Origin of the sequence: Rhizobium giardinii bv. giardinii H152, assembly GCF_000379605.1 — a bacterium.
GTDB classification, from domain to species: domain Bacteria; phylum Pseudomonadota; class Alphaproteobacteria; order Rhizobiales; family Rhizobiaceae; genus Pararhizobium; species Pararhizobium giardinii.
Genome location: NZ_KB902687.1, coordinates 1 through 57,671, shown reverse-complemented (window position 1 = coordinate 57,671; position 57,671 = coordinate 1). Strand labels below are relative to the sequence as shown.

Genomic DNA, 57,671 nt, shown 5'->3' with positions numbered 1-57,671 from the left:
GGCCGGCAAGCCCGTCGGCATCCAGAGACATATCGGCCGCCGACCGATCGCTGCCTTCGGCAACTCGGACGGCGACCTCCAGATGCTGCAATGGACCTGCACAGGGTCCGGCCTCCGCTTCTGTCTCTATGTTCACCACACCGATGGCGAGCGCGAATGGACCTATGATCGCCAGTCAAACATTGGTCGGCTTGACGAGGGGCTGAACCAGGCCGCCGCCGACGGCTGGACGGTCGTCGATATGAAGAAGGATTGGAAAAGGGTATTCGGTTTTGAAAAATAACGCGATCATCGATCCAACGAGTTGGTTCTTCGAAAGCACGCGAATCTTGCCCCCTGCCGGCAGGTCGCAAAAGCTGAGCAATGAGTAGCGTAAGGAGAACCGAAACGCGCGTCTCGAACCGAACGGCAGCTCCTCAGTCGCCCGGCACACCGCCGTTTGCCCGCATGGTCTGGATTCCTGGCGGAGTGTTTCTGATGGGCTCGGATAGGGCTTATCCGGAGGAGGCCCCGGCGCACCGGGTGCAAGTCGACGGCTTCTGGATGGATCGCTTCACCGTCACGAACCTTGACTTCGAGCGCTTTGTTTCGGCGACAGGCTACGTGACGCTCGCTGAGAAACCGGCCGACCCAGCGGACTATCCGGGCGCCAAGCCAGAGATGCTGGCGCCCTCTTCGATCATGTTCAAAAGGCCTTCAGCGCCCGTCGATATGCGCGACCACTACAACTGGTGGGTCTATGTCCGCGGCGCCAACTGGCGCCATCCACGTGGTTCGGCGAGTTCAATCAGGAAGCTTGGCGACCACCCCGTCGTGCACGTGGCCTACGACGATGTCGTAGCTTATGCCAAATGGGCAGGCAAGGAACTGCCGAGCGAAGCGGAATGGGAGTTTGCCGCTCGGGGCGGCCTTGACGGCGCCGAATACGTCTGGGGCGACGAGTTCACTCCAGGAGGCAATCACATGGCCAATACCTGGCAAGGAGACTTCCCGTACCGGAACACCTTGGCAGACGGCTTCGAATATACCGCGCCGGTCGGCTCGTTCCCGGCCAACGGCTATGGACTATACGACATGGCAGGCAATGTCTGGCAATGGACGACCGACTGGTACCAGGATCACGGCCGGATCGAGAGCCCCTGCTGCACCGCAGCCAACCCGCGCGGTGGCGAGCGCGAGGGGAGCTATGACCAGCTTCAGCCGAACGTGAGGATCCCGCGCAAGGTCACCAAGGGCGGCTCGCATCTTTGCGCGCCCAACTACTGCCGACGTTACCGGCCCGCGGCACGGATGGCGCAGCCCATCGATACCTCCATCTCGCATCTTGGATTTCGTTGCATCGTGCGGCCGGAGAGCGGAGAGTGATGGTGGCCAACGTGCAATCCGCATTCAGAATTCAGAGAGTGCCGGCTGCTGGTCGGCATCGGTACTGATGATGTGCGGCAACGTCCGGCTCGGGTCACGATTTGCCGCAGAGCCGTCGCATGGAAGGGCTGATCCGGGTCGGCCGCGGTTGCCGGAAGGAGCCTATCGTGGGATTTTACCCATTCCGCAAACGACCGCTTGAGCGGCGGACGATCGAAGCGGAAAAGCGGCGCTGTTTTTGCCCTCGTTCCTGTCGTAGAGGGTGGTTGCGCCGCTCGCCACCCGTTTACGACTTGCCTAAGGACGCAATCAATCTCCAAGGGAACACGCAGTCTTTCGCCTCCTGACTTTGCTACCGTATATCTGTGCCCCTTTAATGTTCAGGGGCGTATATGGCAACCGAGCGCATCCGCACTGAGCATACGCTGTTTCGGCATGACTTTGTTCTCTTAACCTGCGTACCGATCATAGAAAAATATCAACGTCTCTCGACTGGGAAATCCCGCAAAACTATCAGCACATGCTTACACGATGTATTTTGACGTGTAGTCTGCGGCAATGCTCTGATGACGGGATAGCGCGTGTCGTATGGGAGGGGACATTCATTGGGATACTGGGACGTCTTGCTGGCATCTGCCGATAACCTGCGCCTGTTCAATCCAGTCAAGGGCTGGGTTCAGTTCGCCGATCAAGTCGACGGCGATGGCAAGACTATCAGCTTCGGCGCGAACCGCGATATTGATCTCGCTTTGAGCGTGGCGATGAACGCCTCGAACCTGATGGTCCTGACCGGGGCCGGCGCATCATTCTGTGCAAAAAATCCCGCACAGGGCGCACCCACTGCGCCCGGCATGAGTGACCTCTGGACCGCCGTCGAAGCCGCCGCCACGAAGGAGACCTTCCAGGAAGTCATTGATCTCATTCCCAAGGCCAAAGCGACCGACACCAACATCGAAAAACTGCTGACTCAATGCAAAATCTACGTCGAGCTCTTCAACAATGAGAGCAGTAAGAAAATTCAAACCTTCATTGAAACCGCCGAAAAGGCGATCTCCAAGCGCGTCAGCTTCGTCAGCAACGATACGGACATCAAGGCGCACGGCGCGATCATCCGCAAGATCGCACGACGCGGCGTCCGTAAACCGCGCGCAAAGTTTTTCACGACCAATTACGATCTGTGCTTTGAATACGCGGCACGGGCGCAGCGTTTCACCATCATTGATGGCTTTTCCCATGCGATGCCGCAAATCTACGATCGCGGCCATTTCTCGCACGACATCGTCCGCCGCGAGAATGCCAAGGAGGGGCCTGATTATATCGAGAACGTCTTCCATCTCTACAAACTACACGGCTCTATCGACTGGAAGCGTCGCGGTGCCGACATTGTGCGGGCGGAGGGTTCTGAGCCGCCGCTACTGATCTTTCCGCGCGACAGCAAATACCAGGAAGCGTTCGAGCCGCCCTATCTCGACATGATGGGCGCGTTTCAAAGCTCGCTGCGCGAACCCGATACCGCCCTCATTGTCTCCGGCTTCGGCTTCAATGATGACCACCTGAGCAAGCCAGTGATGGCCGCGCTGGAGGCCAATATGAGCCTCAAGCTGATCGTGTGTGATGTGGCCTTTCTCAGAGACGATGTCTTGGAGAAAGGCGATCATACGGTCGCCGTGGAAAGCCCGGTGCGGGAGCATGTCAGCGGCTATTTCGAAAGGTTCAAACACCTGGCGCGGATTGGCGACCAGCGTATCACGCTGCTCAGCGGCCGCTTTGAGGACTTGGCCCTCGCCATACCCGATCTCGTCGCCCAGACCGAACGCGAACGCCATCTTGACCGTATGCAAGCCGCGCGGGGCTTCGGCGATGGGGTACAGTCGTGATCAAACACAGCCTGGTTGATCCGGATCGCTACGTCGGCACGATTTCTGTCGTGACTGCGTCAACGGTGCAAGTGAACTTGCCTTACGCCACCGCCCGGCCGGAGCGCCGTGCCCTTGCGCGCGGCGCCGTCGGCGACTTCGTGTTCGTGGACTGCGAGCTGGTCAAGCTCCTTGGAAGATTGGTCGAAGTCAAACTACCCGACGCAGAGCGACTGACTGTCGAGCCGACTCTGGGCACGCAGCCCGAACCTCACCCGGTCGGCAGGGTGCAACTGCTGGCCTCGGTAGATCAGCGACAGAACAAACTCATGCGCGGCATCCGCCACCATCCTCGCGTCGGCGATGCTGTCTACTTGGCTGATCCATCCATGTTCGGCGAACTGATTGCAAATTCACTGGTGGCGAGCGGCGCGAGCGCCCTCGACATCGGCACGCTCGATGCGGGCAGCGGCGTGCATTTGCGCCTGCCGCCTGAAAAGCTCTTCGGCCGCCACTGCGGCGTATTCGGCGCGACGGGCGGCGGCAAGAGCTGGACCTTAGCCACCATCCTCCAGCAGATCAAAGCCGCTGGCGGTAAATGTATTCTCTTCGATCCCACCGGTGAATTTGCAGAGATCCCCGCCATATCGGCGCACTATGCCTTCGACAACGAAGAAGCCGGCAGCCAGCAGGTCCATTTCCCCTACCAGTTCATGACGGAAGACGACCTGTTCGCCCTGTTTCGCCCATCGGGACAAAGCCAGGGGCCTAAACTCCGCGAAGCGATCAAGAGTCTGAAGCTTGTCAAGAAAAGTGGGGGACAGCTTGAAGGCGTGGCGATCTATGAAAAGAAGCTGCTCACGAAAAGGCAAAAGGACCGCCGCCCGTTTCTGAAAGCTTTGGAACTTCACAGCGACGTCATTCACAGCCCGCTTTGCCAGTTCGACATCGAAAATCTTCCCGATCAGGTGCAGCAGGAATGCGTTCAGCCGACGAATTGGGACAACCCGAGCCACTGGGGTAACGTCCATGAACAAGCAGTAGGCTACTGCGAAAGCCTGATCGCGCGCATGCGCACGTTAATCCATTCCCCTGAGCTTGAATGCCTATTCGGCAAGGGCGGACAGTCCTTGGTCGCGGTTCTGGAATCGTTTTTCGCCTCAGAAGACCGGGATATCCTCCGCATTTCATTTAAAAACGTCCGGTTCGAGCACAACTCGCGCGAAATCCTTATGAATGTCATCGGGCGCTTTCTCTTGGCCCGCGCCCGGCAGAACACCTTTCGCGACAAGCCGATGATCACGCTGCTGGATGAGGCCCATCAATTCCTGGGGCGAACCATTGGCGACGAATATGCCAGCGTGAAACTTGAAGCGTTTGGGCTTATCGCCAAAGAAGGGCGCAAATACGGACTGACCACGATCCTTGCCACACAGCGCCCCCGCGATATTCCGGCCGATGTTCTCAGCCAACTTGGCACACTGGTTGTGCATCGCCTGACCAACGAAGAAGATCGCAGTGCGGTCGAGAAAGCCTGCGGCGATCTTGATCGCAACGCCGCTCTGTTTATCCCGACTCTAGCGCCTGGCGAAGCCATAATCGTCGGGCCAGACCTTCCCGCGCCGGTGCCTGTTTTGATTCACGAGCCCCCGTCGCCGCCCGATTCCAAAGGCCCAAAATACACGTCGTACTGGGCCAGTCGTCAGCCCAAGGCGGACTAAGAGCGATGGGGTGAAAGCATGCTTACAAATCTCAATCACCCAAAGAAGATGCGGAAGACCGCGCCTGCTGTCCAGGAAGCGAATCATCTCAACACGCCCACTCGGCCTAGGCGAAATGCCGCAGAGCGAACATTTACCAATGAGATCAAAAAGCAAAGTGATGCTACCTAAGGCCGATAATCTTCCATTGCACGCAACCGTCCTTCATGTAAATTATCTATACTGAATATTGGGGGAAGTCTTGCCATCAACAACAATTATTTGGAATCCCGACGACTGGGAGATATTTGCGCTTGGCCTCCTGAATTGTCGGCATGGCGTGTTAAACGTTCACAAGGTGCCCGCCAAAGATCAGGGCGACCTTGGTATCGACTATTACTGCAACAAGGATAGCGTCGCATATCAGTGTTACGCGGTAGAAGAGCCGATCGGAGTCGCTGAACGCGCGAAGAAGCAAAAAGATAAGATCACCAGGGATCTGGGTAAGCTCCAAAAAAACAACGTTATTGTATCGAAACTCTTCCTCGGCGCGCCGATAAAGAGATGGGTCTTGCTCAGCCCATTACACGATAGCAAGGACGTCAACATACACTGCGCGAACAAGACGACAGAGCTCCGATCGAAAGCACTGCCTTACCTCGACACTGACTTTGAGGTCCTTATTCATGATCAAGCATTTTTCGGCGCTGACGCCCTAACGCTGAATGCGGCGCAACTATCGTTGATCAAACTCAGCATTCCGAATCCGACAAATCCGCAGATTAGCTCTTGGGAGAAGGAGGAGGGGTCACAAGATTTGCTGTCAACGGCTCGCACGAAGCTCGCGAAGCGTACAACTCCTCAAAAGCTTGAAGATGCGGTTGCGGACGCTACTCGTTATCATCTGCAGGGCGCGGCGCTTATGAGTGCACTTCGTTCTCAGGCACCAGAGTTACATGACAATCTTGCCACGGTGATTGCTAGCCGGAGGCGCCATTTAGAGTTTGCCGGCCCCACTGCGGTTTCGGCCAGTGGCATCCTGAACGACGAGATTATGAACCTGAAGGGAGCAATCAAGGGTGCGGCGCCAAACCTATCGCCCGAGAACGTCGATCAGCTCGTGTTTGGAACCGTCTCAGAATGGATAATGCAATGCCCATTGGATTTCCCAGATGTCCCGTGAAAGCCCTTTCTTAGACATCCTTAATACATCCAAGTTCACGTTCACCGTCCGCCCAGAGCCTGTCGCCGGCGACTTGCGGATGGCCTGGGGGATGGCGATACTACTCCTAAGTGTATTTTACAGTCGAGGGAAAAAGGCGAGTTTTCAGAAACTCCAATTTCTCGCTCATAATGTGCGACTCGAGGAGGGTCGAGAGGAGGCACTAGGATTGATCGCGGGACGGTATCGACCACTCGACGTATCCGTAAGGGTCGAGCCTTGGCTGAACCGCGCGGTAGCGCTGAGCCATTCGATGGGCCTCGTTAGCGTTAACAAAGGTTCGGTGGTTGTTCTGACGGACGAAGGTCGCAAAGCAGCTGAGGCAGTCGCCAAAGATAGCGGCGTGCTTGACGCCGAGAAAGCCTTCCTTTCCGAGGTGGCGCCCAAACTAACTGATGGATTTATGAAAACGGTCTGGCGTCCGGAGAACCTTGTATGACTTTTAAACTGAGACGCCTCAGGCTTCGTGCGCTCACAGAGCGGGGCTGGTACGGAGTTGAACTCGGTTTCACCGACGGGCTAAATGTTCTTTGGGCCGACAACACCATGGGTAAATCAACCTGCCTTCAAGGGATGATTTACGTTCTTGGTTTGGAACGAATGCTGAGCCCTCGCCGAGAGATCCCTCTTCCACACGCGATGACAAGCCATCTTGTGACAGATACTGGCGAGAGCGTGCGAGTCGTTGAATCTGACGTGATGCTTGAACTGGAAAACTCAGTCGGCACAATAGCGACGGTCCATCGCCCGGTCGTCTCAAAACTCGACGACCGCCTGATAACAGTAAATTTCGGCCCTGGTCTGTCTGAACCTGAAGGCCAGTATCGGACCCAGCAGTTCTTCGTGCGAGACCCGGGTGCTGCTCAACGTGAGGACGGTTTTCATCATTTCCTCGAGAATTTTCTTGGCTGGGAGCTTCCTGTCGTTCGAGGCTACGAGAAAGAAGACGTCAAGCTCTATCTCGAAACCGTGTTCCCGCTGTTCTGGGTGGAGCAAAAGTCTGGGTGGTCCTCCATCCCCGCAGCCATCCCGACATATTTCCGCATTCGAGAAGTCCACAAACGAGCAGTGGAGTTCATCGCGGGGCTTGAGGCCTATGAGATCGAGCGCAAACGTGAACAGCTAAATCAACGCATCAGCGTTCTTACCAGCAGATGGGAAACAAATTGGCATGACCTCAGCCAGCTGCTGAACAGATCTGCGTCACGCATTGAGGCACTTGGTACGAAGCCAATCGTTGATTTGAATGCGATCGCGAAAGCGTTCGTGTCAGTGGCAACACGAGGTGGCTGGACGCCACTTGATGAGCATCTTAGATCGCTGAAGTCCGAACTCGACACTATTTCCCAAGCCGAAGTGCCGGTCGTGTCCGACAATGTCCCCGCCATAGAAGCCAAACTCGCCGAGGTGATCGCCCACGCGGAGAGCCTCAATGTCCAGCGCCTTTCATTAAACGGCGTGAGGCAGGTAAAATTAGCAGACGTTGACGCCCTGACACGGCGTATCCAGACTCTGCGAGAAGATCTTCAAAAAAACCAGGATGTTCAAAAGCTACAGCGCTTTTCAGGCGTTCAATGGTCACTTAGCCCTGACCGGTGCCCCACCTGCGAACAAGGCTTGCAGGACACTCTACTTTCGCAAAATGCGCTAGCATCGATCATGCCAATCGAAGATAATATCTCATACATCAAATCTGAAATCAGAATGTTTGAAGACATACTTCGGCGCGAAGAAGAGGAAAATCGAGAGCGTGAAGGATTACTCTCACAACTAAATCGAGATCTCAGCGAAGCGTACACGGCAATAAGAACACTAAGAGCTGATTTAGTAGCGCCGGCGACGAGCGTTTCGGCTTCAGCGATTGAAGAGCGAATTCTAATTGAACGGAAGATTCGAGATTTTTCCGAACTGCGGTCTTTCTTTGACGATGCGGTGAGCAGTTTCAGCACCCTGTCTGAGCAGTATACGACGCTTCTTCAACAGAGAAGCGCGCTTCCTGACGACGAGCTGTCCGACAGCGATAAGGCAAAGCTCAACCGTCTGTCTGAATTGCTACGTGCACAGGCGCGGCAGTTTGGATTTAAAACCTTTCAACCCGACGATCTTGCTATCTCCCAGGATACGTATCGTCCCGAAGTTGAGGGTTTTGAGATCGGTTTTGAGACATCCGCAAGCGACGCAATAAGATTGAAATGGGCGTATCAGCTTGGGCTGCTCGAACTCGCCGCTTCTTACAGCACGAACCATCCAGGTGTTTTGGTCTTCGACGAACCGCGTCAACAATCATCTTCGAAGGTCAGCTTCGAGCAGCTTTTGCGACGAGCAGCGACATCGAAGGCTCGTGGACAACAAGTGATTTTCTCCACGAGTGAGGATTTGTCGATCCTAGAACCGATAATAGGCGAGATTGACTGCACCAAGATCATTCTTAGAGGGCACGTCCTACAACCAATTTCGACAGGTGATTGACGCGAACCTGCCATGACGCCGGCAGGAGCCGAAGATGAACAACTTCTCTGTCGAGCGAGGTCGACGAGCGGCAGACGAGATTGACCTAGGATGACAGCTCTCAGCTTTTACGCGGCTCTCCTTGACCAGATGGATCTGGCCCTCGAACATCTCGACAAGGGCGGCGTTCATGATGCCCGGTTTGCGTTGATGCTGACCGACAATGCGGTAGAGCTAGCAATCCATAGGCTCGCTACAGAAAAGCACGCTCACCTCAAGAGCTGGCACCATTTAGAGGAGGCGTACCCCCATAAGCTGGAGTTGGCCGAGGCTGTCGGACAATCCTTCGACGCGAAGCTAAAGTTTGCACGTATCGAGAAGATGGTCACAGAGGAACAGGCGCGGACAGTTGCAATAATGCATGAGTTCCGAAACGAGCTGTACCATGTCGGCCTCCAGCACGAAGCCATACTGCCAGCCATTGCTAATTTCTACTTCTCGGTAGCCTGCGACATTCTGAAAGCGTTTCCCGGGCGTGGTCTTTACTACGGCAATAAGATGGTAATCCCGGAACGCGCGAAGAAGTATTTCAACAGCAGCAGACTCAATCCGGCCGAACTAGGTGACTTTGAGAAGGCGTGCGCAACGCTGAAGGATCGGTGCCATTTTGATAGAGGCAAGACGATCGGTGCGCTCGCGGACCATATGGATTTTATCATCACTGAGAACAATGTTTACCTCGATGTCATCTCAACTGGCGTGTTTCCTAAGGGGAAGGGGATCACGCGAGATCAGGCGACAATCAATTGCCAGACATGGCGGCTGGCCTTCTCGCCTGTGGGTCACAAGTTCGCAAGCGAGAATGGCTTTTCCGGCAGATCTATCCATGACCTTGTTGATTGGCTCGCCGCCAACTACCGCCTGACGATCAAGAAGGATCCCGTTCCAGGATGGAAGCGGCGGGTTCAGCGCTTGCGCTCCAAGGCCAACACACATCTGGCCGTCGCCACCTATGTCGACTTCCTGAGAGACACCTTGCAATTCCGCGAGGATCTCGCGGAGAGTTGCGCAGCCGCCGAGGCTGAAACTGACCGTCAAATTGACGAAATTCGTGCGCGCCGTCGAAAGGATTGATCCTCCTATGCTGAGATTCACGGACCCACAAGAGCCAACGATCGCTGATCGATGTATCCGACCACTTTGTTTCGCCGCCCTTGGGGACGAACACTATGGTCTGGATGGGTTCGAGCTCACGCTGCAGGATGGCGCGGTTGCTCGCCGTTTGCTGTTTGGACTTCAGGGTAGTGCCGTTCTCTTCCAGTACCGAGGGCGACATTTCGCCGTCTTCACACGCCACCAAATAGCAACGATCGCGGGTGAAACAGCAGCGGCTTTTAAGGACCGCTTGGACTATCTGGTAGTGCTGATGGACGATGGCACCGACAGCACCAATATTCCGTTCAACACATACCTATTCTCGCCTGGTTCCACAGAGGATGAAAGTGACTATGTGATCGGTGTGGTCGAGTATGAGATGCTACCATCATACTCAGGACATCAGTTCTTCCCCGTCGAACGTCGCCACATCGGTCGCGCTGGTGATTTAGTTTTAGCCTCAGGCTTGCCAAGCCATCTCCAGCGAATGGTGATGGAGAATGGCGGGATGCGGATCCATCCGATCTGCAAGTCGGGACACCTAGAGTCCCGCAGTAACTGCGGCGTGTTGCGATATCCTGAGGACTTAGAGCCTTTGGATGGCATGAGTGGTGGAGCGGTCTTCGTTACTCGATTAGCGGGTGATGGTCATTCCTTCGAGATCTTCTTGGATGGAATTATCCAGCGGGGCGGAGGAGGTTACGTTCGCTATCTCGGTCTCGAAATCATTTTGGACCGGGTAGATGATTACATCTCTCGCCTTCGAAATGTGGCCGCGGCAGACGATGCCTGAGACCTTCGACACGGTCCGAGAGTGAAACGACGGACGTGGTGCCGATTCCGATGAAGCCGCCCCTTTGTTCCGAGATGATTGCGCCCCCGGTTTCCGGGATGATCTCGCCCCCTGTTTAGCGGGGTCTGCAGGCGATGATTGTTGTCATTTCATTCAGGCGAAGTGTCAAGCTTTGCGCGGCAGATTTCGGCGTAGACTGTCGCCGCTCAATTCGATGCGATGGGCGTTATGAACGAGGCGATCCAAGATCGCATCGGCGTAAGTTGGATCTCCTATGACGCTATGCCATGCCGACACAGGAAGCTGACTGGTGATGATCGTGGATCGACGGCCATAGCGATCTTCGAGGATTTCGAGGAAGTCGTGGCGGGCCTGTTCGTTGAGCGGTTCGAGCCCCCAATCATCCAGTACCAGGAGCTGAACATGGCCCAAGGTCCGTTGCAGCCGGGCATACCTGCCGTCACCACGAGCGAGCGCAAGCTGAGCAAACAGCCTTGGGACACGCTGATAGAGGACTGAGCGATCGTCTCGGCAAGCCTTGTGGCCGAGAGCGCAAGCCAACCAACTCTTTCCGACGCCCGAGGGTCCGCAAATGGCCAGATTGTCGTGGGCATTGATCCAGTCGCCACCGAGCAGCTTCATGAAGAGAGCGCGATCAAGACCGCGTTCGCTGCGATAATCGACATCTTCCGGGATGGCCTGGTGGCGAAGCTTGGCAAACCTGAGGCGTGCCGCAAGCTTCCGATCGTAACGGGAGCTCCATTCCCGTTCGAGCAGCAGTCCGAGCCATTCGGCGTGCGAGAGATGTTCGGCTTCGCCGTTGGCAACGAGTTCGCTAAAGGCTTTTGCCATGCCGGCCAGGCCCAGGGCATTCAATTTGTCCAGTGTTGGATGAGCAAGCATCTTTCGTTCTCCTTAGTGGTAATAGCGGGGTCCGCGGATGTTGGCGTGATGGATCGGTTCATGCGACGCCGCAGCATTTGAGGCAGCCGTTCGGTCAAGGTGATTGTCGAGGATGGAGCGCACCGAGCCATAGGTCCTTGCCCCGATCTCCAACGCGCGGCTGCAGGCGGCATTGACCCTGTCGCGGCCAAAGCTCTTGTTGAGGCGGATGATGCCGAGACAGGCTCGAAAGCCCTGCTCGGGATGCGGCCTGTCGGCAAGAATGCGCTCGCACAACAGCGCAACATCCGGCCCCATCGCAGAGGCTTCGCGTTGAATCCGTTCGATCGTCCAGTCGGCAAAGCGGCGATGCGCCGACGGCATATGATCGCGGATCGTCGTATGTTTGCCATTGCCGCTGGAGCGGCGATGAGCGGCAATTCGCTCGCCTTTGTGGAATATCTCGATCGTATTGGCGGTGATGCGAGCCTCGACCTGCTCACGGGCGAAGCGATAGGGGACAGAATAGTAATGCCGCTCGATCTCGACGTGATAGTCCAACCCCGCACGCCGGATACGCCATTCCGCAAAAACATAGCGCTCCACCGGCAATGGTCGCAAAGCCGGCCGGTCGAGCTCGTCGAATAATTGGCGGCGGGTAACGCCGACACGGCGCAGGACGCGCTTGTCGTTGAGATCATGAAGCAAGTCGGCAATCGCCGCATTGACATCCGCCAGGCTATAGAAGATGCGATGGCGAAGGCGACCCAGCAGCCATCGCTCGACGATACGAACCGCAGCTTCCACTTTCGCCTTGTCGCGGGGACGTCTCGGTCGCGTCGGCAGGACGGCGCTCCCGTAGTGGCCCGCCATCGCACAATACGTCCGGTTGACCTGGGGATCGAAGTGACACGCCTTGATGATCGCCACCTTGGCATTGTCGGGAACCAGCAAGGCTGGCGCTCCGCCAAAAAACTCCAGCGCCTGGATATGGCATTCAATCCAGTCAGGAAGCGTCTCGCTCCAGCGCGCATGAGCGTATGACAGGCTCGACGCGCCCATAACCGCCACGAACAGGTGGGCCTGTCTCGTCTTGCCGGACAGCCGATCAACGATGACGGTGACCGTGTCGCCGGCGTAGTCGACGAACAGCTTGTCGCCGGCCGCATGATCCTGCCGCATCGTCACCGGCAGCTTCAGCGCCCAGCCGCGATAGAGGTCACAGTAGCGACTGTAGCGATATCCATCAGGATGTCGGCTGATGTATTCGTCCCAGAGGATCTGCAACGTCACATGCTTGCGCTTCAGCTCGCGATGGACTTGCGCCCAGTCCGGCTCAGGGGCGCGACGGTGCCCCGTCTTTGTCCCGGCCACTTTGTAAAGCGCCGCTTCCAGAACTGCGTCGCTGACGTTGTCGCCCAGAGGCCACGTCAGCCCAGCAACCGCCGCACGCCGAAGCGTCTCGCGCACCGTTGAGGGCGCAGCCCCAACCCGCACCGCAATCGACTTGTGGCCAAGTCCTTGCTCGAAGCGATATCTCAATATCTCGCGGACACGCCGCATCTCCAGTCTCTCCGCAGGCATCCCGTTCCTTCCTCGTCACAGTCGAAGGAAGAAACTTCACACCAGCAGAACACCCACGCCAGATGCCTTCCAAAGGGGGCGGCATCATCTCGGAATCAGGGGGCGACTAATTCTCGGAACCGGGGGGCGAGATCATTTCGGAATCGGGGGGCGGATTGCCTCGGAATTTGCAGACGTGGTCCGCGTATTGAGATTCTGGGAGAATACGAAGAGCAATGACGCTGGAAAAACTATCGTCCCCGCAATCCGGAACGCTGGGCGAGCTGCTGACCGTAGCAAAGCTGAACACACTTGGACTGGCCGCCTATATAAGCCCCGAAGGCGCACCTGGGCACGATGTCATTGTTGTCGTCGGTGGGCAGCCGAAATCGATCGAGGTGAAGACGCGGCAGTTCCTGCGCCGGCCGACTGAGATCACCCGCTGGCCTGTAGAGATGCACAAGAAAGGCGACGCGGACTTCTTCATCTTCATCGAACTCGATCTGAGGACGATGGCACCAACGTTCTACGTCCTGACGAACGAGCAGGCTCGCGCAGTCCACAGGAACTATGAGGGCGGAGGAAATTGCTATCCTCCAGAAGTTCGAAAGCAGATCCGGCCCAACGACTTCTCCGTGTTGGGGTCCAGCATCGCGGTTCTTGAAAGCTAAGCGCATGAGCGAGACAACAAAGAGCCGTAGCCTGCAGATCAGTCCGAAGTACACGGTCGCGTTCTGGCGCGGCCTCGAACTGGATCCCGACAATGCGAAACAGGAGGAGTGGCTGAAAGCAGTCGATGTTCTAAGGGATCGCATACAGGGCCGATTTATCAAGCCAGCGCAGACCCTGATCGATGTCGATAAATCTAACCACCAGCAAACATATGGCTTTGCGATCCTCGCCCTGGATTGCCTCGTTCTCGAAACAATTCAAGGTTTCCGTGAGGGCGTGACCAACCACACACGTCAAAGCGGTCGGCTGTTTAGAGAGTTCCTGAGCAACTGGCAGCCATTTATCAATTGTCTCGGCGCTGGCATGGTGGCGACGAAGAAGGCTGACGAGTTCTATAGCCAAGGGCGATGCGCACTCCATCCCAGCGGGGCGACCGAAAAGATGACGGTCGGGGTCAGCGGCCCAATAATGCGCTTCGATAGTGGTCAGATCACTGTGAACCGCACACTATTCCACACAGAATTGGAAGCGGAGTTTGATCGATATCTGGCAACCTTGGCCGACCCGCACTCTGTAGATCTTCGAAAGAAGTTTCTCCTAAAAATGAACACCATATGTGGACTATAATAGCTGCGACGGCATCCGGTCCGTCGCACCTGCCAACTTTGGAACCCAAGCCATTACCGTCGTAGCATTCTCATAGACCAATATATCACCGGACGGTCTTTGCCGAAGCCCCAAATGAGAGTAAGGATAAGGTGCCGGAACACCAGGCCTGACGTCCGAGCAGGGCTCTAGTAGCCGTTCGCAACGAGGCTCTCATACTCCGAGACAAAGTCCTTTCTCAGATAAAAGCTGAGATATGCGTCCTTTAAGGTCTCGAAATACGCCTCCTTGTCCTGAAAAGCATTCCGCACCATCAAAGGCGCGGCCGGCCCTTCGTCACTATGATAGTCGTTGTACTTTACGATATCAGCAAAGCTGAAGCCAAGCTGCTGCAGATCGCGATAAATCGCAGCCCTGCTGTCGGACTTTTCAGCGGGAGATGGATCGCGGGAGTCCTCTGCAGGTAAGAAAATTCCGTCGAGATCTTGCGAGAGCTGCTTGTAGCTGAGGTAGGTTTCCACTTCTCTGCGATCAGTCAAGGAACTGCTTCGGAGCTTAGAAGCCGCGTCAACAAAATCCTTGTAGATTGCAAAATAAGCGAGGCTGACACCTGATCGGAGAGCGAACGCAACTGTTTCCTTGGCGCTCTCGGCGCTATCATATTGCCCACCGAGGATGAAGTACCCTTTCGACCTAATTCCTGCGGCTTTGAGACGTAAGATAAGCGCACATATATCGTCATTACTGAGTGCCGTCGAAGTCTTGTTCGCTTTCAGCTTCTTCCGCTGCGTCTCATTGCCATGTTCGATCCCGAAGGCCAACATGCTACAGCCTGACCAAACAAGTTGACCGATAAAATCGGGAACCTGCTTCTCATATTCGACGAAATCCTCAAAGCGGAAGATGCCCCGCCATCCGAAGCCACAGGGCGCGCCTTCACGAATCTTGACCAAACCCGCAAGGAATTCCTTCGCCCATTTAAGATCGTGCAAAACGGCAAGCTCGCTGTCAGCAGGTCGAGCTGCGATCTGGGGGAGAAGATTGTCGTCGATGAACTGGATACGCAGGTCGCGATGCTCTTGTGCCAATGCCAGCAGTTCACTCAATACAGATCCGGTGGAGCGCCTTCTTTCGCCCCCGCTTAGACTTCTGCGCTCGGTGCAAAAAGTGCACTTCCACTCGCAGCCTCGCGACATGACGACATGCGCTTCTTTATGGGTGCGGTTTTTCTTGCGGGTGGGGGCTGGCTCGTAAGCGCCATCGGGACCTCGGAAGACGCGCCTGTCGAGTATCGCAATCGGTTCCCAGTTATCCGGCAAAGCGTTCTCGATCGATCTAGGATAAAAGTGCCATTTCCCGCAGTGTGTGTCTAAGAGTCGTTGATTCTTTGGATTTGCGATCACGTCCGCGATTTCCGGCCACGCGCCTGCACTCCCCGTCAGAGCCACCAGATCAACGAAATTCTGCTCCGCATTTCCCCTGACGACGAAATCCCAGTCAGCTTGACCTGCTCCTAAAACCGAAGTCTGCCAGACGCCCAGATTTGCGGCCGGTCCGCCTATGGCAATCATGACATCGGGGGATCGAGCTTTGATGTCCGCGACGATTTGCTGAGTGGACTTTACTGTACTCAAAACCACATTGAATCCCACCCAATCGAACTCGCCCGCGCGATCCGCCAACTCTTCGGTCAGTGATGGAAAGCGGTGACAGTCGGCAATCTCGACAAAATGTCCGGCACGACTGAGCGCGCTCGCGATGAGACCGAGGCCCAACGGAGGCGTGGTAGTGCGAGATGCATTTTTTCGTTCGGCGCTACCAGCGATCTCGATCGGCGGTAGCACGAGCAAGACTCGCCTCAGGTCTGCTGCTGCGGCTTTTCGAACATCTTCGACTTCCGGGTGGAGGCGCGCTCGAGGTGTGTCTGTCGTCCGATAAAAACTAGCTCCCAGCAGTTCTCGCGACCTCGGAAAATCATTCAAGGTGAAAGGCGTGGAGCCGCCGCGCCAACCTTGCATAACCTCCTCGTGATAGAGCCTAATGAACTCGCGCTGAAGCCAGGGATGGGATCCATCGTAGCGGACAGCCGAGTCGATAATCTCGCCCAAACGCGTTGTCAGCTTCTTACCGGCTGCGAGCGGTCGGCTCTTATACGTAGCCTCGACACGTGAGCGAAACGAGCGCGAGAACGCTACATCCAGGCATGCCCAGCGAATCGTTTCGTCTTCATCGGTAGAGAACGCCTCAAGTACGCGAAGCGCTTTGTCGACCGGCAGGGCACCCAGCATTGCCGCGACCGGGAAGCGCTTGTCGCCTCGCCAACGTCGAGGGATTGAACCGGTTCCGAGCGACTCCCTGATGAAGTCCAGCGTGAAATCAGGGGAGTAGTTCCCTTGGAGGACGCTCTCGCTTGCTAGCCACAGGAACGTAGCAACGTGCTGAGGTTCCACTTCCGCAAAATTTAGCTGCTGAGCCTGAAAAGCGGTTATGACGGCAGCGAACCGAGGCAACTGGCTGTAGTAATCGCTCTGTCCCAACACGTCTAACAAAACTGAATGCTTCAGGCACAATCGGGCAAGTCGTGTCTGAAAATCGTCATCCGCCAGTCCCATGCGAATGACCTCATCGATTTTTGTGGTCACCTCATAGTCGTGGGACTGGAAATCGTTGGCAAATCTGCAGAGGTAGAAAAAGAATTCCCGTAGCAGGAAACCATCGCTGGAAATCTGCCGCCAAACATTTGGCCTGACGAGATTGATAAAGTCGTTGATCGATCCCGATACGCTCGACGCGGCCGCCAGGAAACGCCACATGACATCCAGTTCCCCCGAGCTGCGCAGGGAGAAGGTCACGGCACCTTGACTTTCCAACATTGTATCAAGCGTCAGCGACAACTGGTCCAGATATGCGAGAGCTTCAAGCCCGACTACTCCCTGTTCGATCTTTCCCCGAGCACTGAGAATGTTGAGGGCGGTACAGACGCGCTCCCATTCGGCATAGACTAAACCGTTCGCGACGATCTCCTCCGCCTGGCGTATCAGCCCGTCTTCAGTCTCAGGATCTTGCAGGGTAATCTTGGCGACTGCCTGTCTTTCCTGCCATGCCACTGATGTCGCAAGTGGCCAATCGCACGCGCTCGCAAACGCTTTCGCGCAGGCTGACCATGTATAATGCGCCCTCAAGAACGATGCGAGTTCCATGGCACCATGCTTGCGTCGACTATAGTTCCCAGTGAGGCCAAGAATCGCTTTGCTCATTGTCTCAGCATCGACGGCCTTTTCGCCCGTGAGGGAAATTTCAACCACCCCCTCGCTGCTAACACCGACATTCCCGCCCCAAACGTTAGACTTCAAGAACTGAAAGAGGCCGGAATGGCTGGAACAGATCAGTGGTACGCCGAGACTGAGAGCTTCCCACCCGGAAAGCCCAAAGCCCTCGTGCCAAGATGGCATCAAGGCGAAATGAGAACTCGCGAGTGTCTTGAATAGACGTCCCGTGTCACCTGTGTAGGAAACCGGATCTAGTGAGATATGCTCGCCATACTCAGAGAGGTTTGCTGGCTCTGCTGTTTCGGGGCCAGCTCCAAACAAAGTTAGGCAACCTCTGTTTAGAAAACGGCTATCCCTGCCCTGATGGACCTCTTTCGCCTTTCGATAAGCAGTGGCGACCGCCGAAATTGCTAGCTGCGCATTCTTAACCCTGTCGTCCTGCTGGCCGAGACGGCCGCTCATAAAGATCTGCCACGCCGGTTCGTTATTTTCAATGGCGGGCTCTATCGGTGGCACACCGGGGATGAGCATGCTCACCCGCTTTTTGCCATCTGCGCCGTAGGAGCTCTCTGCGAGAAGTGGCCCAACCGCTAGGACGAGGTCCGCACGATCAGCCAGTTCAGTCTGCCGAGCTTCCTTCTCCCCTCGCTCTTCCGGGGAAAGTCCTTTTTGCAGGTCGTACTGCTTATAATGCATATGCTTGATGACAGCAGATCGGACCGTCGGAAGGTTGAGCCCCCTAAGATGGCCAACGGTGTCGATTGCCAAAAAACCTGTATGCACGTCATGTCCGACGACGATGACGTCGTTCTGTAAGTTGTTCGAAGCTGCGAGTGCAGCGTAGATATGGTTCGCGATGGCCTCCGGGGACCCGAGTTCTTCTCCCGTTTCGACGATAACCTGATCCTCGACCGAACTTGCCCTCGGCCCCTTCACGAGACAGTAGCACAACCCTGTCGAGCCCAGCTCCACGGCGACGGCCTTGGCAAGGTCCTGATTGAAAACGTTGATACCGCCGTGTGCGCGTCCCCAGTTCGTGGCAAGAAAAAATGCAGAGTAACTCATCGTGTACCGCCGGCACCTGAACGATCATCGGATTCGCTTTCGATCGTGATTACCACAACCTGACTCGTACGAAAATCCATTTGGCAACCGAGTTTAGGCCAGAAGAAGAACCGGCTCATCGCGGAAATTGTGAGTATTTGTCCTCGGGTTGATTAGGGGGCCTGCCTTTTTTCTGCGCTCGAGTGCATCGACAGAATTTAGCTTCATGTGGTTTTCCGAAGGCGCGGCGGAGTGGATCGAGGAGGTGCTGGACGTAGTGTCGGACATGCGGCAGTGCCAATCCTGCTGAGCACCAAGGCGTGCGCTGCGCCGTATGCGCCGTCCACGCCCCATTGATTTTTCGGTTTCCGCTACTGGGTAGTGCTGGCTGAGGGCTTGATGTGAGCTCACCGGGTAGTATCTGACGAGCTTATTGTTAGGCTTTGATGCGGGCGTCATAGGCCCATGACATCAGGGCATCGATGTCTTTGGCGAGGTGGCCGTTGGCGGCAGGAGCTTCTGGGGATGGAAGCCCTCGATCCCGTCCGGCGGTATGTGACGATCGGTGAACAACCGTCGACTTGGGGTTACTCCCGCCGCCGGCTCTACGCGCATGACGCACTGTTCCGTGAGAACTCCGATGTCTACGAGGTCCTTCACGAATTCGACTTCGTCTACACGGAGGACAAGAGGCTGTTCTTCTTTCTGGCGATCTTTGGAGAAGAATACGGGATCGATATGAGCGATCCCGACCCTGCCAGTTGTTTCGACTTTCGTGAACAGCAAAATGGCGGAAGCCCGTCTACCCTTCGACGGGCTAGCAATGGTCTAATTCTGAGAACCGGCGTTTGTATCAAAGGCATCACACGAACTCCAACACGAGGGGTGGGTTGAACTCCTTTTTCATTTTGATCCTGGCCCTTTGCATCCGTCTCTGTACAGATGGTATAGTTGTGCGTACTCGGATACTGAGCAGGCGATCGATTGCCTGCCGAGCGCCTGGGCTGCCTTTCCCCAAGCTGACCGCATATGAACACAGAAGCAAAGATGAAGATTACTGAACGTGCCGTCGCTAAGCTTGCCAATTCAATGCGTATCTACGCAGAAGCGAATGCCAGATTCAACGAGCTAAAAAAAGTAGACCTAGAGGAAGCCATCGATAATCTCGATCGCGCATTCGAGGCGAAGCTAGAAGCTTTTCACAGCGTTTATGACGTAGATCGAGCGGTTTTCAATTATTTTGATCATGCCGACACCGCGCTTATTTTAATGCTTAGAAATGCGATCCATCACAGAGACCACGAACTGTTCTCCAGCTGGAACAATACGATGGCGCAGGATGGAGGCCCCCATCGGTTCCGCGGCGCCGAATTTTTGATCGCGAGCCACACCTTGGTAGGCGAGGCACATGTCGGACGCCAACTCTACAAGGCCGAAGATTTCCTGTTTCGCCTCGACCCCAGTCAAAATTCACCTGCTCTAGAAGGCAAAATGGGTGCTTTGAACAGAAGCAAGCTTCTGGGACAATTGAAAGCTAACCTCAGCTTCAACGAGTTTTTCTCGAAGGCACGGCGAGAGGGCTACCCTAACAAACAGCTCTATTTCAACGTTATACCTCTCTTCATATCGGCAGTTTGCCGCGTGTTTCGAAGCTTACGGGCAAGAGGCGTGCGGTTCGTGGGATACGATGCGAATGCATATGAGATGCATTTCACGGACGACCTGAAAGTAGACTTGTCATCCCTGTCCTACGCTACTATCAGGATCAACTGAGTTGATTCGACCGGGCAATCATCGGCTCAATGTGGAGTGTTATTTCGTTTAGCCACATCGCTACAGCACCCCCCACGCCCGAAACCTCCCCCTACCCGTCATCTCGCGCAAGCCCAGCTCCAAAACGATCCGCCGCGCCGCCTGCGGCGTGACCTCGAGCGTCTTCGCCACCATTTTTGCTGACACCAACGGTTTTGCCATGACGAGTTCGACCAGTTCCGGCAATTTTGACGATGTCCGTCGCCCTTCCAGCTTCCGCTCCATCATCTGCCGAGCGAGCGCCAGCCGGTCATGCTCTTTCATGCCGCTCTCGGCCGCCGCCAACAATCCATGCGCGATGGCGAGCAGCCGGGTCTCCCTATCACGATGCCGGCGCCGATCCACCGGGATGGTTCTCAGGCCGGTATTGACGGCGGCGAGATTGGTACCGGTGGTGACGCCGGCCTGGCGCAGGATCGAGGCGCAAAACAGCCGGCCGAGCCATGGCGCATGCTGCAGGACGGATAATTCGTTCCAGGCATCGAGGGCGACGATCGCCTGCAGCACCGCCGGCAGGTTTTCTGCCTGCCGCAGCACGCCGCGCCATTCATCGAGCCGAGCATCCTCGTCCCAGTCGAGATCATAGACCAGCGGATCGGCCGGAGCCCGGCCGGGCTTTTTGGCTCGTTCGATCGCAGCGTCAGAGCGCGCGAGCAGCGCATCGATAGCCGCATAGTCGACGCCGGGGAGATCTTGGGCGTCATCACCTTCCTCCCCCTCCCCTTCCGCGTGGATCGCGGCCGCCGGCCGAATAACGCCGGCCGTCGTTGCCTCGTCCCCGCCGCCCGACCCGATCTCCGAGGTTTTCCGCAGCGAGCGGATGCCGTCGGCAGAGAGCGCCCAATCCGGGGACTGGCCGGCGATGCGCCGACGCGTGCGCAGCACGTCGCGGGCGATCGTCAGCTCATGGGTGGGTGTGCGAATATCTCTGATATCGTCATGGAGGACGAGGTCTTCGAGATGGACCAATTCGCCGTCGATCCACAGCGAGGCGCACGCATCGGTAAACTGTGCGCGCTCGATCCAGCCCTGACCGACCGGCGAACGGGCGATGCGTTCGTCCACACGCGTTAAGGCGACACCGGTGTGGGTTTTACTTTCCGATTTCAAACCGGAAAATGTCATACGCCCGTTAGGTTTAGGCGTTTAAATCTGGGACGATTTTCCGCTAACGATTTCAATGAAGCACTCTTGCCAAAGCGACTGTACGATCGAACCTTGCCGGCGCATCCCCCGATCTCGGACGAGAGCTGGTCGATGGCGCGTCGCGTCGCCCGTGAGTTGGACAAGATCCTCGACGGCGGCGACCCGAGACAGGCCGCCATCACGCGCGCGGCCGCCGAACTGCGGCTCACCACACGACAAATCTACAATCTCCTTGCCCGTTATCGCGCCGATCGGACGGTGACGGCGCTGCTGCCTCGCACCGCCGCCAGTCGGCGCAAGCGGCTGCCGGAACAGGTCGAGGAGATCATCGCGGCCACACTTCGCAAGAAGTGGCTGACGCTCGAGCCGACCGCACTTGCTCCCGTGGTAGATGAGATCCGCGCGCGCTGCGAGGAAGCCGGTCTTGCCGTGCCGTCCTATGTGACGGTCGCTCGGCGCATCCCGGTGCTGTTTTCGCCTGAAGAGATCGCGAAGAAGCGATCGGCCAATCCAAAGCACCTGCTGCGGCTGAAGCCGCGACCGGGCTATATTCACGCGCCGCACCCGCTCGCCGTGTGCCAAATCGACCATACGCCGACAGATATCAATTTCGTGGAGGTTGTCGATGGGACCGGTGTGTTCGTTGGCCGCCCTTACCTGACGATCGTCACCGACGTGGCGACACGATCCGTTCTCGGCTTCTGCCTCACCTTGGAGAAGCCGTCGGCGCTGTCTGTCGCGCTATGCCTCGCCCAGGCCCTGTGCCCGAAAGACGCATGGCTCGCCGCGCGCGATCTCAATCACGCCTGGCCGATGTTCGGTCGACCGCGGCTGCTGGTCACGGACTCGGCGAAGGAGTTCAAGGGGCATGCCTTCCAACAAGGCTGCGATGATTACAGCATCCGCATCCGCCCCCGCGATCGTGGCCGGGTCCACCACGGCGGCGTTGTTGAACGGCTGCTGGGAAAGCTCAACGCGGTTCTTGCCACCTACCCGGGCTCTTCGGGCCGTTCGGTGGCCCACCGCGACGAATATCCATCCGAGCGGCGCGCCTGCCTGAGCTTCGCCGATCTGGAGCGCTGCGTTGCGCTGGCCGTGATTGATCACAATCTTCAGGAAAATTCCAAGACCCTGAAGGTGCCTATCACGGAATGGCAACGCAACGCCTCGGACCTGCCTCGTTCCAACGATGACCCACAACGCGTGCTGCTGTCGTTTCTGCCGAGGGCGGAAAGGCAATTGTCGCCGCAAGGGATCAGCATGTTCGCCATGCACTATTATTCGCCTTGGCTGGGCATCCTTGTTCCCGAGCGTGACCGGCTCGAAAAGCTCGAGGTGCGATACGATCCGCGTGACATCAGTCATATCTACGTGCGCGACCCCGAAACCCGCCAGTTTCGGCCAGTCGAGCGACGCGACGGCCAGCTGACGCCGGTGACGCTGTGGGAACACGAGGCGGAGCGCGCCCGTCGGCGCACAATGAATCAACGGTCAAATGTCGAGAAGGTGGCGTTTCGCCGCGAGATCTCAGCCATCGTTGAAGCTGCCAAACCTTCCAAGCGCCAGCTGCGCGATGCTGTCCGCAATGCCCATGCCGCTGCGGCGGAAAAGCCTTATGCGCTCATGCAGCCGCCGGCGCCTCCTCCCGCAGAGCATCCCCCGCGCCGGAAGAGCCGGCTACCGGTGGAGGATTGGTAGCCATGGCGGATCATTTGCTCGAGCACGTCCGACCGTATCTTGACCGTGATCAGGAGGAAAGGATCGCCTATATCCGCGCGCCACGGTGGATCGGGCATCATGTCGCCCAGGACAGCCATCGGCGGCTGGCCGAGTTGCTGGAGCGACCTCCGTCGTTGCGAACCCAAGGACTGATGTTGGTCGGCCCCTACGCCAATGGCAAGACGATGATCGCCGAGCGGTTTGCCGTCGAGCACCTGAGAACTGGACCCGAGCAGAAAGTGTGGATAGTCCAGACCCGGGAGGGCGCCGGACTTGGCCACTTCTACGGAAGCATTCTTCAGGCGCTGCGGGCACCTGGCGGCGCTATGCGGGATGTCGGCCGCAAGGCCGAGCAGCTCGATCATTTGCTGGCCAGCCTCAGGCCGAGAGTGTTGATCTTCGACGAATTTCATAATGCGCTGCGCGGCCGAGCGCGCGATGTCGAGGCCATATTTGCTTTCCTGCGGCGGATCGGTCGCCAGTATGATATCTCGCCGGTGCTGATAGGCGAGGTGGCGGTCTGCGATTTCGTCAACGCCACCAGCGAGATGGCGAGCCGCTTTGATCTGGTCGCGGTCCCGCGATGGCAATATGACGAAAACTATCTCATGCTGCTCGACAGTCTCGAGGCGGCATTACCGCTGGCAAAAAGCTCGGATTTGTCGAACGAACCATTGGCGCGGCGGATATTCAGCCTCTCGGAAGGCTTGATCGGCGAGATCGTCACCATCGTCGCCAAAGCGGCGGTTGCGGCAATCAGATCCGGGACCGAACGCATCAGCAAAGCCAGCATCGACGACCTGCGCCACGTACCGATCTCGCAGCGGCGCAACTCGACGCTGCGCGAGAGCCTTCTTTGACGGCGATCGATGCTCACGCGCCGACAATCAGCATTCGCGAACGATACCGTGACGTCGTTTCGGAAAGATGGCCCGTCATCGTCACGCCACAGCACGACGAGTTGCTGTCGAGCTGGCTGCATCGGCTCGCCTATGCCAATGGCCTTGCGCCTCGACAGTTCGCCCGCGTGCTCGGGCTTCATGCAGGAATGTGGTCGGCCTCGCTGGACCTTAAGCTTCCGGCCGACGTCGAGAACCTGCTTCGTGCGCACACCGGTATTTCACCACAGCGGCTCTCGGCGATGATGCTGGCGCGCTCATCGCTGAAACCGCTCCTGTTGCCGCTTCGCAGCAGCGGACGACGCGACAGTTCGACCTGGCTGCAGTTCTGCTCCCGATGCCTTGCCGAAGATGCGCACCCGTATTTTCGGCGGCGATGGCGGCTGGCCCAGGCTTCATGCGCGACGCACCGTGGCGGATTGCGCGACCGATGCCCATCCTGCCACAGCCGCATCGCGGTTTTCGATCAGAGCGAACTCGTTCCGCAGCACTATTGCGTCTATTGCGGTTTCGATCTGCGCCGCGCATCGAAAGTCCCGATGAGCCTGCCAGCAACGCGGCTGGACCGGTGCATCAACGACATATGCAGGCTGGAGGCGATTACCGGGTCGCTGCGCAGCGGCATGCTCGTCCAACGTCTGCTGCGGATGCCCAGCGTTTCCGGTAGTTTTCCGACCGCGTCCTTGAGCAGCCTGTCTGTCCACATCGATGCGCATCCGATGTGTCGAACGGCTCGCGGACCGACCAACCGATTGGTTAACGGCCGACGGAGATGCCGTAGCCGGACATTGGCGGCGTTCCATCCTCTTGGCGGATGGCCACGGCCCCTTGATCGCGCAGCATGCGAATGCACTTGAGCAAAAAAGACACCGGCGCCCCACGACGAATCGCCGCATGCCGACGGCGGAGCTTTCTGCCCTGTTGGGAGCCTATGTTCGGATAATGGAAGATCCTCGCCGGCGACGAACTCGCCACCAGGCCCGGGGCATTCAGGATGACGATGCCAGCGGAAGCGGAAGTTCGACGTGACGATCTGATCAGACGCTGTCTGCCGCCGTCTTCGACCGCAAGCTAGATGTCGCTCGCTACGCAGGGCCTCATGAAACGTCCTGACTGACCGCGCGGTGGGCACAGCGTCAGACCGGTTGCGCATCTTTCTTCCGCCAAGGACCAAGTTCGGCAGGAAGATCGGCTTTCATGTCGTTGGGCACGACATACAGTTCCATGTTTTCGCGCGACAGTTCCCAGTGCTTGAAGACCAGATCGACGACAGCGTGTTCGTCATGAGTCTTGATCGCCTCGATGAAGCCGTCATGGTGTTCGACAGCCAGCTGAAGGCGCTGCCGCATGTCGTCGTTGCGAGGATGGAAAAAGGTGTGACCGATGCGGGCGTGATCCACGAGAAGCCGCCCCAGGCTTGGCTGCAGATAGACGTTGCCGGACATCTCTCCCATGATCTCGTGAAATCTGTTGTTCTCCAGAACCATATCAAGCGTATCGAGCCTCTGGCTGGCGGCTCGAAACCTCTCCTGCGTATCGGTTAGGTCCGACAACTGCTTAGGCTTGAAGTTGTGCACCGCCAGGCGTCCGACTGCCGCATAAATCATTGGCGCGACAAGGAAGAAGTGGCGCAGTGTTGAATGGTTCAGCGGAATGACGCGCGCGCCCCTGTTCTCCCGGATGTCGATGTAACCCTCCCCCGCAAGACGACGGAAAATGTCCCGGACGGGCGTGCGCGAGAGACCGTATTTCTCGCTGAGGCTGACCTCGTCGAGATCCTCATCAGGGTCGAGTTCCATCGTCAGGATCTGGCGCTTCAGATCGTCATAGAGACTGCTCTTGCCGCTCTTCATGTCAATTCGTTCCCCGACATCGCGATGTTCCGGTCATGATTGGCTTAGCGCCCGCTGTCGCCCTTGGCAATCTTGATATTCGATCAGCGCGGTGGCGATGGCCGCACTGATATCAATGCATAAAATTAACATGTGCTTTTTAGATGTAATTATTGTGTACTTTAAAAATACAATTTTGTTGACTCGTCGAAAATCTCATGCAAGCTTGTCCTCATAAGCCGACAGCACGGTGCGCGGGCCAGTTCACATCGGGGATTTGGGATGAAGGGCGGAAAGAGCGAACTTTACGACGACCTCAAGCGCCAGATCCTGACCATGGAACTCGATCCGGACGAAGACCTGGACGAAGTGTCGCTGAGCGAAAAATATGGCCTGTCACGGACGCCCGTGCGGGAGATTTTCCGCCGCCTGGAGGGCGAAGGTTACGTGGATATCCGCACCAACAGGGGTGCTCGGGTCATCCCGATGAGCCACTCGACCCTGCGCCACTTCTTCCTGGTGGCACCGATGGTCTACGCAGCGATCGGGCGCCTCGCGGTTCGGAACTTCAAGGCGAAGCAACTGTCGGAGCTGCGGACAACGCAGGAACAGTTTCGTGCCGCGAGCATCTCGCACGATGCGCTCTCGATGACGCTCGCCAACAACCGGTTTCACGAGATTATCGGCGAGATGTCGGGCAACGAATACCTGCAGCCGAGCCTCGGCAGGTTGCTGATCGATCATGCACGCATCGGCCACACATTCTTCCGCCCCCGCAACGCAGACATGCAGGAGCGGCTTCAAAAATCAGTCGGTCACCATGACGGCTTCATTGCGGCAATCATCGCCCGCGACGAGGACGCTGTCGTCGACCTCGTGTTCGAACACTGGGAACTGTCGCGCGAGAACATGGAAATGTTCATCGCACCCCAAGCACTCAAGGCGGACGCACTGGTCGAAACGCCGACGCAATCGATGGAGAAGTCGTCATGAAATTCGAAGGCATCTATACCCCGGCGATCACGCCGCTCAGCCCCGACGGGCAGATCGACCGCAAGGGGTTTGCGGCTGTACTGGAGTCGCTGATCGAAGCCAGGGTGCATGGCATCATCGTCGGCGGATCGACGGGCGAATATTACGCGCAGAGTGCTCAGGAACGCTTCGAGCTTGCGGCCTACGCAAAGGATGTCATCGGGACACGTCTTGCCCTCGTCATCGGCACCGGTGCGACGCGAACGGAAGATTCGGTTGAATATGCGAAAGCTGCAAAAGAAATCGGTGCTGACGCGATCCTCGTGTCTTCGCCGCCCTATGCCTTGCCGACGGAAAAGGAGAACGCGGTCCATGCGCTGACGATCGATCGCGCCGCCAATCTGCCGATTATGCTTTACAATTATCCGGCCCGCATGGGCATCACGATGCGCGAGGAATACTTTTCACGCGTGGGCAGATCCAAGAACGTCGTGGCGATCAAGGAAAGCTCCGGCGAGATGGCCAACGTGCATCTCCTGGCGCGCAAATTCCCTCATATCGGCCTTTCCTGCGGGTGGGACGACCAGGCCCTGGAGTTCTTTGCCTGGGGTGCGAAGAGCTGGGTCTGTGCCGGCTCCAACTTTCTGCCGCGCGAACATGTCGCCCTCTACGAAGCTTGTGTTCTTGAAAAGAATTTCGACAAGGGCCGCGCCATCATGACGGCAATGCTGCCGCTGATGGACTTCCTCGAATGCGGCAAGTTCGTCCAGTCGATCAAGCATGGATGCGAGATCATCGGCCTGAGGACAGGCTCCGTGCGCGCGCCGCTGCGCCCGCTCAATTCCGAAGAAAAAAGAACCCTTGAAACCGTCGTCGCGACTTTGAAGCGCACGGTTGCCCAGATCACGTCGGGAGCCAACAATGCATGAACCTTTGAGCGCCGCCGAATACAAGGCAATCGCCGCCAATCTTCACCTGCCGACCAACGCCTTCATCGATGGCGCATTCCGTCCGGCGAAATCCGGCAAGACATTCACGACGACCAATCCCGCGACCGGCGAGACACTGGCCGAGATTACGGCCTGTGACGCTGGTGACGTCGACGATGCGGTTGCGAATGCGAAAGCGGCATTCGACGACGGTCGCTGGCGTTTGCTGGCCCCCGGCGACCGGAAGGCCGCCCTCCTGAAACTCGCCAAGCTCCTGGAGGAAAACCGCCACGAGCTGGCCGTCATGGAAAGCATCGACAGCGGCAAGCCGGTACGCGAGTGCCAGACAGTCGATGTGCCGGACACGATCCATACGATCCGCTTTCACGCCGAACTCATTGACAAACTCTACGACAATACCAATCCGGTCGGGCCGAATGCGCTGGCCATGGTCGTGCGCGAACCGATCGGCGTGGTCGGCTGTGTGCTGCCTTGGAATTTCCCCCTGCTGATGCTCGCCTGGAAGATCGGCCCGGCACTTGCGTCGGGATGCTCCGTCATCGTCAAGCCGGCGCAGGAAACCACGCTCACCACCCTTCGTGTTGCGGAACTGGCTATCGAGGCCGGCATCCCCGCGGGCGTCTTCAATGTCGTCACCGGCAGCGGCAAGGCCGTTGGTGAGCCGATCGGCCTGCACATGGATGTCGACATGATCGCGTTCACCGGCTCGACGCCGACCGGACGTCGCTTCCTGCGTTATGCCGCCGATTCCAACCTCAAGAAGGTCGTCCTCGAATGCGGCGGCAAGAACCCCGCCGTCGTCCTTGATGATGCCGAAGACCTCGACCTCGTTGCCGAGCAGGTCGTCAACGGCGCGTTCTGGAACATGGGTGAGAACTGCTCGGCCACATCGCGCCTGATCGTCGACAGCAAGATCAAGGACGAGCTGCTCGAACGGATCGGCGCCTATCTGCGCGAATGGAAGACCGGCGATCCGCTGGATCCTGAAAATCGCATCGGCGCTCTGGTCAGCAAGGCGCATTTCGACAAGGTCAAATCCTTCCTCGACGACGTCAAGACGGAGAAGCTGTCGCTCACTTACGGCGGCGAGACGCTGAAGGGCGTGTTCATCGAGCCCACCGTCGTCGACGGCGTCACCCCGGCAAGCCGCCTTTTCCAGGAAGAGATCTTCGGACCGATCCTGTCGGTGACCACCTTCGAAACGCTGACTGAAGCCGTGAAGCTGGCCAACGACACCAATTATGGCCTGACCGCTTCGGTCTATACGGGAAGCCTGCGCAAGGCGATCAAGCTGTCGCGCGAAATTCGGGCGGGACTGGTCACCGTAAACTGCTTCGGCGAAGGCGACGCCTCGACACCTTTCGGCGGCTACAAGGAATCCGGTTTCGGTGGCCGCGACAAGTCCATCTTCGCGCATGACAACTATTGCGAACTGAAGACGATCTGGATCGATATCTCCGAACGCTCTATCGACGAGACGATCAGATGATCACGAAGTCCGTCAAGCGGTTGCCTGTTGAAAATGGCGTCTCGGGCTGGGAGGCGCTTGGCAAGCGTTCTTTCCCGCTCAGGTGCCTCGACGGCAATGTGACCGCGGACTGGCTGATTATCGGGGCTGGCTTTGCAGGCCTTTCGGCTGCCCGTCGACTGCGGGAGCTTCGTCCAGACGACACGATCGTCATCCTGGACGCGAGCGAGATTGGAAAAGGGGCGTCGGGAAGAAACTCCGGTTTCATGATCGACGTCCCGCACAATCTTTCGTCCGGCGAGTATTCGAGCGGGAGTGTCGACGACACCCGGGTGGAAATGGCCCAAAACCGCTCTGCGATCGCCTTTGCGACGCAGATCGCCGCGGACTACGGAATGTCGCGCGAAACGTTCGACCCGTCCGGAAAAATCAATGCTGCGGCCACCGAGCGTGGCATGAAGCTAAATGCAGATTTCGGTCAGTCTCTGAGGAGCGCTGGTGAGAATCACACCTTCCTGGATGCCTCGCAGATGCGCGACATCACCGGGACCGATTTCTATCTCGGTGGTATCTATACGCCAGGCGCAGTGCTCATTCAGCCTGCAGATTATATTCGAGGACTCGCAGCCGGGCTTTCAAGGAGTGTCGACATCTTTGAACGCTCGCCCGTCACGTCGTTGAAGAGAGAGAATGGTACCTGGACTGCGGCGTCACCTCGCGGAAACGTGACAGCGCCAAAGGTCATACTGGGCGTCAACGGCCATATCAACGATTTTGGCCATTTCAACGACCGCCTCATGCACTTCTACGGATACGCGTCGATGACAGCTCCGTTCCCTGCGCAAGGATTGGGACGAGAAGCCAGTGGACAGGATCGATGGGCTATCCTTCCGGCGGATCCGATGGGGGCGACCGTTCGGAAGATCACATCGAATGGCCATTCGCGCATCGCGCTACGGACCAAGTGGACCTACGACACCACCCTGGAGCTAACGGAACAGCGTCTGCAGAAAATGGCGAAGGTCCATCGTGCATCGCTGGAAAAGCGGTTCCCTGCACTGAAGGATGTACCCTTCGAGCACTGCTGGGCCGGCCGGGTTTGCCTGAGCCTCAACCATGTCCCTGCTTTCGGTGAGATTGAAGAGGGATTGTTCTCGGCTTGCTGCGAGAACGGCCTCGGGACGGTGAAAAGCACGCTGGCTGGAATGCTGGCTGCCGAACTCGCCACCGGAAACACGTCAAAGCATCTCGAAGAATTCAAGTCTAATCCGACACCGAGCAGAATACCGCCAGAGCCTTTCGCATGGCTCGGCATCAACGCCGTTATCAAATGGCAGGAATTGCGTGCAGGCCGCGAGGGATGATCCCTCGCCGCGCAATCACGAAGGCCTCTTAAACAGTGGTCTGTCGTCAAAATGGGAACAAAAACTAGGAGCGAAAAATGAAGACTCTATGGAAAGCGCTATGTGCTGCGGCAATGGTCGGAATGACCATGATGTCTGCGCATGCGGAAGAGAAGTCCATCACCATCGGCACGATGTCGTGGGAGGACCTCACGCCAATCACCGGGATCACCAAGAAGGTGCTCGAAGATTCCGGCTACACCGTGAAGGTGGTGCCGTTCTCCGAGTGGGGCATTGCTTATGCCGCGCTCAGCAAGGGCGACGTTCAAATCCTCGCCTCGCAGACCGACTACGTGGCCCAGGATTACTGGGACAAGAACAAGAAGCGTCTCGAGAAAATTTCGCCGGTTTCGCATGGACTGTTCCAGGGCGTCGCGGTGCCCAAATACGTGACCATCGACTCGATGGACCAGTTGAACGACAACGCCGACAAGTTCGGCGGCAAGATCGTCGGCATCGAACCGGGCTCGGGCCTGATGCGCGACACAAGCAATTCCGTCAAGGAATATGGCCTCAAGCTCCAGCTCGTCGAAGGCAGCACCGCGGCCATGACCGCCGCACTCAAGTCTGCAACCGACCGCAAGGAATGGATTGCCGTGACGATCTGGGAGCCGTCCTGGATGATGCAGAAATACGACGTGAAGTTCCTGGCCGACCCGAAAGGCGTTTTCCCTCCGCCGCAGAGCTACTACTGGGTTGGACAGAAGGGCTTCTCGGCCGAGAATCCTCACGCCCGCGAGGTCATTGCCAGCGTGTACGTCCCGCTCGCCGACATCACCGCGATCAACAGCGCGGTCAACGACGGCAAGACGATGGACGAGGCAGTCAAGGACTGGACCGACAGCCATGCCGATCTTCTGAAGCGTTGGGAAAACATCGCGGCGGAGTAACGCATGACGGCCGGGCCGCTGAGGAAGCGGCCCGGCCAGGATTTCCACGAAAAGAACGCCGGTATCAAACTGGTTCGCGGGGAACGCTATGAACACTGAGATGAACAATGCCAACGATGTTTTGATCGACTGCCAGTCCGTCTGGAAAATTTTCGGAGCCCGCGCGAACGCGGCCGTCGAGGCGGTGAAGGCCAAAGGCCTATCGAAGAAACAGGTGCTGACGGACTTTGACTGCGTGGTGGGCGTGTCCGACGCCAGCCTGCAGGTCCGCCGCGGCGAGATTTTCTGCATCATGGGACTGTCCGGCAGCGGCAAGTCGACCCTCATCCGCCTTCTCAACAGGTTGATCGAACCGAGCCTCGGCAAGATTCTCGTCAAAGGCAGGGATATCTCGTCCTTGAATGCCGCCCAACTGCGGGACATACGAGCCCGGAACATCGGGATGGTGTTCCAAAGCGTTGCGCTTCTGCCGCATCGTACCGTCCTGGAAAACGCCGCCTTCGGTCTTGAAGTCCGCGGCGTTCCGAAGGACGAGCGATACAAGACAGCCCGTGCGGCTCTCGATAAGGTCGGTCTCTCCGATTGGACCGGACGATATCCGGCAGAACTGTCGGGCGGCATGCAGCAGCGCGTCGGTCTGGCACGCGCCATCGCCGCCGATCCGGAGATCATCCTGATGGACGAGCCGTTCAGCGCGCTTGATCCCTTGATCCGCCGCCAGCTTCAGGACGAATTCCGGCAGCTTACCAAGTCGCTTGGAAAATCAGCCGTGTTCATTACCCATGATCTCGAAGAAGCCATCCGGATCGGTGACCGCATCGCCATCATGAAGGACGGTATCATCGTCCAGGTCGGGAATGCGGAAGAGATCGTGACGAAGCCCGCCGACGACTACGTGGCGGAATTCGTGGCCGGTATCTCCAGGATCCACCTCGTCAAGGCGCACTCCGTCATGATGACTGTCGCCGAATACGCGAGCAGTCAACCCGATGTCGATGTGGGTTCGTTGCTGCGCGCCACACCTGAGGCGGACATCGGTGAACTCATCGACCTGACGATGCAGTCCAACGGGGATGCGGTTGCCGTCGTCGAGGACGGCAAGGTCGTCGGTGTCGTCACCACGCGCGGCCTGCTCCGTGGCGTCGCCGGAAATCCAGGCAACATGCCCGCAGCGGCATAGATCGGGGAGTGTCATGGACACGTCAGTCATAACGGACAGCTTCGATGAAGAGATCGACGATGCGCTCAACTGGATCAGTGACAATGCCTCATGGCTGTTCGACAGCATCAGGGCAGTCCTGGAAGGCACCTACGAGGGGGTCCTCTGGCTGGTGCAGCTCCCGCCGTTTTATGTGGTCGCGATCATCGCTGCGGCACTGGGATGGCGCCTGATCAACATCACGGCTGGATTACTGATCGGATTGGCTCTGATCGGCTGCGCGGTAATGGGGCTGTGGGCGGAGACCATGAGCACGCTGGCCTTGGTCATCACGGCTACCGTCCTGGCGCTTGTCATCGGCATCCCGCTCGGCGTCGTGGCCGGGTTCGTCAAGACGTTCGACAGGATTGTCGAACCGGTGCTCGATCTCATCCAGACCCTGCCGCCGTACATTTACCTTCTGCCGGCAATCGCGCTGATGGGATACGGACCTGCCACTGCCCTGATGGCGACTGTCATCGTCGCGATGCCTCCAGCGATCAGATTGACTTCTCTCGGCATCCGCAGGACACCCCGCGAGTTCATCGAACTCGGTCAGGCGAGCGGCCTGACGCCATGGCAGATGTTCGTCAAGATCAGACTACCCTTCGCGATCCCCAGCGTGATGGCCGGGATCAACCAGAGCTTGATGATGGCTTTCGGCATGGTGGTGATTGCCGGCATCGTCGGTTCCGGCGGCCTAGGCGAAACGATCTATAGTGCGGTCAGAACACTCGACATCGCGACGTCGATCAACGCCGCCATTGCGATTGTGATCCTCACCATGGTGATCGATCGACTGACGCAAAGTGCAGCACGCCGCACCAATGGAGGCAAATGATGAATCTGGAATCCATTCGGTTTTCTCCGGGCGCATACCTCGCCCCCGTCGTCGATTGGCTGAACGCAAATTTCCATCCCTTCTTCGACATCGTGACAAAGGTGATCGAAGCGGTGCTGGGAGGCATTGAATCTGCGCTGCTTTATCTGCCCTACTACGCAGTCATCATTGTCATCGTCGCCTTCGCTGCAATCTTCGTGAATATCCGCGTCGCGGTCACCAGTGGCATAGCACTGGCATTCTGTTTCCTGGCCGGACTCTGGGAAGCTTCGATGCAAACGCTTGCGCTGGTGACAGTGTCCGTCTGCATTTCGGTGCTGATCGCATTTCCCCTCGGCATCTTGGCATCCCGGTATCGGAAGTTCGAGGCGGCGATCCGTCCCGTGCTGGACATCATGCAGACCGTTCCCCCCTGGGTTTATCTCATCCCGGCCGTGATGATCTTCAGCCTCGGGCGGGTCCCGGCGATTATCGCCACGATCGTCTATGGCATACCGCCGATGCTGCGATTGACAACTTTGGCGTTCAACCAAGTTCCAAAGGACCTGTTGGAACTCGGACAAGCAACCGGCGCTTCGCCGCGCTCGATCCTCTTCAAGATCGAAATCCCGGCGGCCACTCCGACACTGCTCGTGGGACTGAACCAATGCATCCTCCTCTCGTTGGCCATCGTCGTTCTCGCAGGGCTTGTTGGAGCCGGTGGACTGGGTGCCGAGGTCACGCGCGGGTTGACACGAATGGAAATGGGCCTGGGTCTACGCGCCGGGCTCGCCATCGTGGCGGTCGCAATACTCCTCGACAGGCTGTCGCGCGGCGCGCTTCAAGGGCGTCAGGCACCGGCACCCAGTAGCTGAGAAGACGAGAAAGGAACCACCATGCGGCGCAGCTTCTTCTGCATTGATTCCCATACGTGCGGCAATCCGGTCCGTCTCGTCGCGGGCGGCGGTCCCCTGTTGCCACATCTCCCGATCGCCGAGCGCCGCGAGTTGTTCGTCCGCGATCACGACTGGGTGCGCCAGGCATTGATGTTCGAGCCCCGCGGCCATGACATCATGTCGGGCGCGATCATCTATCCGGCCTATCGCGAGGACTGCGACTTCGCCGTCATTTTCATTGAAGTCAGCGGATGTCTGCCCATGTGTGGCGCGGGCACCATCGGTCTGGTAACCGCTGCGATCGAAGAGGGTCTCGTCACACCTAGGGTTGCGGGGCGGCTATCAATCGAGACCCCGGCTGGGAGAGTGGACATCGAATACGAAAAGCCCGGTGAGTTCGTGGAGTCGGTACGTATGTTCAACGTGCCCAGCTACCTCCATGCCGCAGATGTAGCAGTAGACGTTCCGGGCGTCGGGCAACTGGTCGTCGACATCGCCTATGGCGGGAACTATTATGCCGTGGTCGAACCGCAGGAGGCCTGGGCGGGACTGGACGGCATGTCGGCCGGCGGAATCGTGAACCTCAGCGTGAAATTGCGGGACGCACTGGCCGACGTCTGCGATCCGGCACATCCGGACGACGCCAGAATCAGAGGTGTTCATCACGCGCTATGGTGTGACAAGCGGACGAGTGACAAAGCCGACGGCCGTGGGGCTGTCTTCTATGGCGACAAGGCCATCGATCGGTCTCCAGGCGGGACCGGCACGTCGGCGCGAATGGCCCAGCTCCACGGCAAGGGTCGCTTGAATGTCGGTGAAACCTTCCGCCAGGAAAGCCTGATCGGCACGGTCTTTGAGGGGTGCATCGAGGAAGGGATTGACGTCGGTCCATTCCGCGGTATCAAGCCAAGTGTCGGCGGCTGGGCCAGGATCATCGGCCACAATACGATCTTTGTGGACGGTCGAGACCCATTGGCGCATGGTTTCCAGATCAAGTAGGGACAGCATAGCTGTGGAGTTGACATGAGATCTTTGGATTCAGGCACGCCTGTCGATCGGCTGAAGATCGGCTTCGTGCTCGCGAAGTCGTTCACACTTTCCGCGTTCGCCCTCTTTGTCGACACGCTGCGGCTGGCGAGCGACGAATTCGACAGGTCGGGCCGGGTTCTTGCCGATTGGGAAGTCCTCGGCAGCACGCGGCATCTCATAACATCCAGTTGCGGCGTGAAGGTCGCGCCGACTTCGGACTTCGTCGACCCGAACCAATTCCACTATATCGTCGTGGTCGGCGGCCTGCTCAGCAACGAGTCCTCCATCGATCAGGAAACGATCGACTTCCTGAAACAGGCATCTACAAAAAATGTGAAGCTGATCGGCGTCTGTACAGGCTCTTTCATCCTTGCCGAAATTGGCTTGATGAAGGAGCATCGCACCTGCGTCAGCTGGTTGCACTACAATACGTTTCGCGAGCGCTTCCCCGACCATCAAGTTCGGTCCGACCGCATCTTCAATCTCGACCGTACAAGGGGATCCTGCGCGGGCGGAAGCAGCGCTGCGGACATGGCGGCGTTGATCGTGCGACGCCACATCAGCAAAGAAGCCGAGCGAAACGCGCTCGAGGTTCTCCACATCGAAAAGGCGCGAACCGCCCTTGCCATCCAGACCCGCAAACCGCTCTCCATCGAGTGCAAGGATCCAAGGGTCAGAGCCGTGCTGATTACGATGGAGCAGCATATCGAGGGAAGGCTGCCGATCGAGGAACTCGCTGCATCGGTCGGGCTTTCCAGACGGCAACTCGAGCGTCTGTTCATGGGTGAAACGAAAAGCTCCCCGGCCCTCGTCTACCGGCGGGTGCGGATGGAGCGCGCAAAGCAACTGCTCGTCAAAACCAAGGCGTCCCTGATTGAAATTGCCCTTGAAGTCGGGTTCGAGAACGCGTCGCATTTTTCAAGGGCATTCTCGCAGACATTCGGCAAAAGCCCCACGAAAGTCCGCGCCGCTGAATTAAACTGACGAACTGCTTCTTAGAAAGCCCATGGCGCCACCTATGGCGCTGGCTTCGAACGTCGGTAATATACTGCCTTCCACATCCACCTGGTGGTCGCCATCCTGGGCGCCGGCGTCACGGTTACGCTGGCTGTCGGCGCCTTCGATCTGTCGATCGGCGCAGTTGCGGCTCCCAGCCTCATGGCGGCGTACGGTGCTCTGGGTGCCCTTAGCGTCTACCGGCCCGGGGCGGTCTATTGAGTGTCCGCTCGCTCGTCTTTCAGACCGTCAGTTGGCGCAACTGACCCAATCCCTCGCCTTGATGAGATTCGAACCGCCGGCCCGCTGTTACGAGAATTCTTCTCTTTTCAGAAGCCGCCGACCGTTCCCAACAACCATGGGCCTGTTCGCACCTTGTCATTGTGCTCGCCAAGCCTTGGTGACTTGCGATGCGAATTCAGCATCGCGCTCGAGAATATGATTGGCGTCCGGATGCCGGGTATTCCTTCATTGTCCACCGCCATTTTCCGATGCAAGACTTGCGGGTCAGCAAACACGTCCTCCACGGTGTTGATCGGCCCGGCGGGAACGCCCACACGCGCAAGGTCGGCCAGCAAATCCGTTCGTTTGAACAGCTTCGTCTGCGCTTCCATCACCGATGTTAGTTCCCCTCGATGACGCACCCTGTCCGCGTTCGTCTTGAAACGGACGTCGTCTGCCACAGCGGATAGCCGGAGGATATCGCATAGCCGTGCAAACTGAGCGTCGTTCCCGCAGGCGATAATGATATTGCCGTCGGATACCGGGAATACCTGATACGGCGCGATGTTGGGATGCGCATTGCCGAGCCGCGTCGGCGCCTTTCCCGAGGCCAGGAAATTCATCGCCTGGTTAGCCAATACGGCGACCGTGCTGTCCAGGAGCGCCATATCGATATGCTGTCCCTCACCCGTGCTGTTGCGGAGGAACAAAGCGGCCTGGATTGCGATGACCGAATAGAGGCCGGTGAAGATATCGCCAAACGCCACGCCGATTTTCTGCGGCTCCCGGCCCGGCTCACCGGTCAAATCCATGATGCCCGCCATGCCCTGGACAATGAAATCATATCCTGCACGCCCGGCATATGGGCCGGTTTGGCCAAAGCCGGTAATCGAGCAATAAATCAGTCTTGGGTTGATCGCCTTCAGGCTCTCGTAATCGAGACCGAACTTCTTCAGCCCGCCTACCTTGAAGTTCTCGATGACGACGTCAGCGTTTGCGATCAGCGCACGAAGTCTGTCGACGTCTTCCGCCGAGTTGAAATCCGCCGTGATGCTCAGTTTTCCGCGATTGCAGCTATGGAAGTAGGCTGCCGCGACATCATCGCCATCCGTGATGAAGGGAGGCCCCCAGCGACGCGTATCGTCGCCCTCCGGGCTTTCCACCTTGATGACGGTTGCTCCGAGGTCGGCAAGTGTCTGTCCAGCCCATGGACCGGCCAGGATACGCGCCAGTTCGACGACCCGAACGGCCTTCAAGCGGAAATTGCATCGGTAACTCCTTCATCATTCCCAAGCCCGCGGACCAACATCCTGTCCTACATATTCGAATAGACCGGCCCCTCGCCGCCCTGCGGCGGCGCCCAGTTGATGTTCTGGTTCGGGTCCTTGATGTCGCAGGTCTTGCAGTGCACGCAGTTCTGGGCGTTGATGACGAAGGTCTCCTCGCCGTCCGTCTCCACCCATTCATAGACCCCGGCCGGACAGTAGCGCGTCGACGGGCCGGCATAGACGTCGTGCTCCGAACGCTTCTGCAGGCCCATGTCCTTGACCTGCAGATGCACCGGCTGGTCCTCCTCGTGATTGGTGTTCGACAGGAACACCGAGGACAGACGGTCGAAGGTCAAACGCCATCCGGCTTCGGATAGGCGATCGGCTTGTGCTGTGCTGCCGGCTCGAGCTCCAGCCAAAAAAATCCAAGCCACAAAAACAAAACCCGCCGAAAATATCGACGGGTTTGTCAGCGGTCTGAGCCGAGGTGTTGCCTCGGCTTTGTCGTTTCGGCTCAGTGCGCCCTGCCCGACTTCAGGCACAGGGCTCAAGGGGCGCGACCGACTTGATCCAATATAGTTTGGACAGCCGATCACGGTTATCGGGGGTCGTACGAAGCAGGATGACATTGGTGGGTTGACCGCCACCGCCGCCATACCGTCCATACTTCTGCAACGCTTCGAGTTCAGTTGGCCCTGGTCGGAAGTTTAGCGAAACGACGACGTCTACCGGAGCCGCTTCTTGTCCGGGGCATCTGACCGCCATTCGAGAACCCGCAGAGACGTACCCGACGAACCATGGTGCGACGTAAACGAGGATCAGAAGCATAAAGCCGATCACGATACGGGCGATTGCTGCGCGGGAGGTCATAGTGCTTTCCTTTCCTCGGCGACCGCGACGGTGCCCCAACGAACGACTGTCCTGTGTGCGACCCATGACACCAGCAACGTTTCCAATAGCACTCCGAGGACCGCGATCGTCATGCATCCTGCCAGAATTCGATCAGTACGTTGATATGTGGCCGCTTCGTTGACCCATTGCCCCAAGCCCATGGGAGAGCCCATCAACTCGGCAGCAATCAGGCTTCGCCAAGCAAACGCCAGTCCCACACGAACACCTGTCAGAATGTCGGGTAGCGCACCTGGAAAAATAACCGACCGCAGGACCTCGCGACGATCCCCGCCCAGGGTAAAGATAGCTTGAGCATAGGCCGGCGGCACCCTCGAAACACCAAGTATCGTATTCGCGAATACAACAAAGAACATGCCGTTCCAGATCACGAAGGTCGACATTGCAAGGCCGGTCCCGAACCAAGCGAGTGCCAGCGGAATCCACGCGATACCAGCGATGCCGGAGAATGCGTTTATAAGGGGTTCAACAGCAATACGCGCGGTTCTGCTGAGGCCCACAAGAAAACCGAATGCTATGCCGGTCACGATTCCGATGACCGCGCCGAGCAACAGCCGGAGCAAGCTAATGCTGGTATCATCCAACAAGCGGCCGCTTAGAGCAGCCTCCAACAACGCCGCGGCGACGGAACTCATGCTCGGGAAAACGTATTCGGGAACTCCGAAGACGTTTGTCAGTGCGAACCAGAAAAGCGCCAGAAGAAGGATCGCAACCACGGAAACCGGGATGCCTAATGCCGGGATGGATGAAGACGTTAGTCGAAGCGTTGTCATGGCACCACCCTTCAAAAACTGGACCATCGGCTGGAAACAAGCTGGTTCCACGGGAATAAGATCAGTCGGTCGATGATTAGGAAGAGAACCGCGATCACAATCATTACCGCGATAATCTGGTCGACTTGATTGGAAGCGCGAGCCTGCGCAAGCACTCGCCCCAGACCGCTGCTTCCGATGATCAGTTCACCCGCGATCACAGCCCGCCATCCGTATGAAAGCGCAAGACGAATGCCAACTTCGATGCCGGGCATGGCTCCGGGAAGGTATACGTCACGGACAATCCGCAACTGCCCTGCCCCAAGCGGCCGCAAACCATCGGCATAAACCCGAGGGATTTTCTGAACGCCGGTGATGACCGAAAACAGCAGCGGGATAGTCGATGTATAGAATAGCGTGGCGTAGACCGCATTTGTGCTGAAGCCGAACCAGACGATGAACAGTGGGATCAATGCAATTGCCGGAACGCAACTAATGAAACGCACCATCGGTTGGAGAACCGAAGCAATCTGCCGACTCTGAGCGATCAAAAGCGCGAATGGCACGACGCAGACGATGCAAATCGCGCAACCGATCACCAGGGTTCGAAGGCTTTCCTGGACAGCGGCGGTAAGCGTTCCTCTAGCAATCAGATTTGCCATTGCCCGAAACGTCGCGGCTGGCGTCGGCAAGATCGCTGGCTCCTTCGTGAAGTAAGCTATGACAGCCCAGACCACGAACAACAAGACGATGGTGCTGGCCTGGACCACCCAGGCTGGAACGCTATGCATGATTGAGGAAGAACTATGCATGCTGGCGCTCCGACGATGAATCAACAGCCCGACCACGAACAAGTTCGAAGACACGGGATACGATTGCTTCAATGCGCGGGTCGCGGATCATCTTCTCCCAGGTTCGATTGATGCCCATGTCGGGAACGGGCACGATCTCAAGAACCCGGCCTGGTCGGGAGCTCATTGCCACAATGTAGTCACCCAGAAAGACGGCCTCTTCCACGCTGTGAGTGATGAAAACGACGGTCTGCTTGGTTGCACGCGCCAGACGGATGAGTTCCTCTTGCAGGGTCAACCGAGTGATGGCATCCACCGCACCAAAGGGCTCGTCCATCAGGATCACGGGTGGCCTGGTCGCCCACGTTCGGGCAACTGCCACGCGCTGCCTCATACCGCCGGAGAGTTCGCTCGGATACTTTTTTTCAAAACCCTGTAATCCAATCAGCTGGACGAGCTCAGCGACCCGCTGCTCCCGCTCCGCTTTCGGCACTCCGGCAATCTCCAGACCGTGCCCGATGTTGCCGACGACCGTGCGCCACGGCAAGACCGCCAGTTCCTGAAACACCATGCCCCGTTCCGCCGACGGCCCGTTGATGGGCTTTCCCGCGTAGAGCGCTTCGCCGGAAGTTGGCGTCCCAAGGCCCGCGAAAATCTTCGCAAGGGTTGACTTGCCACATCCACTCGGGCCAACCACCGTCACGAAGTCACCAGCGTTGATAGTGAGATTTACGTCCTGCAGAGCCACGATCTTCTCGCCGCGGGCTTCATACTCGTGGCGCAAGTTGATGGCTTGTAAGATCGGCTTCCGCTCGTTTAGCTGTATCATTCGTGACGGCTCCTGCTTACTTCTCGTCTTCAGATCAATTGGTACCGTGGCCACCGCACTTCTCCACCGACTGAGGCAACGGAGCGAGATCGCTCGTGAGCTCCGGATGCTTCTGCAGCAGATCGTTGATGAACCCCTCTTGCACGACGAGATCATACGCGATCGGCTCTGACACCTTCATATTTCCGGCTGCAATCTGGGCTTTCTGCTCCTGGAGAATTGCAGCCTCGGTGCAAACCGAGATCCTCGGATCGAACTCCGCTCTCATCACCTCGATTGCGCTCGTTGCATCTTGCTGGTCGACGCCCTGAACGTAGCGTTGTGCAAGAGCGGCCGCTTCTGTGGGATGCTCGCGGGTAAACTTTACACCCTGCCAAGCACCCAAAACATACTTTTCAAGTATGTCGCGATGTTCCTGCAGATAGTCCTCGGTCACCATAATGCCGACAACGCTAGCCCCAAACGGACCACCGCGACGAACCACATTTACGTCATCACCCTGCGTCCTGACGATCTCGCTGATATAGGGTTCCCACGGCACCGCGACATCAACTGTGCCCTGCCGCAGTGCCACGCCCATGTCTGGCGGAGCGAGGTTCACCATCTTGATGTCCTTCATGGTCTTCCCAATCGAGGACAGGTAGCTTCTTAGATAGGATTCGCCCGTGCTCCCGGCCGTGACGCCTACCGTCTTCCCAGCAATATCCGCGGGGTTCTGATCCGAGAGGCCTGACTCTTTTCGTGCGACGACGCCCACACGTTCGACGCCGTTCACGACCATCGGGTTGTTATGATACGGGCCGATCAGCGTCAGTTTGTTTCCAGCTGCGCGGGAAAGGATTACCGTCGAGGTGGCAGCCCCTGCTCCAATGTCGGCCGCACCGCTAACCAATGCTCGCGCAATCTGCGAACCGCTATCCAGCACTTGGACGGACACATCCAGTCCCTGGTCGCGCCAGTAGCCGTTTTCGGCGGCGACCATCATTGGCACATTGTTCATCGCACCCGCGAAGATCACTCGCACCGGTTCACCGGAACTCTGTGCATAGGCTCCGTGAGCCATCACCGATGCAAGAGCAACGGCAGTCCAGGCTTTAAGCGTACTTTTCGTATTCATCTGATTTCTCCTCCCAATCAAACTACTGTCTTCATCTGATCTCTTTTGTCCCACTTGTCAAGACACCGTCCCTATTTTGACCGCGCGCCGCAGTCAATTGGCATCAAAAAGGTTCTCTATCCGGGACGGTGTCTTTACATACGGGACAAAGTTGGATATACGGAGCCCGAGCTTCAATGAGGATTTTGAGCAGGCTCGGCCGCGTTGTAGGCAAGGAGGAACAATGACTTCGAATATCTGGAAGAATGAAAGGCTCCCGTCATATGTGGAGCTGAAGGCTCGCACCGACGCTCCGGCAGAGTCTGCATGGGGATTGTTTGGCACGGATGACCAGATTGGGACGGTCAACCTGCTCACTGAAGAAGTCGCGGCCGAAGCCGCCACGTTGGTCCGCAAAGGTGCCTCTTTCGGCCTGGACTACGAGCTCAACGCATTCAAGCCTCCGGTCTCGCCTTACAGAAAAACTCTGGTCCACTGCGAGGTTTGTCGGCTGGATGGACAAGTACATGACGATTACGTCAATGACTTCTTCCCTCAAGCCGGATCTCACATCGACGGCCTTCGTCATCACAAGCACAGCGTTCACGGCTTCTACAACAACGTCGACGAGTTTCTCGTTGGTTCAGGCACGCCTGATCTTGGTGTCCAACAGATCGGGCGCCGCGGCATGGTCGGGCGCGGCGTTTTGGTCGATATCGGACGTTATCGCCTATCGGTGGGCCGTCCCCTAGATCTGATGACGGGCGACTCGATTACGCTCGATGACGTTCAAGGCGCTGTGAATTCTCAAGGATTGAAATTCAGAACCGGCGACATTCTTCTGCTCCACACTGGTTGGGCGGAGCACTTCCTTGGTCTTAACATCAAAGATCAGCAGGACCTTATCGCAAAGCGAACATTCTGCGGACTTGCTCAAAGCGAGGAAATGTTAGCTTGGCTCTGGGATAGCCACTTTTCTGTCGTCGCGAGTGACACCGTCGCTGTCGAAGTTATGCCGACCGTTCCCACTTCTCCATTTGATAGGAATGTGCGCGGCATGATGCACCCCGATCTGATCGCGCTGCTCGGTCTCTGCTTGGGTGAGATGTGGAAACTTGACGACCTCGCCAGGGACTGCGCGGCCGACAAAATCTACGAGTGCATGCTCGTATCCAAGCCGCTTACCCTCGTCGGCGGCGTTGGATCGCCATGCAATGCGGTCGCAATCAAGTAAGCCATCGCACTCCGCAGCTGCAAAGCAGTCCTACCTAAGAATCCACCGCCAGTCGCTGAAATCGGCGACGATCTGAATCGCAGAACAAGGATCTGAACATGCCTATCAACACTGTAAACTTCGACGGAGAGGCTTCCATCGAGCAGATGCTGTCCATCGTCGAGCGCTTCCAGCCGGGTATTCGCAAGCGTTTCGAGAGCCGCCGCGAGATTGACTCGGCTTTCGCAGAGGCCTCTCTGCGTTATGCCGCACGACTCTTCGGCCGTCCCGCTCTGGACGCCCGCACGAGACTGTTGGTAATGACGGGTCAGTTCACCATGAGCCGCCGTCATTCGCGTCTCCGTGAAACCATCATCGCGGCCTGCGAACAGAAGCTTGATCTTCGCGAAGTTTTGGAAGTCATTTTCCAATGCTCGATCTATGGCGGCGAATCGATTGTTGATGAGCCACTGACGATCTTTACGGAAGAATTAAAGGCGCGTGGCCTGTTTGATGAGGTGTCGGCTCGAAGCCTGCGAACTGGACAGCGTGAAAGCGAACGCAGTCTCGAGGCGGAGAGGACGACCTGGGATCCGGAAGACTTGGCCGATCCACGCGCCGATGAACTGATGGCCAAGTACGGATGGCCGGGGATTAGCATCGCTCTCGCGCTGCGCCCACGCCACACGCTAAACAATGCCACTTTTATTGGGGGCCTCGACGAAGGCTTCGCGGAGGCGTTTTACGATTTTGGATACAGCGACATGTATGGGCGACAGATCCTTGATCACAAAACCCGACTGCTCTGCATGGTGGGCAACACGCTTGCTATCGGCGAAATCGTTCAGACGCGGCATCATATGAGAACGGCCATGAAGCAAGGCGCTTCTCCGCGAGAAGTGCTGGAGGTGTTGTTCCAGTCGGTTGTGGTCGTGGGCCATCCAAATATCGTTCCGGAACGCTTCCGTGACCTGGTTAAAATCATCGAGGAAGAAACCGGCGCTGGTTTCTAACGTCAGCCGCGTGTCTACGGGAGGAGCACGAAATGACGATCACAAATAGGATCGCAATCGTTGGCGCAACCGGACTGGTTGGAGCTGCGGCAACCGAGCATTTCTCCAGCTTGCCTGGGTGGGAGGTTGTTACACTGTCTCGGCGTTCACCGCGCCGAGGCAGCCCGGTGCATCATATCTCTGCAGATCTGACCGACGTAGAGGCGTGTAGAGCCGCTTTCGCCGAAGCTCCGACGATCACGCATGTTCTTTACGCTGCACTGTACGAGCAAGAGGATCTTCTAGAAGGTTGGAAGAGCACCGCGCAGGCAGGAATCAATCTCACGATGCTTCAAAACGTCGTTGAGAATGTTGCTGGACCGGATTTCCGGCACCTGGCGATCCTTCAGGGCGGAAAAGCGTATGGTTCTCATCTGGGTAGAGTTCCAGTCCCTGCCAAGGAACGGTGGCCTCGTATGGACCACCACATCTTCTACTGGCAGCAGGAGGAGTATCTTAAGAGTCGCTCGGCCGCTGCGGATTGGAGCTACTCCATCCTCAGGCCGCAACTCATCCTGGGCGATGCGTTGGGAAGTCCCATCAACATCATCGCTGCGCTAGGCGTCTACGCATGCGTCATGCGCGAATTGGGAAAACCTCTCTTCTTTCCTGGCGGCGGTGAGTACGTCACCGCATGCGCTGACAGCCGGTTAATCGCGCGGGCTGCGGAGTTCTGCTTTGTCCATGACGACGCAGCAGGCGAAACCTACAACGTGGTCAACGGCGATGCAGTGAATTGGCGAGACATTTGGGCACCTATCGCAGCCTATTTCAACATGCCAGTCGGCGGAGACCAGCCCATGAAGCTCAGCGAGGAAATGCCCCTCCTCGCTGAATGCTGGGACACGATCGTCGCCAAGCACCAGCTTCAACCCTTGAAGATGAGCGACATCGTCGGTGCATCCTGGCAAAGCGCTGACCTTACATGGGGATTTGGTAAGGAGCGGCCTTTCGATCGGTTGATGAGCCCGATTAAGTTGCGGCAGGCTGGGTTTTCCGATTGCTACGACACAGAGGATGCAGTCCTCTACTGGCTCAAGAGACTGCAGGACGCAAACATCCTGCCACGCTGACAATGAAAAGCCCGGCGCATGCGCCGGGCTTGCCACCGGATTCATGATCCGTGAACCCGCGACGCTCTCAGAAGTCACGAGGGCTGCTGAACATGTCGCAGGAGCGGTTGGAAGAAATGGCCGGGTACGATCTCGGAGGGAGTGAAATTCCTGCACGGTTGACTAAAACAAACGGTTAGACGCGAGTGACGCGACTTCAATCATCGAAGCGATGGTTCCGCCTAAATGCGTGTTACTCCGATCCCCGTCAGAGCGGACGACAATTCCTCGGCATAGCTTTTGACCAACTCCCCGATTTGATCAAGATCTGGCGGCGCCACTCGCGAAAGCGGCACGGACACAGTCAGCGCTCCAACGACACTGTCTTCCGATTTGAGGACGCTCGCGACACCCGCCACACCCAGTACCCGCTCCTCGACGCTGACGGCGTAGCCCTTCTCCCTAACCAAATCTAGGCTCTCCCTCAATGCAATCTCTGTTGTCAGGGTGTGCACGGTATAGGGAACAAGGGCGAGCTTCGTGAAATCGAAGGCAGGCAAGGACGCTAGAATGGCCTTGCCGACCGCACCAGCATGGAGCGGAAGCCGCACGCCAAGAGGCTGGACATGTCGAACGAGATTGGCGCTTTCAACGCGATGCACGTAGGTACAGAAATCGTCGCCAGGCAGATAAGTCGCGAGGTAACACGTCTCGCCGACTTCATCGACCAGCCTGCGCATAATGGATCGTGCGATCTGAAGGACCGGCACCACACCAAATACACGAGCGGATAGCGAAACAAGCCTGGAGCCAACGACGTAGCTTCCATTTTCGGTCTGTTCCGCATACCCGCTTCTGGCAAGATACTGCAATATCCTGTGGGTGGAGCTACGGCTGTTGCCGGTCTCCTGAGCAATCGCACGGATACTTGAACCCTCTGGCCTTGCGGCCAGAGAGTACAGCGTCTCGACAACGAGATTAACAAGTCCGATGGATTGCGGCGGTGCCTCGTCAGTTGTTTCCGTACTTTTTGAATCCGCCATCGCTTTGTGCTGCTCTCTTCTTTAGGCCAATAATCTCACGCGCCTCGTCAGGAGACGCAATTTCACGACCAAGTTCACGAGAAATTCTGACGATTTTGTCGACAAGCTCTGCGTTTGTTCGAGCATACTCGCCAGGTCTGATGAATGGGTTATCTTCCATACCAACGCGCACATGGCCACCGGCTAAAATGACGGAAGTAAGGACATTCCAGTGCTCGTCAGGGTCCATCGTGCTCCCATTCCAGTTCGCGCCCTTCGGTAGGTGGCTCTTCATATAGAGAACTGCGTCCGCAGTTGGTGGCGTCCACGCCCCGCCTTTCCATCCAAAGAAGCAGGTGATCCAAACAGGCTGCGGAAGCAGGCCCTTATTTATCATACGCTGCGCGTTCCAAAAACCTCCCGTGTGGAATGCCTCAACCTCGATCTTGATGCCAAGCTCGTTGCACAAGGTGCAATATTCTTCAAGCTCGGTACGTGAGTGAATGCCATAAATTTCTTTCGGCACCCGGCTCGGATCGTAGTCGAAGCACTCGTCGTGAGCCACGAAGGCGACGGAAAGCATGTCCGGGGCATAGGTCCGGATAAGTTCCTTGCGCTGATCGAAGCGGCCACCCGCGATGCCGAACTGCATGATGGTATCGCGCTGGGACAAGATCGCGTCCTGCATTCTCCCCCAGCCAGGTATTTGCAGACTCGAAAGCCGCGAGCCATCCGGCTGAGGAGCATCGTCTAGCTTCCGCGGTCCGTGGATGTGGCTGATCGCGGCTCCGGCGTCGATGCCACCCAGGTATTCTTTCACAACGGTGTCCATCCCCTTTGGGGTCGGGTTGTTGGGGTTACCGGGATATGCCGAGTCGCTGTCGCAGGTAACGGTGATGATTAGCTTGTCCATAAGTACCTCTCCTTAGCCAAGAACGCCATTGCGAGTTGTCTAACACCGGGGACACGGTCCCGTCAATAGGGACGATGTCCCGGAAAATTCCTTGACATGACGCAAAAAGTGTCCGATTGAGTATTCATTGTCCTACATGACAAGACAGCGTCCCGCACAAAAAGCGTGCTGCGCGGGATCAGAGCGATTAGTCAGTGCACCAAGCAACAGCCGTTGGAGGAACGATGCGTCTCGTAACTTTTCGCCATCAGGGTAGTGTCGGGCCAGGTATCGTACTTGGCGATGACATCCATGAGATCTTGAGCCATGGAGACATCAAGACAGCTTTGGCCGATGTGGCAGCAATTAAGTACAAGGATACCGCAGCAACGAAGGTGGACGCCGCTGAGCTGCTGCCGCCGATAACCAACCCTGACAAGATCGTCTGCGTTGGGCTCAACTATCTTGAGCACCGCATCGAGACGAAGCGTCCTGAAACAGCCTATCCGACGTTATTCATTCGCTGGTCGAATACGCAGGTAGGCCACCGCCAGGCATTGGTTCGCCCAAACGAATCCACTCGGTTCGATTACGAAGGTGAGATGGCGATCGTGATTGGCAAAGGTGGACGCCATATCCCTGCCGATCAGGCCATGTCCCACGTCATCGGCTACTCCTGCTACAATGACGGCTCAGTTCGTGACTGGCAAAAACACACCAGCCAATTCACTGCGGGGAAGAATTTCATCGCGAGTGCTGGCTTCGGCCCGTGGCTCGTCGTCGACGAGATTTCTGATCCCAATACGCTCACGCTCACGACCCGCCTGAATGGCAAGATCGTACAGCAGTCCGGCGTGGACCTTTTGATCTTCTCGATTCCAGAACTGATCGCATACATTTCAACGTTCACCGAGCTGTCTGTCGGTGACGTTATCGTAACGGGTACCCCTGGCGGTGTTGGTGATCGTAGAGAGCCCCCGCTGTACATGCAGCCAGGTGACACTGTTGAAGTTGAAGTTACCGGCGTCGGCACGCTAATCAACTCGGTAGTCTCTGCGCCATGACGATACGGCCGCCAGTATTACGTCCTGATATCGAGGGGTGCCTCGCCGCTCTTTCAACCGTTCTGGGAAGCAATTGCCTCTACACGCGAAGAGAAGACCTTGTCCGCTACGAGACCGGTGCCCGCTATGGAGCAGGCCGAGCCGCATTCGTTATGAGGCCAGCGTCAACGGAGGGTGTCTCTGCTGCCCTCAAAATCTGCGCTGATCATCAGGTTGTGGTGCTTCCGCAGGGTGCCAATACCGGGCTGGTAGGCGCATCGACGCCCGATGCCAGCGGTCATCAGGCGGTGCTATCATTCGAACGGATGGCGTCCGGAATACGACTGAACCATATAAACCGGTCAGTCGAAGTCTCGGCAGGAGTATCCTTGTCCACGTTGAACAACGTCCTCGAAAACTCCGGTCTTTGGTTTCCGATCGACCTTGGTGCCGACCCCACGATCGGCGGAATGATCGCTACCAATACAGGCGGGACGCGCTTCATTCGTTATGGTGATGTCCGACGCCACGTACTTGGCCTGGAAGTGGTCCTTTACGACGGGACCATCCTGAATTTTATGGACCAAGTCCGGAAGAACAACACAGGTTTTGATGCCAAGCAGTTGTTCATTGGCACCAGCGGTCAGTTCGGGATAGTGTCTCGTGCGGTTCTTGAGGTTCATCCGTTGCCGCATAATGCAGCGACCGCTCTTATCGTGCCGAGCTCGACTGCTGGTGCACTCGATATCTTGCTCCATCTTGAGGAGTGTTTTGGTCCGCAACTGACTTCATTCGAGGGAATATCAGAGACTGCTCTCGCGGTGGTCTTTAGCGAAGTACCCCAATTGCGCAACCCTTTTCTCAATGAGCCGCTTCCACCCTACGCTCTCCTCGTGGAAGTCAGCAGCTGGAATAAAGACGGGGGCAATGGCATCAACGTCGAGGATGAACTTTCGCGAGAAATCGAACGAGCATTCGAAGAAGGCAAAATTGAAAATGCGTTCACGCAGGATGCAATAAACCTTTGGTCCATTCGCCATCATATTTCCGATAGCTTGAAGCGGAAGGGGAAGGTCATCGCACTCGATGTCTCGGTCCCTCGCGACCGTTTGATGCAGTTTCGCGAAGAAGCCTGCGCTCAAGTCCAGCGTCTGGCTGATTTCGTAATGATCGCTGACTTCGGCCACTTGGGAGATGGTGGGATTCACTTCAATATGATCTGGCCGCATGACGTGCCGTATGACGCGGAGCAGGTCGAACGGCTCAGGACCACCGTTTATGACGTCGTCGCGAGCCACGGAGGAAGCTTCAGCGCCGAACATGGCGTCGGCCCGTTCAATGCCCACTTCTACGATCGTTACGTACCGGCGGGAAAGCGGGAAATCGAGCGTTTGATAGCGCGAGCAATTGGTTTCCTAGAGAACGACAAGCCTTGAGGGAGAACCGGACAATCACCTGTGACGTTCCGGTTAAGCGGCCTCTGCGTTTGTGACGCATCGATCATGCCTACTATCCCTCGGGCGAACACAGACCTTCCGACAATGATCGGCGAGCGCATGTCGGACATCATCAAAGACTTGCTGGAGAAACAACCAGCTTAAGCAACTACCAAGGAGAGAGCTGTTTCATGAAGATACTCGTTCCAGTGAAGCGGGTCGTCGACTACAACGTGAAGATCCGCGTGAAGCCGGATGGATCCGGTGTCGAGCTTACCAATGTGAAGATGTCGATGAACCCGTTCGACGAGATTTCGGTCGAGGAGACGCTCAGGCTGAAGGAAGCCGGCAAGGCCGAGGAAGTGGTGGTCGTCTCGGTCGGTCCGGCCAAGGCCGAGGAAACGCTGCGCACGGCGCTGGCGATGGGTGCCGACCGGGCGATCCTGGTCGAGACCGACGATCAGGTCGAGCCGCTCGCCGTTGCCAAGATCATCAAGGGTGTTGCGGANGCCGAACAGCCGGGGCTGATCATCGTCGGCAAGCAGGCGATCGACGACGACAGCAACCAGACCGGCCAGATGCTGTCGGCCCTGCTCGGCTGGGCGCAAGGCACGTTCGCCTCCAAGGTCGAGATCGGCGACGGCAAGGCTCAGGTCACCCGCGAAGTCGATGGCGGCCTGCAGACCATCGAGATCAAACTGCCAGCAGTCGTCACCACCGACCTCAGATTGAACGAGCCGCGTTATGCCTCGCTGCCGAACATCATGAAGGCCAAGAAGAAGCCGCTCGACAAGAAGACCCCGGCCGATTTCGGCGTCGATACCGCCGCCCGCCTCAAGGTCCTGAAGACCGAGGAGCCGGAAGGCCGCAAGGCCGGCATCAAGGTCAAGACGGTCGCCGAACTGGTCGACAAGCTGAAAAACGAAGCCGGCGTGCTTTAAAAACCCCAGAATAAGGAGACTCACATCATGGCCATTCTTCTGGATCACGACAACGCAAGCCTGTCCGACCAGACCGCCAAGGCACTGACGGCCGCCCAGAAAATCGGCGGCGACGTGCATGTGCTGGTCGCCGGCAAGGCTGCTAAGGCTGCGGCCGACCAGGCGGCAAAACTGTCCGGCGTTTCCAAGGTGCTGCTTGCCGAAGGCGACGACCTTGCCAACAACCTCGCAGAACCCTTGGCAGCCCTGATCGTTTCGCTGGCAGGCAGCTACGACACCATCCTTTCGGCCGCCACCTCGGTCGGCAAGAACGTTCTGCCGCGTGTTGCTGCGCTGCTCGACATCGCCCAGATCTCCGAGATCACCGAGGTCATCTCGGCCGACACGTTCAAGCGGCCGATCTATGCCGGCAACGCCATCCAGACGGTGCAGACCAGCGAAGCCAAGAAGGTCATCACCGTGCGCACGGCCTCCTTCGCGTCGGCTGCCGAAGGCGGCTCTGCCTCCGTCGAGACCGTCTCGGCTGCCGCCAATCCCGGCCTTTCGACCTTCGTCAAGGACGCGCTGTCCTCGTCCGACCGTCCGGAACTGACCTCGGCCAAGATCATCATCTCCGGCGGTCGCGCACTCGGTTCCTCGGAGAAATTCCAGGAGGTCGTCCTGCCGGTTGCCGACAAGCTCCGCGCGGCCGTCGGCGCATCGCGCGCGGCCGTCGATGCCGGTTATGCGCCGAACGACTGGCAGGTCGGCCAGACCGGCAAGGTCGTCGCCCCGCAGCTCTACATCGCCTGCGGCATCTCCGGCGCGATCCAGCATCTCGCCGGTATGAAGGACAGTAAGGTCATCGTCGCCATCAACAAGGACGAGGAGGCCCCGATCTTCCAGGTCGCCGACTACGGCCTTGTCGGTGACCTGTTCGACATCTTGCCGGAGCTTGAAAAGTCAATTTAGTCTGACTTCCCGGCGGCCCATGAAACTCGTTGTCGAAACGCTTCAGACCTTGCTAAGCGCAGTCAACGACGCCAGAAGGGAACCGTGTCTGCAATTATTGCAGCATCGATCGTACTTGCGCCACTGCCGGCCCTCGATCGTGGCCAGTGATACACTGGTCTCGATACGCGCTACTAGTCTAAGCTGACGTGGAAGGGCCGCCTTGAACGGATTTGAAACCTGCGACCGGTATTTCGTCCCGAGTCATTTTCGCAAGTTTCACAGGACCCCAGCCCCAGAACGAGAACATTTCTGGAAACCGTTCCGCATCATTTGTGATCCGGCGCGGGGTCACAGGAACTTGCCCGCGTCATCAAGCGTTCATCTCTGTCCGAAATGACCGAGGAGATTATACTGGCGGCGTTCGTCCCCAAAATGGCTGACGAAACCTGAAGGGAAAGCCGCCAATACGATTCCCCTTTATGCGGCAAGGAGGATTGTGATGTCCGGAACAGTAAAGAGGGCCAAAACACGCCGGCCAAGAGGTGCCGGCGCCGGAGGCAATTTCGAAGATTCGAAGGCCTACGTTGAAGCGCAGCAGCGTGAGGAGCGAAGCGCTCGACAGAAAAAAACGGAGCGCCTTCGGGCTTTGAGAAACGCGCGAGACAGCATTGATGAAGCGGAAAACTAGGCGCCTGTTATAAGAACTCAGGACGCTTTGACCAAATGCTGGGAAGCAGGACCGGGACCAACTTGGACTGGCACCCGCGAACCTGTGTCGCCGAGGACATCCGCGCGTCGATGCGCAGATCTTTCGAAGGTTTCAGGAAATATGCCTGACCGACACATCGAATGCGGTTACAGCCACTACCGTCATTGGCTTCCATATCGCGTAGCCCAGACAAGCGCTCGCGCACGGCTTCCGGTCTTTTTCCATCACGCCACCGCTCAATTCGCTATGGTGATCGCATATAGCATCACGATCGCGTAAATCGTAAAAGCAGCTACGGCAAATCCGCTAACAATGACCATTGCTGCTCTTCCTACCATAAGCTTCCGCTGCTCTTGCGCGCGGGTGCCGGCCGGGAGAACGGCTGGTGTTTCATTGGCGTCCATAATCATCACCTCGGTGTCAACGAGCGCTAACTAGCGATCATCGAGAAGGTTCCTTGAGGAAGCTTCGACCCTATCACTTTATGGCAGGAGGGGGCGTCCCAGCGTGGACTGCGAGTGAAGGCGGCAGCCGAAAAACGACCCTTGACACATCCATTTCGATCAAGATGTCGAATTGCGCCGCTTCGTCGGTACACCGATGTCGTCCAAACTCTCCAACCTCTCGTCAGTGAGGGTTTCGGACTTGCCGAGAATGGCGCGACGCAATGTTTCGGCATGCTCACGTGCCTCTTTGGCGCGTCGTCCGTTTGCAGCAGCAGCCGCATGGAATCCGTTGCTTCGGGCGTCGTCGGCCATTTTCTCGCTGAGCGTCACCCTTTCTTCGATGATTCGAAGCGCCACCCTCATCGCCTCGTCAACGGCGCTTTCCTTGTCAGCAGACAGGGTCTGGGACGTATATGCATGGCCGACCTGGCAACGGAACCTTAGCGGCGAGCTGTTCTTGATCTGCGACAATACGCCCCCGCAGCCGGGGCATGAAATCGGAACCGTATCGCCGATGGTTGCAATCGTCTCAGGGCTGATCTCCCGGCCCAGAGCGATGTCTATTTCGAGCTTGATGTCTTGCGGAACAACGACCGGCGGACCTGCTACTTCGCTCGTAAGCTTGCCAAGCAGCGCTGGGAGATCGGCGAGCGAGGCACGATAATCGACCGTGTTCGCCTTCAAAGCTCCGAGCGGCATGTCGGGCGCGACTGCCTCCGATGGGTTTTGCACAACAGTCACGCCGCCGCAACGCTTCAGATCGAAAAGGCCTGCCGCTCCATCGTTTAACATTCCTGTCAGAACGATCGCTATGCCCCGGGGACCAAAACTTGCGCCAATGGAACGAAAGAGCGGATCAATCGCCGGTCGGGAGAGGTTCTCGCGTGGACCGCGGCCAAGCCGGATCGTATCGTCAATGACGAGCAAATGATGATCCGCGGGGGCAACATAGGCGCGCCCCTGTTGGGCGCGCTCGCCATCGACTGCCGTTGTAACGGGAAAACCGGCGCTGGCACCGAGGACATCTGCGAGAAGATCATTTCCGCGCGCGCCGACATGGATCACGATGAACAGTGTGGCGGCCAGATCGCGAGGAAGATCGCGAAGCAGATTTTTTATCGCTGCAATCGCGCCTACTGATCCTCCGATGGCGATGATGTCGCGGCGATCCATGGAATGCTCCGTTTCACCGATAACGCGCGATAACTACATATGTTCAGTACGCGGAGGACGAATTATGACTGGGCGCTTTTCACGAGCGATAAAGAGGGAGATAATGCCTGAGCTCGCCCAGCCGAACGCTATTGGCGCGCCCCTTGGGCCTGCTATAAGAAGTGCGCGCCGGGGCCCTGTCAGTGTCCACTGGCGAAGGCTCCGGCTCTTGGAGTTTGTAGACATGCTGGACTCGCATCCGCGTAGAGTTCGTGGCTGGTGGTTGTGCGGCGGGGTGGACGGATGGATGACGAATCGGATCCTCTGATTGTCGGAATCGGGGCTTCAGCAGGGGGAGTCCAGGCTCTTCAAACTTTCTTTGCTGGTGTGCCTGTCGACACCAATGCAGCCTTTGTTGTCATCGTCCACCTCGACCCTGATGCCCGGAGCGAGCTGGCCAACATTCTGGCGTCGCGGACGCAAATGCCAGTCACGCAGGTCGAAGGCGAGGCCAATCTGGAAGGTAATCATGTTTACGTGATCGCGCCGAACCGACGGTTGAAAATCGCCGACGGAACCATCGCTGCACTTCCGTTCGAGGAGGCGCGCGCCCATCGCGCGCCAATCGATCTCTTTTTTCGTTCGCTTGCGGAGCACCCGGGGAGCGGTTTCGCGGTCGTTCTCACGGGCGCGGGCGCGGATGGCGCGATGGGAGTCAAGGCCATCAAGGAAGCAGGCGGCATTGTGCTCGTTCAGGATCCGAATGAGGCCGAATATCCGTCGATGCCGCGCAACGCAATCGCAACGGAGGTTGCCGATTTCGTCCTTCCCATTCGAGAACTTACGGATCGGTTGGCGGAACTCCTGGCTAGCCCTCCCGATCTAATATCCCCCCATATCCGGCCCAACAACGAGGACACAGTCGGCCGCATAATAGCCCATGTACGCGTGCGCACCGGACACGACTTCTCGCAGTATAAGCGCGCGACCATCCTGCGCCGCATCAGCAGGCGGGCGCAGGTCACAAGGAAGGAGTCGCTGGCGGAATATTATGCCTATCTGCGCGAGAACGTGGAGGAGGCTCAAGCGCTCTTCAGCGATTTTTTGATTTGCGTCACAACGTTTTTTCGCGATCCTGCGGCATTTAAATCGTTGGCCGATAACGTTATTCCACAACTGTTCAACGGCAAGGCGGCAGGGGACAGTATCCGGGTTTGGGTTCCAGGCTGCGCCAGCGGGGAAGAGACCTACACGATCGGCATCCTGCTGCTCGAAGAGGCCGCGCGTCGTGACCTCCCCCCGGAGATCCAGGTGTTTGGCTCCGATCTCGACATGGGAGCACTCGCGATTGCGCGCGAAGGACGCTTTCCCGCTACCATCGAAAGCGATCTTTCGGAAGAAAGGCTGCGCCGGTTCTTTCAGCGTGAAGGTGATCACTATCGCGTACGGCGGGAACTGCGTGATGTGGTCCTGTTCGCGAGTCACAGCCTGCTGAGAGACCCACCCTTCTCGCATCTTGATATGATTTCTTGTCGCAACCTGCTGATCTACCTCGACAGGCAGCTTCAGCATCAGGTCTGCAACACCTTCCACTATGCGCTCAATCCGGGCGGCTTCCTGTTCCTCGGTTCGTCGGAAAGCGCTGATCACCCTGCGGGTCTCTTCCGCACGGTGGATCGAGAAGCACGCATTTACAGGTCGGCCGCGCCTGCCAGCGACCGACACCCGGCGTTGCCGGTGCTGCTCGGGTCCCGCCAGGTCGCGGAAAGACCCCCAACGCTCGCGCGGCCGCCATCGCTGGCAAGCAGCGTCGGCGATGCGGCCTTACATCGCCAGATGCTGGAGAAAATCGCCCCGCCGAGCATGCTCATCGACGAAACCCAACGGGCAATCCATCTCTCCGAAAACGCTGGCCGATTTCTTCAACCTTCAGGCGGACCGGTCAGCATGGATGCGACGGATCTCGTTCGCGAGGAGTTTCGCTTTGACCTCCGCGCGGCCCTGCATCGCGCTTTCGAACGCAATGAAGCCACATTGAGCATGCCGATCCTCGCCCAACTCGATGGGCTGCCCCATCGCGTCTATCTGCAGGTAAAGCCGGTCGTGCAGGGAAACGATCCTACACGCCACGCCCTGGTGCTTTTCATCGAAGGGGAGGCTGTCGATAGATCAGAGGGGGCGAGCTCCGAAACATTCGACGGTCGACCGGCCAACAACCAGCCCATTCGCCAGCTACAGGAAGAACTGCAACTCGCCCAGAACCGCCTTCGGATTACACGCGAAGAGTCGGAAGCAGCCAACGAAGAATTACGCGCGGCCAACGAAGAACTTCAGTCGATGAACGAGGAATACCGATCAACGGCGGAAGAGCTCGAGACGAGCAAGGAGGAGTTGCAGTCGATCAACGAGGAGCTGCAGACCGTCAACAATGAGCTCAAACTGAAACTGGAGAGTGTGTCACGCGCTCACAGTGACTTGCAAAACCTGATGGCCGCAACTGACGTCGCGACCCTGTTCCTTAGCCCATCGCTTCGCATCAAACGCTTCACTCCTCGCTTGATGGAGATATTCAACGTCACGATGAATGACGAGGGGCGACCGATTACCGACTTTACCCATCAACTCGATTATGGAGATTTGGCCGAGGAAGCGCGCTCTGTGCTGGAAGACCTGACGCCGATCGAGCGGGAGGTCAAGAGCCGCAACCACGGCTGGTATTTGGTGCGCATGCGCCCCTATCGAACGATAGATGACAAGATCGATGGCGTCGTTGTGACATTTGTCGACGTGACCGATCGGCGCAACGCCGAGGAGGCGGCCAAGGAGAGCGCCCAGCGGCTTGACCAGGAAATGCGCCTCGTCGAACTTTCGCGCTCGCCGATCTTCGTATGGGACATGGACGACGGCATCAAACAATGGAACCGTGGCAGCGAGAACCTTTACGGCTATTCGCGCGAGGAAGCGGTCGGAAAGCAGAAAGAAATGCTTCTGAAGACGACCGTGCCGGGCTCGTCATTCGCAGCGCTCAGGGAAACTCTCGCGGAAAAGGGTCGCTGGAGCGGTGAATTGCACCACACCACCAAGGACGGACAGGTGCTGACGGTGGAAACCCAGATCGAGCTCATGCCGCTGGGCGATCGGCGTCTCGTTCTCGAGAGCACCCGCGATATCACCGATCGCAAGCGCTGGGAGCAGCGCCGGCAATTGCTGGTGAACGAATTGAGCCACCGCGTCAAAAACACGCTTGCCGTCGTCCAATCGCTCGCCCGGCAAACGCTGCGTACCACACGCTCGAGCGAGGATTTCGT

The 57,671-nt window shown here is 57.7% G+C and carries 48 protein-coding genes and 2 pseudogenes (1 of these 50 running past the window's edge); 35 read left to right on the top strand and 15 right to left on the bottom strand.

From position 1 onward, the window contains the following. The 9 genes from A3AY_RS0120845 to A3AY_RS0120805 form a co-directional block, all read left to right on the top strand. On the top strand, window positions 1-283 hold the final stretch of the coding sequence (locus A3AY_RS0120845; protein WP_018327614.1) for an HAD family hydrolase. It extends 722 nt beyond the left edge of the window; only the last 283 of its 1,005 coding nucleotides appear in the window; its start codon lies off the left edge, out of view; it ends in the stop codon at window positions 281-283. Between the two features lie 164 nt (window positions 284-447). Continuing rightward, window positions 448-1,365, top strand: a complete 918-nt coding sequence (locus tag A3AY_RS0120840; protein ID WP_051108384.1) for a formylglycine-generating enzyme family protein — start codon at window positions 448-450, stop codon at window positions 1,363-1,365. 605 nt (window positions 1,366-1,970) lie between these two features. Beyond that, the gene (locus A3AY_RS0120835; RefSeq protein WP_018327612.1) at window positions 1,971-3,242 is read left to right on the top strand and encodes an SIR2 family protein; all 1,272 of its coding nucleotides are present in this window, start codon (window positions 1,971-1,973) and stop codon (window positions 3,240-3,242) included. Then, the gene (locus tag A3AY_RS0120830) at window positions 3,239-4,942 is read left to right on the top strand and encodes an ATP-binding protein (RefSeq protein ID WP_018327611.1); all 1,704 of its coding nucleotides are present in this window, start codon (window positions 3,239-3,241) and stop codon (window positions 4,940-4,942) included. The genes A3AY_RS0120835 and A3AY_RS0120830 overlap by 4 nt, the downstream gene beginning before the upstream one ends. A 241-nt stretch (window positions 4,943-5,183) precedes the next feature. Further along, the gene (locus A3AY_RS0120825) at window positions 5,184-6,104 is read left to right on the top strand and encodes a hypothetical protein (RefSeq protein ID WP_112864798.1); all 921 of its coding nucleotides are present in this window, start codon (window positions 5,184-5,186) and stop codon (window positions 6,102-6,104) included. Continuing rightward, window positions 6,094-6,582 carry a helix-turn-helix domain-containing protein gene (locus A3AY_RS0120820; RefSeq protein ID WP_018327609.1) on the top strand — a complete coding sequence of 163 codons (489 nt, stop codon included), beginning with the start codon at window positions 6,094-6,096 and terminating at the stop codon, window positions 6,580-6,582. The genes A3AY_RS0120825 and A3AY_RS0120820 overlap by 11 nt, the downstream gene beginning before the upstream one ends. Next, window positions 6,579-8,612, top strand: coding sequence for a hypothetical protein (locus A3AY_RS0120815; protein WP_018327608.1), 2,034 nt, complete (start codon window positions 6,579-6,581; stop codon window positions 8,610-8,612). The genes A3AY_RS0120820 and A3AY_RS0120815 overlap by 4 nt, the downstream gene beginning before the upstream one ends. Before the next feature lie 90 nt (window positions 8,613-8,702). Continuing rightward, complete coding sequence (locus A3AY_RS0120810; RefSeq protein ID WP_018327607.1) at window positions 8,703-9,725, top strand: hypothetical protein; 1,023 nt, start codon at window positions 8,703-8,705, stop codon at window positions 9,723-9,725. Window positions 9,726-9,732: 7 nt separating this feature from the next. After that, window positions 9,733-10,539, top strand: coding sequence for a hypothetical protein (locus A3AY_RS0120805; protein ID WP_018327606.1), 807 nt, complete (start codon window positions 9,733-9,735; stop codon window positions 10,537-10,539). Between the two features lie 165 nt (window positions 10,540-10,704). Here the strand turns inward: A3AY_RS0120805 and istB are convergent, their stop codons facing one another. Next, the gene (gene istB / locus A3AY_RS0120800) at window positions 10,705-11,442 is read right to left on the bottom strand and encodes an IS21-like element helper ATPase IstB (RefSeq protein WP_018327605.1); all 738 of its coding nucleotides are present in this window, start codon (window positions 11,440-11,442) and stop codon (window positions 10,705-10,707) included. 12 nt (window positions 11,443-11,454) lie between these two features. After that, window positions 11,455-12,984, bottom strand: a complete 1,530-nt coding sequence (gene istA / locus A3AY_RS0120795; protein ID WP_018327604.1) for an IS21 family transposase — start codon at window positions 12,982-12,984, stop codon at window positions 11,455-11,457. A 236-nt stretch (window positions 12,985-13,220) separates the two neighbouring features. Between istA and A3AY_RS39795 the strand changes: the two genes are divergently transcribed. Continuing rightward, window positions 13,221-13,655 carry a protein NO VEIN domain-containing protein gene (locus A3AY_RS39795; RefSeq protein ID WP_018327603.1) on the top strand — a complete coding sequence of 145 codons (435 nt, stop codon included), beginning with the start codon at window positions 13,221-13,223 and terminating at the stop codon, window positions 13,653-13,655. Between the two features lie 4 nt (window positions 13,656-13,659). Beyond that, window positions 13,660-14,283, top strand: a complete 624-nt coding sequence (locus A3AY_RS0120785; protein WP_018327602.1) for a hypothetical protein — start codon at window positions 13,660-13,662, stop codon at window positions 14,281-14,283. 167 nt (window positions 14,284-14,450) lie between these two features. On the opposite strand, the gene A3AY_RS0120780 is transcribed toward A3AY_RS0120785, so the two are convergent. Next, window positions 14,451-18,596 carry a B12-binding domain-containing radical SAM protein gene (locus tag A3AY_RS0120780; protein WP_018327601.1) on the bottom strand — a complete coding sequence of 1,382 codons (4,146 nt, stop codon included), beginning with the start codon at window positions 18,594-18,596 and terminating at the stop codon, window positions 14,451-14,453. Window positions 18,597-19,100: 504 nt separating this feature from the next. On the opposite strand from A3AY_RS0120780, the gene A3AY_RS0120770 reads away from it, so the two are divergent. Next, window positions 19,101-19,469 carry a hypothetical protein gene (locus tag A3AY_RS0120770; protein ID WP_018327600.1) on the top strand — a complete coding sequence of 123 codons (369 nt, stop codon included), beginning with the start codon at window positions 19,101-19,103 and terminating at the stop codon, window positions 19,467-19,469. A gap of 135 nt (window positions 19,470-19,604) precedes the next feature. Further along, window positions 19,605-20,348: a hypothetical protein gene (locus tag A3AY_RS0120765; protein WP_210163024.1), complete on the top strand. Its 744-nt coding sequence runs from the start codon at window positions 19,605-19,607 to the stop codon at window positions 20,346-20,348. 60 nt (window positions 20,349-20,408) lie between these two features. Here the strand turns inward: A3AY_RS0120765 and A3AY_RS0120760 are convergent, their stop codons facing one another. Then, window positions 20,409-21,512, bottom strand: a complete 1,104-nt coding sequence (locus tag A3AY_RS0120760; protein ID WP_051108383.1) for an RHE_PE00001 family protein — start codon at window positions 21,510-21,512, stop codon at window positions 20,409-20,411. Between the two features lie 132 nt (window positions 21,513-21,644). Here A3AY_RS0120760 and A3AY_RS0120755 point away from each other — a divergent pair, with 132 nt between their 5' ends. Genes A3AY_RS0120755 through A3AY_RS35710 form a run of 3 tightly spaced genes read left to right on the top strand, consistent with a single transcriptional unit; the run spans window position 21,645 to window position 25,008 of the window. After that, a complete protein-coding gene (locus A3AY_RS0120755; RefSeq protein ID WP_018327597.1) occupies window positions 21,645-23,231 on the top strand; it encodes a Mu transposase C-terminal domain-containing protein in 1,587 nt (528 codons plus the stop codon). Window positions 23,232-23,233: 2 nt separating this feature from the next. Next, window positions 23,234-24,112, top strand: a complete 879-nt coding sequence (locus tag A3AY_RS0120750; protein ID WP_018327596.1) for a TniB family NTP-binding protein — start codon at window positions 23,234-23,236, stop codon at window positions 24,110-24,112. Next, on the top strand, window positions 24,109-25,008 hold the full coding sequence (locus A3AY_RS35710) for a TniQ family protein (RefSeq protein ID WP_234913104.1): 900 nt from the start codon (window positions 24,109-24,111) through the stop codon (window positions 25,006-25,008). The genes A3AY_RS0120750 and A3AY_RS35710 overlap by 4 nt, the downstream gene beginning before the upstream one ends. Before the next feature lie 279 nt (window positions 25,009-25,287). On the opposite strand, the gene A3AY_RS0120740 is transcribed toward A3AY_RS35710, so the two are convergent. After that, window positions 25,288-26,004, bottom strand: coding sequence for a GntR family transcriptional regulator (locus A3AY_RS0120740; RefSeq protein WP_018327595.1), 717 nt, complete (start codon window positions 26,002-26,004; stop codon window positions 25,288-25,290). Window positions 26,005-26,265: 261 nt separating this feature from the next. On the opposite strand from A3AY_RS0120740, the gene A3AY_RS0120735 reads away from it, so the two are divergent. From A3AY_RS0120735 to A3AY_RS0120685, 10 genes are all read left to right on the top strand, one after another. Next, window positions 26,266-26,976, top strand: a complete 711-nt coding sequence (locus tag A3AY_RS0120735; RefSeq protein WP_018327594.1) for a GntR family transcriptional regulator — start codon at window positions 26,266-26,268, stop codon at window positions 26,974-26,976. Further along, the gene (locus A3AY_RS0120730) at window positions 26,973-27,884 is read left to right on the top strand and encodes a dihydrodipicolinate synthase family protein (protein WP_018327593.1); all 912 of its coding nucleotides are present in this window, start codon (window positions 26,973-26,975) and stop codon (window positions 27,882-27,884) included. The genes A3AY_RS0120735 and A3AY_RS0120730 overlap by 4 nt, the downstream gene beginning before the upstream one ends. Next, window positions 27,877-29,394, top strand: coding sequence for an aldehyde dehydrogenase (locus tag A3AY_RS0120725; RefSeq protein ID WP_018327592.1), 1,518 nt, complete (start codon window positions 27,877-27,879; stop codon window positions 29,392-29,394). Before A3AY_RS0120730 ends, A3AY_RS0120725 begins: the two co-directional genes overlap by 8 nt. After that, window positions 29,391-30,737, top strand: a complete 1,347-nt coding sequence (locus tag A3AY_RS0120720; RefSeq protein WP_018327591.1) for an NAD(P)/FAD-dependent oxidoreductase — start codon at window positions 29,391-29,393, stop codon at window positions 30,735-30,737. Before A3AY_RS0120725 ends, A3AY_RS0120720 begins: the two co-directional genes overlap by 4 nt. A gap of 77 nt (window positions 30,738-30,814) precedes the next feature. Then, window positions 30,815-31,666, top strand: coding sequence for a glycine betaine ABC transporter substrate-binding protein (locus A3AY_RS0120715; RefSeq protein WP_026203662.1), 852 nt, complete (start codon window positions 30,815-30,817; stop codon window positions 31,664-31,666). A gap of 88 nt (window positions 31,667-31,754) precedes the next feature. After that, entirely contained in the window at window positions 31,755-32,846 is a 1,092-nt protein-coding gene (locus A3AY_RS0120705; protein WP_026203661.1) for a quaternary amine ABC transporter ATP-binding protein, read from the top strand. Between the two features lie 13 nt (window positions 32,847-32,859). Next, entirely contained in the window at window positions 32,860-33,705 is an 846-nt protein-coding gene (locus tag A3AY_RS0120700; protein WP_018327587.1) for an ABC transporter permease, read from the top strand. Further along, complete coding sequence (locus tag A3AY_RS0120695) at window positions 33,705-34,559, top strand: ABC transporter permease (RefSeq protein ID WP_018327586.1); 855 nt, start codon at window positions 33,705-33,707, stop codon at window positions 34,557-34,559. The genes A3AY_RS0120700 and A3AY_RS0120695 overlap by 1 nt, the downstream gene beginning before the upstream one ends. A 21-nt stretch (window positions 34,560-34,580) precedes the next feature. After that, window positions 34,581-35,579, top strand: a complete 999-nt coding sequence (locus tag A3AY_RS0120690; RefSeq protein WP_018327585.1) for a 4-hydroxyproline epimerase — start codon at window positions 34,581-34,583, stop codon at window positions 35,577-35,579. A gap of 24 nt (window positions 35,580-35,603) precedes the next feature. Further along, window positions 35,604-36,593, top strand: coding sequence for a GlxA family transcriptional regulator (locus tag A3AY_RS0120685; RefSeq protein ID WP_026203660.1), 990 nt, complete (start codon window positions 35,604-35,606; stop codon window positions 36,591-36,593). Between the two features lie 341 nt (window positions 36,594-36,934). Here A3AY_RS0120685 and A3AY_RS0120675 read toward each other — a convergent pair. From A3AY_RS0120675 to A3AY_RS0120640, 6 genes and pseudogenes are all read right to left on the bottom strand, one after another. After that, window positions 36,935-38,096, bottom strand: a pseudogene (locus tag A3AY_RS0120675) (CaiB/BaiF CoA transferase family protein). Window positions 38,097-38,142: 46 nt separating this feature from the next. Beyond that, a pseudogene (locus A3AY_RS35705) lies at window positions 38,143-38,504 on the bottom strand (4Fe-4S dicluster domain-containing protein); the annotation flags it as partial. A 457-nt stretch (window positions 38,505-38,961) separates the two neighbouring features. Further along, complete coding sequence (locus tag A3AY_RS35700; RefSeq protein ID WP_162709261.1) at window positions 38,962-39,777, bottom strand: ABC transporter permease; 816 nt, start codon at window positions 39,775-39,777, stop codon at window positions 38,962-38,964. 11 nt (window positions 39,778-39,788) lie between these two features. Next, complete coding sequence (locus A3AY_RS0120650) at window positions 39,789-40,568, bottom strand: ABC transporter permease (RefSeq protein WP_018327577.1); 780 nt, start codon at window positions 40,566-40,568, stop codon at window positions 39,789-39,791. Beyond that, window positions 40,561-41,376, bottom strand: a complete 816-nt coding sequence (locus A3AY_RS0120645) for an ABC transporter ATP-binding protein (protein ID WP_162709260.1) — start codon at window positions 41,374-41,376, stop codon at window positions 40,561-40,563. Before A3AY_RS0120645 ends, A3AY_RS0120650 begins: the two co-directional genes overlap by 8 nt. A 34-nt stretch (window positions 41,377-41,410) precedes the next feature. After that, complete coding sequence (locus tag A3AY_RS0120640) at window positions 41,411-42,493, bottom strand: ABC transporter substrate-binding protein (protein ID WP_018327575.1); 1,083 nt, start codon at window positions 42,491-42,493, stop codon at window positions 41,411-41,413. A 223-nt stretch (window positions 42,494-42,716) separates the two neighbouring features. Here A3AY_RS0120640 and A3AY_RS0120635 point away from each other — a divergent pair, with 223 nt between their 5' ends. The 3 genes from A3AY_RS0120635 (at window position 42,717) to A3AY_RS0120625 (ending at window position 45,810) form a co-directional block, all read left to right on the top strand. Next, window positions 42,717-43,706 (top strand): cyclase family protein, encoded by a 990-nt coding sequence (locus tag A3AY_RS0120635; protein ID WP_018327574.1) that lies wholly within the window; start codon window positions 42,717-42,719, stop codon window positions 43,704-43,706. Between the two features lie 98 nt (window positions 43,707-43,804). Further along, entirely contained in the window at window positions 43,805-44,698 is an 894-nt protein-coding gene (locus A3AY_RS0120630; protein WP_018327573.1) for a carboxymuconolactone decarboxylase family protein, read from the top strand. A gap of 32 nt (window positions 44,699-44,730) precedes the next feature. Then, complete coding sequence (locus tag A3AY_RS0120625; protein WP_018327572.1) at window positions 44,731-45,810, top strand: NAD-dependent epimerase/dehydratase family protein; 1,080 nt, start codon at window positions 44,731-44,733, stop codon at window positions 45,808-45,810. A 221-nt stretch (window positions 45,811-46,031) separates the two neighbouring features. On the opposite strand, the gene A3AY_RS0120620 is transcribed toward A3AY_RS0120625, so the two are convergent. Both A3AY_RS0120620 and A3AY_RS37125 read right to left on the bottom strand, forming a co-directional pair. Then, the gene (locus A3AY_RS0120620) at window positions 46,032-46,832 is read right to left on the bottom strand and encodes an IclR family transcriptional regulator (protein WP_083926003.1); all 801 of its coding nucleotides are present in this window, start codon (window positions 46,830-46,832) and stop codon (window positions 46,032-46,034) included. Next, window positions 46,801-47,724 (bottom strand): beta-keto acid cleavage family enzyme, encoded by a 924-nt coding sequence (locus A3AY_RS37125; protein ID WP_018327570.1) that lies wholly within the window; start codon window positions 47,722-47,724, stop codon window positions 46,801-46,803. Before A3AY_RS37125 ends, A3AY_RS0120620 begins: the two co-directional genes overlap by 32 nt. 224 nt (window positions 47,725-47,948) lie before the next feature. Between A3AY_RS37125 and A3AY_RS0120610 the strand changes: the two genes are divergently transcribed. From A3AY_RS0120610 to A3AY_RS0120590, 5 genes are all read left to right on the top strand, one after another. Continuing rightward, window positions 47,949-48,767, top strand: a complete 819-nt coding sequence (locus A3AY_RS0120610) for a fumarylacetoacetate hydrolase family protein (RefSeq protein ID WP_018327569.1) — start codon at window positions 47,949-47,951, stop codon at window positions 48,765-48,767. After that, on the top strand, window positions 48,764-50,182 hold the full coding sequence (locus A3AY_RS35690) for an FAD-binding protein (protein WP_083926002.1): 1,419 nt from the start codon (window positions 48,764-48,766) through the stop codon (window positions 50,180-50,182). The genes A3AY_RS0120610 and A3AY_RS35690 overlap by 4 nt, the downstream gene beginning before the upstream one ends. A gap of 21 nt (window positions 50,183-50,203) precedes the next feature. Next, window positions 50,204-50,347, top strand: coding sequence for a GMC oxidoreductase (locus A3AY_RS39300; RefSeq protein ID WP_018327567.1), 144 nt, complete (start codon window positions 50,204-50,206; stop codon window positions 50,345-50,347). 26 nt (window positions 50,348-50,373) lie between these two features. Continuing rightward, the gene (locus tag A3AY_RS0120595; RefSeq protein ID WP_018327566.1) at window positions 50,374-51,123 is read left to right on the top strand and encodes an electron transfer flavoprotein subunit beta/FixA family protein; all 750 of its coding nucleotides are present in this window, start codon (window positions 50,374-50,376) and stop codon (window positions 51,121-51,123) included. 27 nt (window positions 51,124-51,150) lie between these two features. Next, complete coding sequence (locus A3AY_RS0120590) at window positions 51,151-52,074, top strand: electron transfer flavoprotein subunit alpha/FixB family protein (RefSeq protein WP_018327565.1); 924 nt, start codon at window positions 51,151-51,153, stop codon at window positions 52,072-52,074. Window positions 52,075-53,001: 927 nt separating this feature from the next. Here A3AY_RS0120590 and A3AY_RS39295 read toward each other — a convergent pair. Next, window positions 53,002-53,169 (bottom strand): hypothetical protein, encoded by a 168-nt coding sequence (locus A3AY_RS39295; protein WP_154663314.1) that lies wholly within the window; start codon window positions 53,167-53,169, stop codon window positions 53,002-53,004. Between the two features lie 159 nt (window positions 53,170-53,328). Then, a complete protein-coding gene (locus A3AY_RS35685) occupies window positions 53,329-54,384 on the bottom strand; it encodes a chemotaxis protein CheB (protein WP_018327563.1) in 1,056 nt (351 codons plus the stop codon). Window positions 54,385-54,666: 282 nt separating this feature from the next. Here A3AY_RS35685 and A3AY_RS0120575 point away from each other — a divergent pair. Continuing rightward, window positions 54,667-57,671: chemotaxis protein CheB (locus A3AY_RS0120575; RefSeq protein ID WP_018327562.1), on the top strand; the 3,005-nt coding region annotated here is incomplete at its 3' end.

Coding starts and splice junctions, on each gene's coding strand:
- A3AY_RS0120840 (WP_051108384.1), top strand. CDS start 448: ATGGTCTGGATTCCTGGCGGAGTGTTTCTGATGGGCTCGGATAGGGCT.
- A3AY_RS0120820 (WP_018327609.1), top strand. CDS start 6,094: ATGTCCCGTGAAAGCCCTTTCTTAGACATCCTTAATACATCCAAGTTC.
- A3AY_RS0120815 (WP_018327608.1), top strand. CDS start 6,579: ATGACTTTTAAACTGAGACGCCTCAGGCTTCGTGCGCTCACAGAGCGG.
- A3AY_RS0120810 (WP_018327607.1), top strand. CDS start 8,703: ATGACAGCTCTCAGCTTTTACGCGGCTCTCCTTGACCAGATGGATCTG.
- A3AY_RS0120805 (WP_018327606.1), top strand. CDS start 9,733: ATGCTGAGATTCACGGACCCACAAGAGCCAACGATCGCTGATCGATGT.
- istB (WP_018327605.1), bottom strand. CDS start 11,442: ATGCTTGCTCATCCAACACTGGACAAATTGAATGCCCTGGGCCTGGCC.
- istA (WP_018327604.1), bottom strand. CDS start 12,984: ATGCGGCGTGTCCGCGAGATATTGAGATATCGCTTCGAGCAAGGACTT.
- A3AY_RS39795 (WP_018327603.1), top strand. CDS start 13,221: ATGACGCTGGAAAAACTATCGTCCCCGCAATCCGGAACGCTGGGCGAG.
- A3AY_RS0120785 (WP_018327602.1), top strand. CDS start 13,660: ATGAGCGAGACAACAAAGAGCCGTAGCCTGCAGATCAGTCCGAAGTAC.
- A3AY_RS0120780 (WP_018327601.1), bottom strand. CDS start 18,596: ATGAGTTACTCTGCATTTTTTCTTGCCACGAACTGGGGACGCGCACAC.
- A3AY_RS0120770 (WP_018327600.1), top strand. CDS start 19,101: ATGGAAGCCCTCGATCCCGTCCGGCGGTATGTGACGATCGGTGAACAA.
- A3AY_RS0120765 (WP_210163024.1), top strand. CDS start 19,605: ATGAACACAGAAGCAAAGATGAAGATTACTGAACGTGCCGTCGCTAAG.
- A3AY_RS0120760 (WP_051108383.1), bottom strand. CDS start 21,512: ATGACATTTTCCGGTTTGAAATCGGAAAGTAAAACCCACACCGGTGTC.
- A3AY_RS0120755 (WP_018327597.1), top strand. CDS start 21,645: ATGGCGCGTCGCGTCGCCCGTGAGTTGGACAAGATCCTCGACGGCGGC.
- A3AY_RS0120750 (WP_018327596.1), top strand. CDS start 23,234: ATGGCGGATCATTTGCTCGAGCACGTCCGACCGTATCTTGACCGTGAT.
- A3AY_RS0120740 (WP_018327595.1), bottom strand. CDS start 26,004: ATGAAGAGCGGCAAGAGCAGTCTCTATGACGATCTGAAGCGCCAGATC.
- A3AY_RS0120735 (WP_018327594.1), top strand. CDS start 26,266: ATGAAGGGCGGAAAGAGCGAACTTTACGACGACCTCAAGCGCCAGATC.
- A3AY_RS0120730 (WP_018327593.1), top strand. CDS start 26,973: ATGAAATTCGAAGGCATCTATACCCCGGCGATCACGCCGCTCAGCCCC.
- A3AY_RS0120725 (WP_018327592.1), top strand. CDS start 27,877: ATGCATGAACCTTTGAGCGCCGCCGAATACAAGGCAATCGCCGCCAAT.
- A3AY_RS0120720 (WP_018327591.1), top strand. CDS start 29,391: ATGATCACGAAGTCCGTCAAGCGGTTGCCTGTTGAAAATGGCGTCTCG.
- A3AY_RS0120715 (WP_026203662.1), top strand. CDS start 30,815: ATGAAGACTCTATGGAAAGCGCTATGTGCTGCGGCAATGGTCGGAATG.
- A3AY_RS0120705 (WP_026203661.1), top strand. CDS start 31,755: ATGAACACTGAGATGAACAATGCCAACGATGTTTTGATCGACTGCCAG.
- A3AY_RS0120700 (WP_018327587.1), top strand. CDS start 32,860: ATGGACACGTCAGTCATAACGGACAGCTTCGATGAAGAGATCGACGAT.
- A3AY_RS0120695 (WP_018327586.1), top strand. CDS start 33,705: ATGAATCTGGAATCCATTCGGTTTTCTCCGGGCGCATACCTCGCCCCC.
- A3AY_RS0120690 (WP_018327585.1), top strand. CDS start 34,581: ATGCGGCGCAGCTTCTTCTGCATTGATTCCCATACGTGCGGCAATCCG.
- A3AY_RS0120685 (WP_026203660.1), top strand. CDS start 35,604: ATGAGATCTTTGGATTCAGGCACGCCTGTCGATCGGCTGAAGATCGGC.
- A3AY_RS35700 (WP_162709261.1), bottom strand. CDS start 39,777: ATGACAACGCTTCGACTAACGTCTTCATCCATCCCGGCATTAGGCATC.
- A3AY_RS0120650 (WP_018327577.1), bottom strand. CDS start 40,568: ATGCATAGTTCTTCCTCAATCATGCATAGCGTTCCAGCCTGGGTGGTC.
- A3AY_RS0120645 (WP_162709260.1), bottom strand. CDS start 41,376: ATGATACAGCTAAACGAGCGGAAGCCGATCTTACAAGCCATCAACTTG.
- A3AY_RS0120640 (WP_018327575.1), bottom strand. CDS start 42,493: ATGAATACGAAAAGTACGCTTAAAGCCTGGACTGCCGTTGCTCTTGCA.
- A3AY_RS0120635 (WP_018327574.1), top strand. CDS start 42,717: ATGACTTCGAATATCTGGAAGAATGAAAGGCTCCCGTCATATGTGGAG.
- A3AY_RS0120630 (WP_018327573.1), top strand. CDS start 43,805: ATGCCTATCAACACTGTAAACTTCGACGGAGAGGCTTCCATCGAGCAG.
- A3AY_RS0120625 (WP_018327572.1), top strand. CDS start 44,731: ATGACGATCACAAATAGGATCGCAATCGTTGGCGCAACCGGACTGGTT.
- A3AY_RS0120620 (WP_083926003.1), bottom strand. CDS start 46,832: ATGGCGGATTCAAAAAGTACGGAAACAACTGACGAGGCACCGCCGCAA.
- A3AY_RS37125 (WP_018327570.1), bottom strand. CDS start 47,724: ATGGACAAGCTAATCATCACCGTTACCTGCGACAGCGACTCGGCATAT.
- A3AY_RS0120610 (WP_018327569.1), top strand. CDS start 47,949: ATGCGTCTCGTAACTTTTCGCCATCAGGGTAGTGTCGGGCCAGGTATC.
- A3AY_RS35690 (WP_083926002.1), top strand. CDS start 48,764: ATGACGATACGGCCGCCAGTATTACGTCCTGATATCGAGGGGTGCCTC.
- A3AY_RS0120590 (WP_018327565.1), top strand. CDS start 51,151: ATGGCCATTCTTCTGGATCACGACAACGCAAGCCTGTCCGACCAGACC.
- A3AY_RS39295 (WP_154663314.1), bottom strand. CDS start 53,169: ATGGACGCCAATGAAACACCAGCCGTTCTCCCGGCCGGCACCCGCGCG.
- A3AY_RS35685 (WP_018327563.1), bottom strand. CDS start 54,384: ATGGATCGCCGCGACATCATCGCCATCGGAGGATCAGTAGGCGCGATT.